The sequence below is a fragment of the Algoriphagus winogradskyi genome, assembly GCF_900182815.1.
GTDB lineage: Bacteria > Bacteroidota > Bacteroidia > Cytophagales > Cyclobacteriaceae > Algoriphagus > Algoriphagus winogradskyi.
Genome location: NZ_FXUA01000003.1, coordinates 461,372 through 519,042, shown reverse-complemented (window position 1 = coordinate 519,042; position 57,671 = coordinate 461,372). Strand labels below are relative to the sequence as shown.

Sequence of the window (57,671 nt, the reverse complement as noted above, 5' to 3'; positions counted from 1 at the left end):
ATGCGGCCATTACGTCTTCGGTTGACCAACACGTCTGAAGAAGTAAATTTCGGTACCTTCAAAATATCGGAAAACCGAACTAGCTTTATTCAAACCGTTGCCAAACATTAAAATGAAAAGGACAATCTTTATTTTGGCTTTATTTCTAACAAGCTTCCAAATGTTTTCGCAACAGTTAGAGTGCGCTTGTGACAGTATGGAAATTGTGGAAGAGAACCGATATAAATGTGAAATTCAAAATTTTCAAAATGGCTCTCGACTTTATTGGCAATGGAACTGTGATTCTTCTTGGTTGACATTTGAGAATAAGGAAAAAGTGATTCTCAAATCTTGTGAAAATGAAACGGTATATGGTTGTCAAAGAGCAGGCCTTGGTTTTTTGAAAGAGTACAAAAACTACCTCTTGTTTCAGTACGAATGGATTAGTGGATGTTGTGCATCACCAGATATGGTTTTTATAAACAAAGAAATAGGAAAGGAAATAAAGAGAATCCCTCATGAGCAATTTGTTTGGGGCGACATAGAGAAAGACTACTTGCTTTATTTTTCCGACAGTACATTCACTTCTTTAGTTTTATTAGATCATTTGACAGATAAAAAAAATATACTTGAATTTGCACCTAAACAAATTGATAATTCTATAAGTGAGAATCAAGTTTTGAGATTGACAGATTTATTCGAAAACATTGAAAAAAATGAAAATCTGGTAACATTCGATTTTCGTTCTGCCGATGGAGCAGTGACTCCAAAAAGAATAGAGATGAAATGAGAATCATGGGGCAAGAAGACCAATACGCAATTCCCTTCAGGACAATACGCATAAGCAGAGCGTTGGGGCATATGACCAAAAAAATATCTATGTCATTAATTCTTATTTTAATAGGTGTTGCTTGCTATGCACAAAAGGATATTAACGTAGTTAAGTGGACGATGAGCGAAACGCAATTTGAGCTTAAAGTATTTTCGGATTATGAGATGGACGTGGCGAGACCGAATACTGAAATAATCTTATTCCGGAACGGACAAGAGATCATAAAAGATTCTATTTCTATTTACAACGGGTATTTTGAAAATCGGTTTGAAGACATGAACTCTGACGGATTCAACGATATTCTCATTTACCAAGGGAGTGGTGCGAGAGCAAATGAAACATATAACCTATACATCTACCAAGCAAATACCAATGATTTTAAAAAAGTAATCGCATTTAATGAATACCCTAACATCTCTCCCACTGACGAGAAAGGAGTTCTTGTATCAATGATTTTAACAGGAGTGGTAGACTATAAATTTTTCTTTTTAAAGGATAACGGTGAATTAATTGACTTGAGGATTACTGTAATAGACGAAAATCGTGACGGTAAAGAATATGAGAAAGGATTAAAAGAAGCAAAAAAATACGTTGCACAAAACCTATAAGCAATAGCGCCCGTGAGACGCTACTGCTCATAGCCAAACGTTGGCGTGCATAAAAAAAATGAATACCCGCACCATTTTGTTCCATAAGAAAATGAAGAGAATCCTAACGATAATATTGTTGTTCATAGGAACAATTGCCTTTGGACAAAGCGTTCAAATCGACACATTTCGACTTGAGAAAAGTGAGCGATTTAAGGATATTCAATCTGACAAGATGAATTTTCCAATTATTAGTTCAGGTAATAAGAAAGTAGACTCATTGATAAATACCGACCTAAAGAATCGCTTTACAGACAACGAATATCCAACGGACAATCTTGATTCGACTCTGACAAGATGGGCAGGAGACCAAATTGTTTTTCTTGGCTTTCAAGTTACTTACAATCAAAATGGAATTCTATCAATCAACGTAAGTGCCGAAGGTTGTGGAGCGTATTGCACTAGTTGGACAGATTATTTCAATTATTCGACCCAAACGGGAAAATGGCTTGATATTAACTCGATTGTTGACACTACAGGGTTATTCAGGGAAATGGTTTTCAAAGACAAGAAGGAGCAGTATAATGAAGCAAGCCTTGAACTTAAAGATGTTCTTAACGACTCTGATTGGGGATTAACTCAAGATGAATATGATTCTGCGATTGAATATTATAATGAGTGCGACAACACCTTTAATCTTAATCAATTTGCCCTTTATCCGAACTCCATTGAAATAATAGAAGAATGCCGGCTACCTCATGTGATGAAACCATTAACACCAATAATTGAATTGAAATATAGATTCTCTGAAATAGGAGAGTATTTAAAAATAAAAATCTAGCCACAACGGTTATAGTGCATACCCTGCGGGATACGCACCATAAGCGAACAGTTAGCAAACATTCCTTGCACAGAGAACTGAACTCATGATAAAATACCTTTTTCATCAAGCAGGCTTAACAATTGTATTCTTCATGATTTGGATTGGAACGACCAACTTGCCAGGTGGAGAAGTAGGTATGGCTCCTTTTTTACTTGGAATATTTCTTTTAATCCAGTTAACTATTGGGATCCTACTCAGCCTATTCTTTAGAAAACATTTAACAACGACGAACACCATGTTAATTGGAATGCTCGTCTACATTGCAATTTACGAACTTGGGCCTGTTGCGATTGGTAGCGAACCCATGATATTGGGGATTTTTGAGAAAGGAGCGAAGGGAGAAATGAACAGAGCATTCGGCCTAATACCATTGGTCGCTACTGTCTTTACACTCATTGCAATCGCAATTCGGGAAAGAAAACGTCCGACATAATACATTTGCTAACAATCGCTGAGGGGGAATGCGCCAACTGCCACTTTTTAGATTTCAGTGCGAACTTCACCAAGAATCTGCGGTTGGTAAAAATTGGTACGTTCTACTAACCTCAGCTCAAAGGATTTATCATCTTTATGTGCACTGTGCTACTTGGATACTTTGGGAGTACCGGCAGATACATTAGTTTTATCAGAGCTTGCTAAGCCAGGGTCGTTAACTCCCACTTTGAAAAAACACAGAATCGATTAAAACATGGGGCAAGACTTTAAAATAGAATTTGATTTTGACCCAAAAAACGAATGGAGAGTTTTTAGAAAATCAATTATTTTTCACATTGGGACACTTAGTGGATTTATTTACTTTCTCGCAACTAAAGAAGGTATTGGACTTTTTTTAGGGTTTGGTTTTCTATTATTCGCGCTACCTCAATTGGTTTTACATTTTCAATACAAACTGAATGACAGAAGGAAAAAAATAATAGTAAACCATTCACAGCAGACAATTAGAATTGAGCATAATGGTAAGCTTGAAAAAGAATTTCGATTTAAAGACATAAATAAAATCATTAGGTATAAGGGACAATGGGACGAGGAAAATATGACGTATGCTCTACCAACCTTTTTTTACAATTACACGGAAATTGTTCTTAATGACGGTTATAAAATATTCTTCTCTGACTTTATAGCAAAGAACCTTGGATTAAAGAATATTGAAATAGAGGAAAAACTATCCTTATTAAATTTGATCCAATATTAAGTGGCTGTGAATATGAGGATTCGCAGAATTTATTGGCCAAAATAATCTTTAAATTTTAAAATATCTTTTAGGTCACCTCAAATACCCAATCCTTAGACAATTGAAAACATAATGCCTAACAAGGACCCAGAAACATACAGTCCCACAAGCCGAACAGATTGGCGTGAATGGTTATTGAAAAATCATCAGTCACAGCAGTCTGTTTGGCTTGTTTATTATAAAGCATCATCAGAAGTTACTACCCTAAGTTGGAGTGAGGCAGTTGATGAGGCGCTTAGTTTTGGTTGGATTGATAGCACCAGAAGGCCAATTGACAGTGAGAAATTCATGCAGTATTTCAGCAAGCGAAAAGCAAAAAGTAATTGGTCCAGGATAAATAAGGATAAAGTAAAAGCTTTAATTGATCAAGGACGTATGACGGAAGCAGGCTATAAAAGTATTGAAGTTGCCAAAGAAAATGGGTCTTGGGAAATTTTGGATGAAATTGAAGCTTTGGTAATTCCGGAAGATTTAAAGAAAGAACTAGCGAATCACAAAGGTGCCTTTGAGTACTTCGATAGTCTTAGTAAATCCAATAAGAAGATATTGCTTCATTGGGTGCTTTCTGCCAAAAGACCAGAAACAAGGCAAAAGAGAATTGCGGAAATTGCGGAAAGTGCTCGTGATAATCTGAAACCTATGCAGTTTAGGTAATAGAACTTTATCTATTGAAATTTGCTCTTGGGTTACCACGCATAAGTCTTATTTTTCTAACCATAATCAGAAAACAACCAAATGACAAAAGAAGAACTATCTGCATTAACAGATCAGGAACTGCTAGACAAGGCTAAAAAAACGAAAACGAATTCCTTGATAAATGCGCTTTTTATTGGGGTTATGATTGGGGTGATAATTTTTAGCATCTGGAAAAACACCATAGGGTTATTCACTTTAATCCCGCTGATTTTTGCATTCAAGCTATTCAATAATTCTAAAAATGATAAAGCTTTAAAAGAGCTTTTAAAAGAACGGAAGTTGAATTACTAATGTCGTATCAAATCCGGTTTTTTAGAATATGTAGATCTGGATAGCGGACCTAAGCTCAATTAGTCTACTTGGCCTTGCTATTTTAGAATTCCGTAAATTCCCAGCAAAACATAACATATAGATTGTTTATTATATATCGACCTTCTTCCCTGCCAGTAGGGAACTCAAAGCAATAAAAGGGGAAGTTAAAGCATGCATTGGGGCAGCTTCAGTCATCGGTCTTCAGGCCAGCAAACGAAGATGTTACTGCTACTGGCATCATTGCAGATATGTAATTACTAATAAATCAAAACTCATAAAGCATGTGGTGGCAATATCTTTTGGTATTTATAGGTGCACTTTTATTTGATATCGTCCCTTTTCCGTTTCTGCCGGCATTTACGATTATGGTTTTCCTCCAAATCATATTTAAGCTCAATATCTGGTTGGTAGTGGTGATAGGTGTGGTGGGATCTGTTTTAGGCAGGTATATTCTTCTGCTCTATACCCCATTTCTTGCCAAGAAATACCTGAAAGAGTCTAAGAATAATGACATTCAGTTTCTTGGGGAAAAAATGAAAGAGAATGTGTGGAAGGGACAACTGTTGGTGCTTGTTTATTCCTTGTTGCCACTTCCCACCACTCCGCTATTTCTGGGTGGAGGGATTTCAAAAATCCAACCCAAGTATATTATTCCTGCTTTCCTGATAGGTAAATTTACTAGCGATACGCTTGCCTTGTTTTTGGGTGCCTATGCTGCAGAAAATGTCCAGGCAATAATCGATAATGCGGTTTCTTGGAAATCATTGGCAAGTCTATTATTAGCCTTTTTCCTGCTTTTTTGCCTATTTTTTATCGACTGGCGGACTCTGATACAAACCAAGAAATTGGTTTTCAATTTTAAGGTCTTTAAGTAGCTAAGGAGTTTGGTGTTAATATAAAACCAATAAGGCTCTATTAATTCTTTAAACTGATAAGGTGTACCAGTGAATTATTCAGGTTTTTGCCTAACAACTGTTTAAGATATTTTTATCCTAATCTACCTGTAAAGGAAAATAACATTAACTCAAGAATGTGTTGGAATGTAAATAGGATCAGGTGCGAAAAGAAAACTGTTGATCCGGCAACGGCGAGGAATTTCATTCTTTTTTATTGAAATAAAACTACAGATCAACTGGCTGAAATCCAGTGCTGTTGTAGCTAAGAAACCATATGTTTTTTATAAAGGACAAGTTGCTTTTGATAAAACCTTAGCCGCTGTTGATTTTAAGATTTTGTATGTTTATCCTTTAGACTTTCTGCTACTATTTGCTGAAAGATGAATTTCCCTAACCGGCCAATCTATTTATGAAACTTATACCTAGCCTGCTGATAGCGGCAGCTGTTTTCTTATCTTCCTGCACTTCTGATGAATTCCTGGATTTTCGATCACCGAATGATGATTTGAGAATCAGCCTACTTAATGCCTCAAATGAAAGTTCATTCCTAGCGGTTTTCAAAGGAGATACTTTACTCAAGGAGTCCACATTAGGGTTGATGGTAAATGGTATTGATTTTACTCGAGATGTAGTTATTTCTGAACTATCCAGTGATGAATTTGATGAAACTTGGGAAACGGTCAACGGCAAGCAGAAATTGGTGAGAAATCATTACAATGAATATCAGGTAAAAGTAAGTAAGCTGGATCAACCTCAATATTTTTATGAACTCGTAGTTAGAATTTACGACAAAGGTTTTGCTTACCAGTATGTCTTTTCAAAGGATGCTATAGGTGATAGTTTACAAGTCGAAAAGGAATTGACAGAACTCAATTTCCAGCGTGATTTTGACTATTGGGCTTACAATCATGAGCATCACAACCTAGGACCGATACGTCGTTCAGCGAAACGTATGGAGAAAGTGGAGCCACCCTTTGTGATGCAGTTTAGCTCAGACAGTTTTCTTGCTATTCATGAGGGAGCTATTTTGGATTTGGCTCCATTTTCCATCAACGCCTCTTCCAATACCAATTCCTTACAATTCAACACATCCTATTCCAGCCAATCCAATGCCTTCAGCACTTCGTGGAGGGCATTTATGCTAGGTGAAAGAGTAGGTGATTTAGTGGAGTCTGACTTGTTGGTAAATCTAAATGAACCGAATAAAATCGAAGATACTTCATGGATAAAGCCGGGTAGGTCGATGTGGGATTGGCGAGTCTGGGGATACACGGCTGAAGATGGTTTTGTATATGGTCCAAATACAGAATCTCACAAAAGAATGATTGAATTCGCATCTGAAAACAATGTTCAATACATGCTTATAGATGCAGATTGGTATGGTTCTGAGTTCAGTGATGCATCCGATCCGACGACATCAAAGGAGGGGATTGACATCGTAGAATGCATGGAATATGCAAAGGCCAAAAATATAGGGATCATCCTATATCTTAATGATATTGGTGCTAAGAAATTTGGATTGGAAAGAGTCCTGAAACAGTTTTCGGATTGGGGGGCTAAGGGTGTGAAATATGGATTTATGAAAGGTACACCAGAAGATAAAGTGGAGCAAACTCGAAAGGTGGTAGAATTGTGTGCCAAGTATAAGCTCATGGTGGATTTCCATGACAGTCCAATCGCTCCAAGCGGAGATCGAAGGACCTACCCAAATCTTGTCACCAAGGAGTTTGGACATTCTCAGTCAGATGCCAAACGATCCTATTTTCCTGAAACGGCGGTTAATCAACCGTTGATCAACATGATTGCAGGTCCTTTGGATCTTTGCAATGGTTGGTTTAGTTTGAATTCTGCGCATATCGGGCGTTCAAAAGTTTTTGAAGAAATTCCAGGTACAGTGGTAGCTGAAGTCGCCAAATTAATTACAATTTACACCGGATGGGCTGTGCTGCCCGATAGTCCCGAAGAATATAAGAAGAAGGATGATCTCTTTGAAATCATACGAAGAATGCCTGGTCAATACGATAGTTTCAAAGTCTTGGATGCGAAATTGGACGAGTATGTGAGTATAATTCGACAGTCAGGAGATGATTGGTTTATAGGGTCACTTACCAATAGAGAAGCTAGAACGCTTACTTTGGATTTCGGTTTTTTGCCAGAGGGAGGGAAGTATAAGGCTACACTTTATGAAGATGCAGCTGACTCCCATTTTCTGGAAAATAAGGAATCGTATACCATTAAGAATTTGGAAGTTGATTCAGAAAGTAAGCTCGAAGTGAAACTAGCTGCAGGAGGTGGGCATGCCGTGCATCTCGTGAAGATGAATTAGTAAGAAACTTATACGTTAATAATTCAAAACCATACTCTCTTGTTCACCAAAATTTTAGTCGGGTTATTCATCGCTCTAATTTTGTATTTGCTTTTTCGGCCAAAGAAAATAAAAAGTGGATATGATGCGCCGGAAGTATTTCCTGAGAAATGGAGACTTTATCTCCTTCAGGAAGTGAATTTTTACGCTTCACTGGACGACGAGGATAAAGCTATTTTTGAAGCCGATATTTTACGTTTTTTAAAACGAGTGAGGATCACCGGTATCAAAACTACGGTGGATGATGAAGATCGGCTTTTAGTGGCCAGCAGTGCTGTTATCCCGGTATTCGCGTTTCCCGATTGGGAATACAGCACTTTGCACGAGGTGCTCTTATATCCGGATTTATTTACGGAGAAATATGATTTTAGCGAGCAGGAAAGGAATATTTCAGGTATGGTGGGAAGTGGTGGTGTGATGCACCATGTGGTGATTTTTTCCAAGCCTGCATTACATCAGGGGTTTGAGAATGCCAGTGATAAAATGAATGTAGGAATTCATGAATTTGTGCATTTGTTTGATAAGCAGGATGGAGATATCGATGGTATCCCAACGATAATTATGAAGAATCAGGCCGTGTTGCCTTGGCTGCATTTGATCTCTGAGAATACGAAGGAAATGCTGTCTGGAAGAAGCGATATCAATATCTACGGAGCAACAAATAAGCAGGAGTTTCTGGCTGTTGCAAGCGAGTACTTTTTTGAGCGACCCAAGCTTTTCAAAGAAAAACATCCTGAATTATATGAGGTTCTATCTGAAGTTTTTCAAACCGATTTAGCAACTAGTCAGAATGGTGATAATACCTTGAAAAGAACGATCGGGAGAAATGATCCTTGTCCCTGTGGTAGTAAAAAGAAGTTTAAGGACTGTTGTATGAGTCAAGATTAATTATCTTAGTTGGGTAAAACTGAAATCCATGAAAAAACTTGTCCTAATTCTCGCGCTGACGCTGTGTTTTGATTGCTTTTCACAGGAGATAGAAAAGACAGAAGTAGCAGCTGTAACCGCTGTGGTCAATCAGTTTTTTGAGGCCTTAGAAAAGCAGGATACCGTTTTGTTAAAACAAGTAGCTTCGATGGAAGGGCAAATCTGGACGGTTAATAATACCGTAAGTCCAGCCAGACAGCGCATGAGGTCATTTAGTGATGATTTGAAGACTCTTATTTCTCAGAATTCCTATCTGGAAACGCCCTTGAGCATGGATGTGAAAATTCATAAAGGCATGGCCATGGCTTGGGTTCCCTATGAGTTTAGGCTGAACGGAGAGTTCTCGCATTGCGGTGTGGATGTCTTTACCTTGATCAAGAAGGAAGAAGCTTGGAAGATTATTTTTCTTTCCTACACGATTGAAAAAGAGAGTTGTGAACAATTGAAGACTAAATAATAATTGATAATAGATGAAAACTGAATTTCTCCAAATGAGTTGGAATAAGAGACTGGTCCAATTTGCGATTAACGGTGGTGCTTTTGGTCTGCTCCTTTTTTTAACCCAGTTTTTCCTGGATAGAGAAGCCTTGAGTTTGAAAAGTATCCTGTTTCAAAGTGTGTTTTTTGGAGCATTTATGACTTTAGTATTTCCTTATCTTTTTGGGAAATTTGCAGTTAGCCTTGGGAATAATATTAACCCTGACTTGGATCTTAATGAGGAAATTGAATCTCTAGGTCCGGCAAATTTATTTCGTGGAAAAGAAGCCGTAGGAGGAAAGCTTTTCCTGACGAATGAGAAGTTGATTTTTAAATCCCATAAACTCAATATCCGCACTGGGCAAACAGATATTCCATATGAGGCTATTAGGGATATCCAGGAGAGAAAAACGGCGAAATTGATTGACAATGGCTTGCACATTATCACCATTGATGGCAGTGAATATAATTTTGTGGTAGATAACAGGGATACTTGGATAGAAAAAATTCAAGGGAAGTTGAACTTGTAATTTCAATCCTTTAACTCATACCATTCTATACCAGTCAGTGGAACTCGTCTCCCCTTCGGAGCTTCCGGAGCATAGTTTGCGGCCAGATAATCTAAAATCATAGCCTCATTTCCGCCAAGATCCCATAATCCTTGAGTCTCCTGCATCCATTCAATCTTTGAATGCCAACCTTCACGGGTAAAGCGATTCTGGAGAATCAGGGCACTGGAGTGACATGCAGTGCAATTCGCTTTCACTAGCTCCAATCCATCTCCCGCTAGTAAGCCAGTTTCCACATCCTTTCCATCCACTAGTTCAGTAGAAAAATCCGTTAATGGCGCTGGATTTTCTTCGGAAGTTTCGGAAGTCAAAGAGTTAAGTCTTGCAGAAATTTCAGGTTGAAATAGGACTGATAAAACCAGCCCCACGAGTATGATGACCACACCCACCAAACCAGCTACGGATTTGATCAGTCCATTGAAAAGCTTTTCCTTCTCCTGAGTAGAATTTGAAATCTTATTTTCAGGTACGTTTTTCATGGCCTTAGCTAACTTTTACTGCAATTCTATGACAGGCATTATTTAGGTAGCCTTTAGGATTCCATCCAGGAATCACCATAGGCTGGGAGATTCCTTGATCGTCAGTTGCTTTTGCCCAGATCTCGTAATAGCCAGTTTGTGGAAAGCTTAATTCTATGGACCATTGCTGCCAAGCGAGTCTGTTGACTGGTTTTTTCAAAGTGCATTTTTTCCAAGTTGCACCGAAATCTGTGCTTACCTCCATCGCACTTACTTCTTGCTCGCCCGCCCAGGCATGTCCCTGAACCATGAGCTTCTTTGAAGTGTCAAACATTGCCCCCGATTTTGGATAGGTAATGATGGACTTTACGGGCATGGATTCTATGATTTTCATGTCCTCATCAGGAACTTCCTGTCCCGGAGCTACAGGATATTTGGGTACTCTATAAGAATCACCCATCATTTTCTCACCATCATGTACCTGATTTCTTACCACCAGTTTATGCAGCCATTTTCCTGAAACAGATGCTGGCCAACCTCCACAAACCAAGCGAAGTGGATAGCCATGTTGGAGAGGAATATCTTTTCCGTTTAATGCCCAAGCCAGGAGCGTTTCATCCTGCAAAGCTTTGGACATCGGAGCACCGCGGGAGATCACCACCTTGTTTGGATCGCCATTAAGGTGTTTATCCTTTCCATAATAACCGACATAAACCGCATCTGACTTGAGGCCTACATCCGCCAACACGTCTTTCAGCCTTACTCCTGTCCATGCGGAGCAATATACAGCTCCTTCTTCCCATTGATTTCCAGATGCTGGAGGGTAAAAACCTGCTCGACCGTTTCCACCACATTCAAGTGTGAGCTGGTAAGTGTAGGATTTGAATTTCTTTTTAAGCTCGTCGAGCGTGTAGGTTTTTTCCTTTACCACCGATTCTCCTCCTATGGTAAGCGTCCAACTTGCTGCATCGACATCTTCTGGAATCAGCCCATTATTTCTAATGAAAATACTGGCGAAAGGAGTGACTGCATCATTCAAAAGATGAGGAGCTGGCTCTACATTCCAAGGTTTTTCATTGCGTATGATCATGCCATCACTCTTTCCTTTCATAGGATCAAAATCCGCCTGAAGGGCAATAGGTATGTAGTCCTTTGGCATAGATAACCCATGGACTATGTCTGTCCCAAGCATAGCGGACAAAGCAGCAAGTGAGCTTTTCTGCAAAAATGCGCGTCTATCTTGGGTGAGGTTGAGTTTTTTATTTGGGCTGTTCTTGTCAGTTTTTGACATGGGTAGAGGCTATGGAAAAGTGATGAAAAGTAAAATTAAAAATCTTGCCGACTAATGCCTTACTAAGGGCGGGGCAATTCGGTAATTTCTGATTCATAACGCCCATTTTTTATTTCAAGAGGTGATGAGGCTGATATTCCTAAAAATACGTGGCCCAGTGTCTGGTTTGCCAATCTATATAAAGTGTACTTTGCCCACGAGCGGACAAAAATGTCCGATTGATTTTTTGAAAACACGCTTTATGTGTCAATTTCGGGCTGTTTCAACTGTTTTTTACTGGCACAGATATTTGATAGCAGGGATAAGGAATTCTATGTTCAGTAGATTGATGAAGTAAGTCCAGGACAAAGGTCTCCTCCAAGATTAAAACCTAACACTATTTCCTATGTGGAAGAACTATTTTAAAATCGCAATCCGTAACCTTTCTAAAAACAAGCTGCACACCGGGATCAATTTGATTGGGCTTTCTTTAGGTCTTGGGGTAAGTATTTTGATTTTCTTTTTTGTTCAGTTTGAAAGCGGTTTTGATACTTTTCACCAAGAAAGTGAGCAGATATTCAGGATAGAAAGACATCAGGTAGAAGAAGGAGGGGATTTAACCTCGTTTTCTACACCTATTATCGCAGCGCCAACTTTTGAGAGTGAGTTTTCTCAGGTACAATATACCACCCGTATGATAGGGGGCTCAGCTCAGGCTTACCTAGATGATGAAACCACACAGAACCAAAGCTTTTTGATGGTGGGAGCAGATTTTTTGGAGATTTTTAGTTTTCCATTACTTCAGGGGACCAAAGAGCAAGTATTGCAGGATAAGTTTGGAGTAGTCATCACGGAGGAGGTTTCCAAAAAATACTTTGGAGATGACAATCCAATCGGTAAATCCATTCGGATGAGAATGGGAGACAACTTTGAAGAGTACCAAGTAACTGGACTTTTGAAAGATTTGCCAACAAATTCCAGTATCCAGTTCGAGATGCTGATAAACGATCAAAACCTGGATTTTAGTGTAGATGAGGATAGTCAAAACTCCTGGTTCAATGTTTATGGCGATACCTATTTGAAGCTCAATGCAGGGCAAACAAAGGAGTCTGTAGAAGCCGGTGTCGAGGCGATGATGAAGAAAGTACTGGGAGAGGAATATGTAGAAGGTGAATACGTATTCACGCTGCAGCCTATTTCGGAGATGCATCTAACTGAAAGTTCGAATTATGGTATGATAGAAGCTACCAGACCGACATTACTATGGATTCTAGCTGGAATTGCCTTCTTAATATTGTTGATTGCCTGTATCAATTTTACCACCATGGCTATCGGGCGCTCTACCACTCGTGCGAAGGAAGTCGGCGTACGTAAAACTATGGGGGCAGACTTTGGACAGCTCGTTTTCCAGTTTTTGACTGAGGCATTTTTGACTACACTTGCAGCATTGATCTTAGGGTTGATTCTGGCAGAAACTTTAATTCCGACGTTTAATGATTTGTTTGAAAAGGAATTGTCATTGGTCTATGGACCTGTTCAAATCCTGATTTTAGTAGGGTTGGTGATTTTGATTACTGCGATGGCTGGAGCCTATCCTGCGTTTTTCATGTCCAGTTTGAAGCCCATCAAAGTACTGAAAGGGAATCTCTCTATACGTTTTGGGAAGCAAGCCCTAAGAAAAGGACTGGTGGCTTTTCAATTCTTTATTTCGTTCTTAATGATCGCCTCAACGCTGATTATGGTGAATCAGATGGAGGCTATACGAGATTATGATTTAGGCTTCGATCAAAATATGGTGGTGTTAGTCGATATTCCAGAGGTGCCGAGTACCAGCTTTGTAAAGTCGATCAACGAAGGTTTTTCGCAAGCCGAACTGTACAGACAAGCATTGCAGAAAAGATCAGAAGTCCAATCCGCAGGAATTACAATCGCCACTTATGGAGACGATGCATTTTGGGACGGAGGTTTTCCCACGCCTGAAGACGAGCAATTTAATTTTCGATTAAACTTTGTGGGCGGTGAATATGTAAAAACTTTGGGCCTTGAGATAGTAAAAGGACGCGATTTGAATCCAACACCAGGGTCCGATAGCAGTGCCGTGTTGATCAACGAAACTTTTGCCAAAGCCATGAATTGGGATGATCCATTGGGAGAACTGCTGCCAAGCAAGAGAATCGGTAATCATGAAATCGTAGGTGTAGTGAAGGACTTCAACCACAACTCACTTTATAAAGATATTGAACCCATTATTCTTGCGAAAAGCCCAGAGACTATATTCAGTGGTATCAATATGCTGATGATTCACTCTGCTACAAACCCTAAGGTGATGGTGAAAGGGCATGGTTCTGACTTTGAATCATTCAGAATCATGCTGGAAAATGAATGGGAGCAAGTGTTTCCTTTGGAAGCGTTTAGTTTCAGTTTCTTGGATGAGACAGTTCAAAAGCAATACGTTGCAGATGAACGCTTAGGCAAAATGGTGTTTTTGGCGGCTTGTATAGCTATTCTAATAGCTGCAATGGGATTGTTTGCCATGGCTGCTTTGAGTATAGCAGGTCGTACTAAAGAGATAGGAATTCGGAAAGTACTAGGAGCTTCTAGCTGGAGTATTTCGTGGATGTTTAATAAAGAATTTCTGATCATTACGATTGCTGGAGTACTGGTAGGCTTGCCACTGAGTCTGTATTTGATGCAAACTTGGATAGCTCAGTTTGCCATAAAATCTTGGCCTTCCTGGCTTAATTTTACGGTTTTGGGCATTGCTGGAATACTATTTACATTACTGATTGTATCTGCTCAGTCGTATCGCGCTACTCAGATGAATCCGGTGAAGACATTGAAAGATGAATAGGGGGGGGGAAGTACGAAGTATGAAGTAAAAAGTGAAAAGTAAAAAGTAAAATGTAGAAACTAAAAAGTGGTAAGTTTTTAGAATCAGGGTTTTAGTGTAGGGGGTATATAGTTGAAAATCAATTTTATTATGAATCTAAAATCTAAAATTTAAAATCTTCCAATTTTCCAATATTCAAATTTTTCAATCCTATAATAAATGCTAAAAAACTACTTCAAAATCGCCTGGAGAAATCTCCGTAGAAATAAGCTAAGAGCAACAATCCATATTTTGGGTTTGTCGATTGGCATTGCGATCTGCTTTTTGATTTTCAATGTGGTGACGCATTCCTATAGTTTTGATCAGTTCCATGTTGATAAGGATAGGATTTTCCGAATTAATACCCTTACTGATTGGGGAGATGGAGGGAGTTTTCCTAATTCGGGGACTCCAGGTCCACTGGGAGAAGCGATTAAAGGAGAAATTTCTGGAATTGAGGAAAAAGGCCGGCTCTACACCATGTATGAGGTTTTAGTGGCTTTGCCAAATACAAATAAAGTATTTGGAAGGTCTAGTGAAGTCACATTTGCTGATCCTGGCTTCTTTAAAATTTTCCCAAGGAAATGGCTAGCGGGGAATCCTGAAACGGCACTTTTACAGCCAGAATCTTTGGTGATCTCAGAAGAAAGTATGCATAAATACTTTCCCGGTTCGGTAGCTTCAGATGTATTAGGTCAGGAATTGATGTTTGTGGATTCGGATTCCATCTATGCAAAAGTCACAGGAGTTGTGGCTAGTTATACAGACAATACGGACTTTATCTTCAATGATTTTATTTCTTACAGCACCATAAGAACGCAAGAGCAAATCGAATGGTATGGGCTACATGACTGGACTTCGGTGAATTCGAGCAGTCAGCTTTTTGTCAAACTCGCTCCTGAAGTGTCCCCTGAATCTGTGGATGCAGCTTTTCAGCCATTGATAGAAAAAAACATGGAATCCGAAGAAGATGGTAAATACGCCACGAGCTTTTTCACTGAACCACTTTCAGAGATGCATTTTCAGCCAAATTATGGAAGTACTCACGTTTCCAAAACATTCCTAAATGGCTTAATTTTTATAGGTATGATTATTCTGGTGCTGGCTACCTTGAATTTTGTGAATTTGGAAACAGCTCAAGCGATCAGCCGATCTAAGGAAGTTGGCATACGGAAGACGATTGGAGGAACGCGATTTCAATTAATTTCCCAGTTTCTCGCAGAGACATTTATGATTATTTTGATTAGCACTATACTAGCTCTAGGCATAGTAGAAGGGCTGAAATTGCTGTTTTCAACTTACTTACCGAGGGATTTCAGGATTGAATACTTCTCACTTCCAAACATGCTGTTTTATGCAGCATTCCCACTACTATTAACGCTGATCACGGGGATTTATCCTGCTTTGATCCTGTCCAACTATGATCCTCAGCGCGCCTTGAAAGGGGAAGTGGTCAGAAGTGGAAAGTTCTCTTTGGGGGTGTTTTTGAGAAAAAATCTTACCGTCATTCAATTATCATCTTCCATTGCTTTCATTATTCTAGTGATGGTATTGAACTACCAACTCAATTTTTTGACTAGCCAGCCACTGGGATTCGATAAGGAAGCTGTGATGTACGCCAGACTGCCATTTATGTCCGATCCGGATAAAATGCTGCAACTCCAGGATCGCTTCAATCAGGAAGCAATCGTGAAGGGTGCAAGTCTAAGCGGTAGCCTTGTATCGTCTACGAGCCTTTGGACTTCGGATGTCAAAGTACCTGTGGACACCACAGAAAAAGAGATGTACATTCAGGTGATGAATGTGGATTCCTCTTTTGTGAAAGTAAATGGAATTCCTCTGCTGGCTGGTACTGATGCAATAGACAGAGTGGATGAGATATTGGTAAATGAGCAGTTTGTCAAAGAAGCAGGGTTTGGAACTGCGGAGGCTGCCGTAGGTTCAGAAGTCACCTATAGCCAAGAGAAAGTGAAGATTATTGGTGTGGTTGCAGATTTTCATTCAAGGACTTTGCGTGAAGAAATTCGTCCCTTATTGTTTACCTACAATCCAGAATATTTTCAGTCAGTGAACGTGAAGCTGAATTCAGACCAAAATCTGGCGATTGCTAAGGAGAGATTGGAGCAGATCTATTTGGAAGTCTATCCATACGAAACTGCCTCGTTTAACTTTCTCGATGCTCAAATCGATAGGTTTTATCAGGAAGATGTAAAAATCAAAAATGTACTGGGTTTTGCTTGTTGTTTAGCGATTTTGATTTCCTGCCTGGGATTATTTGGACTTTCCAGTTTTACCATTGCTCAGCGTACTAAAGAGATTAGCATAAGAAAAGTATTGGGAGCTACTCTACAGCAGATTCTTTTCCTGATTTCAAGAGAGTATATGAGCTTAGTGGGAGTTTCATTCCTAATTGCAATATTCCCTGCATATTATTTCCTCAAGGATTGGCTAAAAGGATTCAATACCCGGGTAGATATGCCTTATCTGTTATTTGTTGCTGCAGGCTTAGGAGTGATGGCGATTTGCTTGCTTATAGTCGGAATTCATTCTTATATAGCTTCGCAAACTAATCCTTCCAAAGTGCTTAAGAGCGAGTGATTCGATTTGGGGTTTTTGATGTCGGATGTCTGATTGAAATCCCCCTAACCCCCTTTGTATAGGGGGAATAGGCTCAACGTAACTTTTGTCATCAACTTCTTAATGAATCAATTTTGAAGTTTAGCATTGAGGTTCAGTTGAGGTGACTCCCCCTTATTAAGGGGGCAAGGGGGATTTACTACTGAAAAAAACTTCTTGAAATTCCATTTTTATCTTCCCATTCATCCACATAATAGTTTAATTCATTCAATACAAATCCCATATTTTTTTTAACATCTATATCTATAAACCTTAAGAAATTTATATCAAAATCTTCTAAAATTTTCTGGCGCTTTTGATCTTCTATTAATGCTTTTTCACTGAAGTGTGAATCTCCGTCAATTTCAATAACCAGATTCAATTTTTTACAATAAAAATCTACAATGTAATTATCTAATGGCTTTTGTCTATTAAAACTGTATCCCCGGAATTGGCTTGCTTTCAATTTTTGCCACAGTAAAACTTCAGAGAGTGTGCTATGTGCTCTAAGCTCGCGGGAAAACTCTTTTAGAGATTTGTTATAGGGTAAAAAATGCATTAATGAATTTATAAATCTTTTAATTATAAATCCCCCTTTCCCCCTTTGTAAAGGGGGAATTGCCTCAATTGAACTTCAATCAGATCTACTGAAATTTGTCACCTTTGAAATTTAAGTTTATAGGTACTTCTGAGCCAACTCCCCTTTTTTAAGGGGACAGAAGAAGGAGCTTTAAGACTACTTGGTACCTTGTACATAATACTTTGTACTTATCTTTTCTAAAACAAATTCAAATTCCCGCCCCGTCTGAACTTGCTTAGATCAAATTCAGGCATAGTTCTGCCCGCGAAATATTTTCGTTGGGAGGTCATAAACAGTTGATTGATCATCTCGGCGACTTTTCCTTCTCCCCGCATCCTCCTTCCGAAATCCGAGTCATTCAGCTGACCGCCATGCACGGATTTTATTTGAGCGATGACTTTTGGAGCTCTATCTGGGAAGTTTTTGTAGATCCAGTCTTCAAAGATCTGCCCCACACTTCCATTCAGTCTGACCATTGTCATTCCTGCCATAAGAGCGCCATGCTCGGCAGCAGCTTTGAGAATGGCTGGGACCTCATGATCTGTAAGCCCTGGAATAATTGGAGCGCACATGACCCCAACAGGAACTCCAGCTTTTGAAAGCTCCTCAATAGTTTGGAGGCGCTTTGCTGCGCTGGCAGTTCGTGGTTCCATCGCCCGCCTCACATTTTCATCAAGTGTAGTGATAGAGATATAGACCTTGATTAACCTGTCTTCCGCTAGACCCTTTAGCAAATCCAGGTCTCTGAGAATTAGACTATTTTTGGTGATCATTCCTACGGGATGGCGGTATCGGGCAAATACTTTCAACAAACTTCGGGTCATCTCCTTCTTTCGCTCCAGTGGTTGATAGCAATCCGTATTACCTGAGAGACTGATAGGAGCAGGTCGCCATTTGGGGCTTAGAAGTAGCTTTTCAAGTAATTGGGCAGCATTTTCTTTGACGATGATTTTGCTCTCAAAGTCCAACCCAGCATCGAAACCATAATATTCATGTGTATTTCGGGCATAGCAATAGCTACATCCATGCTCACAACCCTGATAAGGATTGAGCGAATAAATCATTCCCACATCAGGACTAGTTACCTTATTTACGATGGTCTTCGAATGTTCATGAAAAATTTTAGTCTGCGGAGATTGAATTAAAGGTTCGTCAATTCCCTCGATATGCTCGCTTACGTAGCGGTTTTTCAGGAATTTATTATCTGGTTTGATCTGAGAACCACGCCCTTTGAAATAGTTTTCTGCCTCTGTTTTCTCCATTTGATTTCAATATACTGGCAGTTTAACTTACGAAAAAGGAGATGAAATGATCCGGACGCAAGGTGTCAGATGAATGAGTTAGTAATGGATTTGAGTAGTATGTTGTTCGCCCCCCATCGGGGTCAAGGGGTTAAATAATTACTACGATTTACTCTAGGTTGCACCCATAGCTATTTATGGTTTAATTTTTCATGATCATAGCATCGTATTGGAGAATTTTGGATTAATCACCACGAAGTAATCATCTCTTTCAATCCTTGTGTGTCTTGGTCTACTAATTTATGGACCTGAAATTTTCATGGATTTAGAGAAATGAAAGGCCTGCTTTCCGGATTTTATACTTTTTACTGGCAGGGTACTACTAGCCTTTTCTATTGCATCTTTTCCGAAAAAATCAATAAATACCCATAGGTGTAAATAAAAATTTTAATTAAGTCAAATCGCTGAAAATTGGAGTGAAAGGTTAAATTGCACTCTGGTTTTAAAGAATGAGTAAACTATTAGCTTCAAAAATCCTCTTATGTCCAAATCTAATTCTGTCTTTGTACTAGCAATTTTCGCTTTTGCGGCCGCCTTTATTTCCTGCAGTTCACAGAAAAGAAATACTGATAAAGGCTTTGTTTCACTTTTTAATGGGGAAAATCTTGACGGCTGGGTAGGCAATAAGACTTCCTACCGGGCAGAGAACGGTATGATAGTCATTGACCCAAAAGGCACTGGTGGAGGAAATCTCTTCACTGAAAAGGAATATGGAGATTTTGTGTTTCGCTTTGATTTTCAATTGACTCCGGGAGCTAACAATGGCTTGGGAATCCATGCACCTTTGGAAGGTGATGCTGCCTACGTAGGTAAGGAATTGCAGATTCTGGATAATACCGCGGATAAATTTGCAGACCTGCAAGAATACCAGTACCATGGCTCGGTATATGGCGTAATTGCGGCTAAGCGTGGTTTTTTGAAGCCTGTAGGAGAATGGAACACGCAGGAAGTAATTGTAAATCATCCTCACATAAAAATTATTCTGAATGGAGAGACGATAGTGGATGGGGACTATTTGGAAGCGAGCAAAAATGGTACAAAAGACCACAAAGATCATCCAGGATTGCAGCGCAGCTCTGGGCATATCGGCTTTTTAGGCCATGGGGATGTAGTCCGTTTTAAAAATATCAGTATCAAAGAATTATAAAATAACCCAGTAATAAATTTACCGAAACATGAGTAAAAATATAGAAAGTATAGACCGTAGGGAGTTTGTCAAGAAGAGTGGTTTAGGCTTATTGACTGCCGCTCTAGCACCGTCATTTTTAGCCAATTTGAAAGCTGGAGAGCGTTTGAGAACTGCGCACATCGGTCTTGGAAGTATGGGGATGGCTGATTTGGGAGCCATTGCATCCCATGAATTAGTAGATGTAGCTTTCCTATGTGATGTGGATAGCGAAAATCTGGCGAAAGCTCATGCACTACATCCGAACGCAAAGATCTATACTGATTATAGAATCATGCTGAAGGACATGAAAAACGAGATCGACGCAGTAGTAGTGTCTACTCCAGACCATACCCATGCACCTGCTTCCTTGATGGCAATGAAAATGAACAAGCCTGTTTATTGTCAAAAGCCATTGACTCACCATGTGTCAGAGGCTCGTAAAATGAAGAAAATTGCAGAAAAGAAGAACCTCGTCACCCAAATGGGAATTCAGGTTCATTCTTTCTATGATTATAAGCTTGCCACGCTATTAATTCAATCTGGGATTATTGGTAAAGTTCATACAGTTCGTGCTTGGTCTCCTAAAAATTGGGGGTATGATGGTCCAGAACCAACGGGATCTGATCCTGTACCAGCTACATTGGACTGGAACTTATGGCAGGGGACTGCTCCTGAAAGACCATTTAAGGAAGGCTATTATCACCCAGGAAACTGGAGAAAAATAATGGATTATGGTTGTGGTACACTAGGAGATATGGGAGTCCATATTTTTGATACTCCATACAATGCGCTTCAGCTTGATGTACCTGAGACTATTCTCAATGAATGCCGTCTATCAACAGGTTTTGGATTTCCAGAGCACAATATGGTGACTTACGAATTTCCGGGTACAGAATATACTGCTGTGAAACTTAAGTGGATATGGTACGATGGACCAGGAGCACCTTCTGAGCATCCAGATTTGATGCTTCCAAATGGTGATGAATTACCTGATCAGGGAGCGATGTTTATGGGAGACAAGGGGAGATTACTTTTGCCTCACTTCCAGCAGCTTCCACGTAAAATCGTGGACGGAAAGTACGTGGAGATGGATATTGAATCTTTCAATTTAGGCAAACCAGTGAAGGATTACGAGGGAGAAAGCAAAAAGCATTACCATCAGTTCGTAGATGCATGTATGGGCAAAGCGGAAACTAGTGCACCATTCTCTTATGCTGCCCGATTAACTGAGACGATTTTGCTTGGTGTGATTGCAGGTAGATTCCCAAATCAAACACTTCACTGGAATAGCAAAAAAGCCAAGTTCGATGAGAAGGAAGCGAATGAGTTCTTGAAAGGGAAGTATCGCAAATTCTAGTAACAAGATAATTGTATCAAGACATAAGATTATAGATTCAAGAGTTGAGAGCCAAGTATTTAGATTAAAGAATCAAAAGGCAAGGTTTTAGAAAGGGTAAGAAGTGTCAGTCCGAACGGAGTTGAGGACCTTTCAATTATGCTCAAGTCTTTAATACGCGATCCATATAGCTTGGGACGCTTGCTTTGATAGTTGACATTATACTTGAACATTGAATTTGAAACTTAAACATTGATAATTTATTTTGTTCGCTAGCGAACAAAAATGTTCGAGATAGTAAATAGGAGAAAAGTATAAAAATGCCTCTGGAGTTTATTCAGAGGCATTTTTTTATGGCATAAAAGTGGAAAAGAATGGATTGAATTAAAAATGTAGAATTGGAAATCAGATGTTCAATCTTCTGATTTTTCAATTTTTCAATCTTAAACTTATGTGGAAAAACTACCTTAAAATATCCCTGAGGAATTTGCGAAAACGCAAGTTGTACACAGGTATCAACTTGATAGGGCTAACGATCGCTATCGTGAGTTTTTTGGCGATTTGCCTCTACATCCAACACGAGTGGAGCTACGATAAGATGTACACGGACTATGATCGTATCTATAAGTTCAATCAGGAATTTGTTTCTCAGGGTGAAAGCCAATTGGTCAGTTCTACCCCTTCAAGTCTGATTCCTACATTAATTGAAGAAGTTCCTGAAGTAGAGACAGGAACATTGGTTTTTGATATTAGTATTTTTTCTTCTGTATTGGTAGATGCAGGCGAAGGCAATCAAGAAGAAGAATCTTTTGCATTTGCCGATGAAAATTATTTCAAGGTTTTTGATTTTGACTTATTGGCAGGGAACACTACTCAAGTTTTGGCGGAGCCAAATCAGATAGTCCTAACAAAAAGCACTGCAGAGCGCTATTATGGAAGCGTAGGTGAAGCTTCTGGCAAAGTGATGAAAGTAGATGGAGAAGATTATACCGTTTCCGGTGTGATGGAAGATTTCCCGAGCAATAGTCATATGGTGTTTGATTTTTTGGCTTCCTTCAAATCTCATAGACATGGCAGAGAACCTGAGTGGTCTCCGAGTAATTATTACACCTATGTGAAGCTAAAACCGGACACGGATTTGCCAGCTTTTGAGGCCAAGGTAGAGGAAGTCAAAGAGAAATATTTGGGAAAAGACTTAGCTGAATATGGGTACAAGACTTCTTTTCACTTGCAGCCTGTAAGCCAGATCCATTTGGGCGATCAAACGCTCGGAAGCATCAAGCCAGGCACAGACATCCGTTACCTATATATTTTTGGGATTGTAGCATTATTGCTGATTGCTATAGGGATTATCAATTATGTGAATTTGGCCACAGCAGAAGCTACCGAGCGAAATAAGGAAGTGGGGCTGCGCAAAGCTATGGGAGCAGGAAGAAGTCAGTTATTTGGCCAGTTTGTTTCCGAATCTATGCTCCTCACCTTTGCAGCTACTGTGCTGAGTGTATTGTGCCTATATTTGGTTTTACCCAAATTCTCTTCAATAGGAGGAGTGCCTTTGAGTGCCAATGCCCTAATAAATCCTGTAGGAATTGGTTTTTTGATCGGGCTAATTGCAATTGTAGGATTGCTTGCCGGAATGTATCCATCGCTGATTCTATCTGGAATGGAGCCGATCAAAGCATTGGCTAACAAGACAAAAATAGGTGGGGGAGCATGGGTTAGAAAATCCCTGGTGGTTTTTCAATTCTTCGTTTCCATTGGTTTATTGATTGCCACTTTTGTGGTGAAGAGCCAGTTGGATTACATGCAAAATGTGAATTTAGGATACGATAGAGAGCAGGTAGTTGCATTGACTTACCACTATAGTATGCGGAAAGTAGCGGAGACCATGAAGTCTGAAATGCTAAGAAGTGGCGCTGCAAACTCCATTGCATTGGCGGGAGATATGCCGGTTCACATCAAGGCAGGATATACTATTTTTCCAGGAGGTGACAATCAGCGTGAATTTATGATCACGGGATATTCCACTGATGAGGATATCGTACAGACCCTGAATTTGGAAATCCTTGCCGGTACCGATCTGAATGATAATGATTACACCAGAGCAGAGGTCAGCGCACGTGAAGATTTAATCCCGGTCATACTTAATGAGTCAGCGGTCAAAGAAATGGGTTGGACTCCAGAGGAAGCAGTAGGAAAAACCATAAATTTTGGTTTCTCCAATGCGACAATTAAAGCAGTCGTAGGTGATTTTTACTTTAATTCAATGCACTCAACTATTGGTCCTTTGGGGATTTTCAAGGATCAAGGAAATGCCAATGTTCTGCTTGTCAAAATACCTGAAGGGAATCCAGCTGCTTCATTGGCCTCCTTGGAAGAGGTTTGGAAAAAGTTTGTCCCTGAACGCCCATTTAACTATCGTTTTGTAGATCAGGAATACGCCAAATTGTATAGATCTGAAGAGCGGGTAGGAGTAATCTTTACTTTATTTTCGGGGATTGCTGTGATGATCGCATGCATGGGCTTATTTGGTCTTGTATCCTATGTTGCACTTCGTAGAACTCGGGAAATCAGTATACGAAAAGTGCTGGGCGCTACACAAAAAGATGTGATTTCTGTCCTAGCTTCTGATTTCTTTAAGTTGCTTATGTTAGCATCAATCTTAGCGGTTGGGTTTGGGGTTTGGTTTTCCAATACTTGGCTGCAATCTTTTGCAAATAAAGTTGCATTCTCCCCATGGCCTTACATAGTGGCGATTTTGTTAGTCTTGTTATTGGCAGCATTGACTATAGGGTACAGAAGCTGGAAAGTTTTCAGGTTGAATCCTGCGGAAACATTAAAGAGTGAATAGTGTGTGTAGTCACAAGCACCGAACTTATAATTTTACAATATTTCAATTTAAAAATCTTCCAATACATTAATGATAGAACTTAAGAAGTTAGACAAATATATAGAATCACGTTTTCAGCGGATTTTTTTGCTCAAAGGAATAAATTTAACCATCAACGAGGGAGAGTTTGTAACCATCATGGGACCAAGTGGCGCAGGTAAGTCTACACTTCTAAATATCTTGGGCTTACTCGATGAAGACTACGAAGGAGAGTATTGGTTTGGAGATAGAAACCTGGCCAAAATGAAAGAACGTGAACGCGCTGCCCTTCATAAAAGTGAGTTTGGATACATCTTTCAGGCTTATCACCTGATTGATGAATTGACGGTGTATGAAAATATAGAGACGCCACTTTTGTATAGAGGCGTGTCTTCCAACGAGCGGAAAAGCATCATTGCCAACCTACTTGACCGATTTAATATGGTGGCAAAAAAAGATCTTTTCCCTGCTCAATTATCAGGAGGTCAGCAGCAGTTGGTAGGAATCGCAAGAGCAGTGGCTGGTAAGCCTAGGGTGCTTCTGGCTGATGAGCCTACGGGAAATCTGCACTCTGGACAGGCAAAGGAAATCATGGAAGTTTTTCAGGAATTGCACAGAGAAGGAACTACACTAATTCAGGCAACACATGCCCGTGAAAATGCAGATTATGGCACTCGATTAATCGACATGCTGGATGGTAAAATAGAAAAAGATGAGGCGATTATCCATGTTTAAGAAGTATATAGCGGTACTTATTGTAGCCACGGTGACGGGTACACTTCAAGCGCAAGACACTTTAAGAATTGATTTCAGAACAGCGGTGGATTTAGCTTTGTCAGCTAATGCTGCATATCAAATTCAGTCCAATAATATGGAAGTGTTGAAGGTGCAGAAGCAGTCAGCTTTTCTTTCCCATTTCCCAAACGCAAATATAAATACATCCCTCTCACAGCAGTCAGGCCAGCAATTTCAGCAGATTGAAGGTGAGATTGTGGTTACCAATGTTACCAATGAGATTGTAAATGCGGGCCTAAACATGAGTATGCCGATTTTCAATGCGGGTAGAAGAATATTGGATACTCAGTCAGCGAAATTAGCTTATGACGCTGGAGAAAAAGGGCTTGATAGAGCTTCTCAGCAGGTAATGTTTGATGTAGCTAGAAGGTATCTTCAGGTGCTTTTGGATGGGGAAATAGTTCGGATTTCCCAGGAGAATCTTGATAATCAAAAGGAGACCTTAAGGCAAATACAAGGTTTTGTTGATGCTGGACTTCGTACGCTTTCGGATAAGTACAATCAGGAATCCGAGGTCGCAAGATTGGAATCCGTGCTAGTGGATGCACAGTTAAAGTATGAAAATGATGTTTGGGACCTGTCAGAATATTTGCAATTAGAGCCCGGTGTTGTGCCATTATTAACGGCGGTAGATCCAAGAGCAGGTGAGTTGAGGTTTGAAGGTATGGAAATGCAGGAGTTGTATGAAATGGCACAGTTAAATAGAGCAGATGGCACGCAGCAGGACCTTCTGGTGACTTCATACAAAAAGGATATGCAAGCAATCAAATCCATGTATTATCCACGAATTGGAGCATTTTATAATTACAACACTTTCTTTACTTCCTTAGACGATAGAAACCTTCAGGATCAACTATGGAAAGTATATCCTCAAAATACATTAGGACTTAGCCTTACCATTCCAATCTTCAATAATTTCCAGAATAAGCTCAATGTAGCTAGCAGTAAGGTGGCCTATAAAAATCAGATTTTGCAAAAGGAGTCGATGGATAGAAAAATCTATCAGGATGTGAAATTGGCCTATCTAAATTATATGGCTGCAGTGAAAAAGGAAAGCAATACAGAGATTCAGGTATTAGCAGCAAAGGAAGCTTTAAATGCCATTTCTGAGCGCTTTCGTCTAGGGATTTCCAATTTCGTAGACCTTGCTACCGCAAACCAACAATTGGTGAGTGCTCAGGCTGACCAGGCTCAGGCAGTTTATACCTTGTTTTTCCAGGAGGTGTTAATGCAACATGCGTTAGGTACACTGGATGTTTTGGATTTGAAGTAGAAGAAGGTTTTGACCACATTTGAGCCTAATCAGCGAAGACTAAAATGTGTTTGTATGCAATTGGAAAAAGCATTTTCTGATGAAAAAAAACGTTTCAGAACCTCAATTCTTCTGCAAAATATTTTTGATATCCACCTTCCAATAGACCAGTCACCCGATGCTAATGGACTTCAATGTCAGCACCATTTATTTTGTGAATTAATTCGTCTAAGGCTCCTCTGTCAGAAGAATGAGCTTTTGAAATGAGAAATTATTTACTGAAAAGTTAACCAAAAAAGCAGGCTCTAGAGCCTGCTTTTAGGTTGTGGTAGTTAAAGTAACTTGGTGGTTTTTATGTATTAAAGCATCGCAAAGAACATATCCAGATCTGGAATCAAAACAATTCTTGTTCTTCTGTTGATTGCCATGTTTTCAGGAGAATCATTTTCCACGATAGGCATATAACTTGCTCTTCCTGCAGCAATCATTTTTTCAGGAGATACATTGTATTGCTCTTGCAACTTTCTTACAATACTAGTCGCTCTTTTCACAGAAAGATCCCAGTTGTCCTGAACAACTCCCGTTGAGATTGTTCTTGGATCAGTATGACCTTCAATCATCACTTGTAGGCTTGGCTCAGCGTTAATCACTTCAGCCAATTTCTGCAGTAATGGATCAGCTTTAGAATTGATTCTATAGCTACCGGTGTTGAAAAGTAGTTTGTCGGATACAGAGATCATCACCACGGTTTGGTCAATGCTAATGTTTACATCATCCTCTTCACCATCCACTGTAGTTTCGGTGATATTCTTTTTCAAATTGTATTCTACGGCTAGATTCACTGAATCCTCCAATGTTTGCGCTTGGGCAAGTTTAGCTTGGTCGACATTAGCCAATGTTTGCTTCATTTTCTCCTTTGATGTTTTAGACATCATTGTGGCACCTTCCAAAGAGTACATGCCCTCATTCTGCAGGGTCAAAGCATCATTTGTATCGCGGAGAGAATTGATTCTTGCGTTGTACTCAGCCACTCTATTCTCAATGATCTGCATTTTCTCCTCTAACTCAGCTTTTTCCTGCTCAGTGGTAGCAAGCTCAGTTTGTGTTTTGTAAAGATTACCCTCTAGTTCGGTGTATTTTTTCTTTGATACACATGAGACCATCACTGTGGCGCTCAAAAGTCCTGTAACAATTAGTGATTTTTTCATAGTTGATTTCTTTGTAGTTGAATCAACTATTTCAAAGGAATTGCCACAAAGATTAGCTGCATATTATTCCACATAAATAAATGGATAGAAAAGGTGCATATTATCAAATTAGAGCCCTTTTTTAAATAAAAAAGAGGCTCCAAAACATATGGGAACCTCTTCAAAAATGTGTGGAATCACTACACAAGTTGACTAATTCTTTACTCAGAAATATTCACTTATTATTCCATGAGGCGATTTACAACTTTGAATTCATTCATTACTCTATATGCTGCCCGAGTCACATCCGATTGGAAGTTGGGGGATTCTGAATCAAAATTGGCAGCTGTATAACCTTGCCAGATGGTATTTCCTCTCTTACTATCAATTACATAAACTACCAGCATTCCTTGGTTTTGGCTATACTTTACGTGATTATAGGTTTCATCTTTTTCTTGTTCTTTGTCTAGATCTCCATCTTCCTTCTCGGGTACATTTTTCATTCGTTGTAAGTAATAGTCAAACTCTGGCTGTACGTAGCCACGGTATCTTATCGAATCCATGAAAATTTTGTAGCTGACTAATAAATCCGGCTTGGATTCTTGCTCTCGGAATCCCTGAGAACCTAACCTTGCACCTATCGTGGCCGTCAATACGGGTGATATCATACTGGTATCTTTTTCCGTAGGAACTACGAATGCAAAGGTTTTATATTTCTTAAAAGATGCTTGATAATTATAGTCATAGTCAGTAACATAATCTTTGGAGGAAAAGCATCCTGCGCAAATAATAAGTAATAGTGCGAAAAGGAGGTAGGTGTTTTTCATGGCATATATGAGTAGATGGTTGATTGGTATGTCAATAAGATACGAACAAATAAGGTCAGGTGGATTTAACTAGAATTAACATCTCATTGTTTAAAGTAAAATGTTGCTGTTCAATAAACTAGCCTAATAATTTAATATAATTTCCCTACAATAATTAACCGATTTTCATATAATTTCTGTTTTGGATTCAAAAAGTGGTAATAAATAAGATAAATGTCGTCTGATGGATAGTTTTGAGTCTTTAGTTATTGATGCTCAGGCTTGTAAAATGTGCAAAGAGTTTTTGCCTCTTGGTCCAAAGCCTGTGTTCTCTATACATCCAAAAAGTAAGATTTTGATTATAGGACAGGCTCCTGGTACCAAAGTTCATGCAACGGGAATTCCTTGGAATGATGCGAGCGGAAATGAATTAAGAAGATGGTTGGGTGTAGATCGTGAGCAATTCTATGATCCTAAGATCTTTGGGATCATGCCTATGGGTTTCTGTTATCCTGGTAGGGGAAAAGGAGGTGATTTGCCACCCAGGCCCGAATGCGCACCTTTATGGCACCAGCAAATGAATGAGCGTATGCCGGAGGTGAAATTGACCTTACTTATTGGGCAGTATGCTTTGAAATATTACTTGGGGAATAGGAAAAAGAAGACACTGACGGAGACTGTTAGGAATTTCGACTTGTACTTACCGGAATTTATTCCACTAGTACACCCCTCTCCGCGAAATCTCATGTGGAGGCGAAGAAATCCTTGGTTTGAGGAGGAAGTAGTGCCTACACTTCGTGAGCGGGTCCATGAATTGATCGGTAGCTAGATTTTGTTAAAAATTCTTATTTAGTTGTAGTTATTCTTAGTATTTAGTTTTTTAGGTAGGATTCTGAAAATCATACCACTACAACCCCTTTTTAATATTTGCCATGAAACTCCAATTCACTCATTTTTTTATCTGTTCTATAGCTATAAGCCTTCTTTCCTGTGGTGAGAAAACAGAAAATAATTCCATTACAAAATCCTTTTCTCTAGAAATTACTGATTCTGTACAGATTGATTACATGGGAGAAATGATGTTGCTAGACTATGATCCGAAGGCTGATAAGTACTTGCTTGCGACGGATTCTTACTATGAATACTTAGAAGTGGATGGGGATGGAAAGATTCTTAATCATAATAAATTCAATCAGGATGGAATAGACGCAGTTGGACAGGCGCTAGGATTGGGCTATTTCAATGGGGATGTGACCGTATTTAATCCTCCGGAAGGATATTTTAGATTTCAGGATTCAAGTAAAGTTGGTGAGGTGACGATTCCTTATCCTCATCAGGCTTTCATGATGTATCCCAAACTTGGGATGTTCGAGTCAGAGGGTAAAATCTATTACCCAAAGCCTTGGCCAGAGACTTTGGCTGTTAATTTTGAAGAGGGGGAGTTTTACCAAGCTTTGCTTCATCTGCCTATCATAGAAGCTCAGGATATGGAGACTGGAGATACGCTAGGGGTATTAAGTTTGCCAGAGTCTTCGGCATTATTAGATGATGAAGTGAAAGGTTTTCCTATTCCAGTGTACACGGTGGATGGGGAAAAGCTGTTGCTTAGCATGTGGTTTACGCCGGAGATTTATGTATATAATAAGGTGGGGGGTAAATTTGAGTATGAAAAAACAGTGGATGTAGATATTCCAGGTTGGATTCCCACTACTTCTGTTCCATTGGATAAAGCAGAGCAGTTTTTTACAGAAAACCAGAAGAAAAGGCCTGGCAATCTTACTAATATTTTGGTGTCAGGAGACTATTTTATTGCTATCTACAATAGAGGACTTTCTGAAGAGGAGAAAGCTCAGCTTGGGCCTCCGACTAGAGACGGACTAGCTGCACGCAAAAAAGATCCTAACTATGCAGCGATTTTCGACAAGGATTTCAATCAATTGGCCACGAATGTCCCTTTTCCAATCACCAGCAATTTTCCAAATGTAGTAAATAAAAAAGGTGAGCTAGTCGTTTCCAAAGTCGCAGGTTTGTCCGAAACCGAGGATGATGGGATTGTTCTTTACAAGTTGAAATTGGTCAGTAAATGAGTGTTGGGTTTCTGACTATTTTTAGAGTTCAGGAATGGCATTGTGTGTTCAGCTAAATAGTGTCAAAGTGAGATAGATCAGTTGGATAAAAAAGGTTATTTTGAAAGTTGTTTTGTGCTATTCATTTAACCAGTTTTTCCAAGATCTACACATCATGAAATTTTTACCTAGCCTCCTTATCATCTTAATTCTATTTTCCTGCAAACCTGAGAATACTTCCGAGTTTGAGGCTGACATCATTATTTATGGGGGGACCTCGGCAGCGATTACCGCTGCAGTTCAAGCGAAAAAAATGGGCAAATCAGTCATTGTTGTTTCTCCTGATAGGCATTTAGGAGGATTGTCTTCCGGAGGTCTAGGTTTCACGGATACTGGAAATAAGTCTGTGATCGGAGGTTTGGCTAGGGAGTTTTATCATCGAATCTACCTTCATTATCAGCAGGATTTGGCTTGGAAGTGGCAGAAAAAAGAGGAATACGGAAATAAAGGTCAAGGTACTCCAGCGATGGATGGCGAGAATAGAACTATGTGGATTTTTGAACCCCATGTAGCCGAACAGGTCTTTGAGAATTTTGTTTCGGAATACGATTTGGAAATCCATCGTGATGAATGGCTGGATCGAGAAGCTGGAGTTAAACTGGAAAATGGCAAAATCATGCAGATCTCAACACTTTCTGGTCATATCTATCAGGGAAAAGTTTTTATAGATGCAACCTACGAAGGTGATCTAATGGCAGCAGCTGGAGTTAGCTACCACGTGGGACGGGAATCAAATGATACTTATGGCGAGACCTGGAACGGGGTACAGGTGGGTGTTTATCAACACGGACACTATTTCAAAAATGACATCAGTGCTTATATGATTCCCGGAGATTCTACCAGCGGCTTATTGCCGGAGATCTCAGCAGATCCACCGGGGGAAAACGGATCAGGTGACAAACGTCTTCAGGCCTATACTTATCGTCTGGCGATGAGTAGGCACCCCGACAATCGTATTCCTTTCCCAAAACCTGAAGGATATGATCCTGCACGCTATGAATTGCTTGCTAGAGTCTATGCTGCTGGTTGGGATGAAACTTTTGATAAATACGATCCAATCCCAAATTTGAAGACGGACACCAATAATCATGGGCCATTTTCTACAGATTATATAGGGAAAAACTATGCTTATCCAGAAGCGAGTTACGCTGAAAGAAAGCAAATCTTAAAGGAGCATACCGACTACCAACAAGGCTTACTTTACTTCATGTCTCATAATGAAAAAGTGCCAGATTCGGTGAGAGCAGAGATGGCAAATTGGGGTTTGGCAAAAGATGAATTTGTCGATAATAACAACTGGCCTCACCAGATCTATGTGCGCGAAGCCCGAAGAATGATAGGTGCCTATGTGATGACTGAGCATGATGTACTTGGAGCAAAGGAAGTTCCGGAGCCTGTTGGGATGGGATCCTATTCACTGGATTCGCACAATGCTCAGCGATTTGTGACGTTGGATGGCTATGTGCAGAATGAAGGAGATATAGGAGTTCACCCGAAAAACCCTTATTCGATTTCCTATGGAACACTTGTTCCGAAAAAAGAAGAATGTTCTAATTTGCTCGTTCCGGTGTGTGTTTCTAGTTCACATACTGCTTTTGGTTCTATCAGGATGGAGCCTGTTTTTATGATCCTAGGTCAATCTGCAGCAGCGGCGGCATCACTGGCTATTGATGGTGATGTGGCTGTGCAGGATTTGCAGTATGAGAAATTGGAGAAAGTACTGCTGGAAGAAAAGCAGGTTCTTGCCAAATAACTTTTTATAGAAACAGCTTATAGTAGTTGATGTTGCTTTGATTACTCCGGGTTTTTCCAAGGGGGATGATATCCGTGTGTTTTAGTAGCTGACCCACCTATTTTCCATGCACTATCTAGAATAACATCTAAATGCAATATGAGTCTTAGTGTAAAGAATTCTGAGTTGAATTGGTAGAAATAAGGAAATGTAAAGGCCAATGGTTAAAGGGCAGAAAAACCATTAAAGGTATTCCAATTAGGAGGGCCTAATTCTGTATAAAGGATGAAAATCCGTAAAATTATATTTGGTTGCTGTATTAATTTTAAAAAGAATATAAATCTTCTTTAAATTTTTTAATAATTTTTTTAGGACGTTTGCCTTAAAATTCAACAATTGCACTAGATTAGTGCAAAAGTACAAATGTTATTCTCTCTATTAAATTTTTAATAATCATGAGAATAGCTCATTGAAGTGAGCACTTCTAGATTGATATCTAATTCAATGAAATTCACCTAAATCAAAATCCAAAATATGCCTATGCAGAATCAACAATCATGTCTATTACTATATACTTCATACATAAAATGACTAAAAATTGATACAATAAAATCAACTGAAATATGAAAATAAAATTACCATTGTTAGCTAAATCGCTGACCAAAACCTTCCTGATCGGCATTGGAATGCAATGTGCCATTTTGGGACCATTAGCGGCGCAACAGCAATTATTTGAAGGAAAAGGAACAGTCGGTGCTAGTGAATCTACCCTAGGGAATGTATTGCGAGCTTCAGCTGTGAAAGCAGAAATCCAAGTTACCGGGGTGGTGAAGGATGAGACAGAGTTCCCGATTCCGGGAGTAACTGTGATCGAATACGGAACCACTAATGGTACAGTCACTGATCTTGATGGGAAATATACCTTGACAGTTCAGGAAGGTGCTTCGTTGGTTTATTCCTTCGTTGGCTACAAAGCTCAAACTATACCGGTAGAAGGTAGAAGCTTTATTGACGTGTTTTTGCAGGATGATGTAGGAGATTTGGATGAGGTCGTAGTAGTAGCCTATGGTACTCAGAAGAAAAGTAACCTGACTGGATCTGTGACTGACTTGAAAGCAGATAGGCTTGTTCAAACTCCTGCGACGAACGTTAAAGGTCTTTTGATCGGCCAGGTTCCAGGTTTGATCTCCAATCAAAATCCTGGTCTTCCAGGTGAAGACAATGCCACTTTGAGTATTCGAGGCTTTGGAAATCCACTGGTAATTGTAGACGGAATTGAGTCATTTTTAGATCGTATAGATCCAAATGACATCGAAACTGTGACAGTGTTGAAAGATGCATCTGCGGCTATTTATGGTGCTAGAGCAGGTAACGGTGTTATTCTGGTCACTACTAAAAGAGGTAAGGCTGGTTCGATGTCTGTGAATTATCACGGATATGTGGCTACTCAGAAAAGATTGACTTTTGCCAAGCAGGTTGATGCGGCTGGATTTATTCAACTTGGGAGAGATGCAGTATTTAATGGTCAATACGATCCTCTTAAACCAGATCAACCAATCAGCTACGGTACATTATTTACTGAGGAAAAACTTAATCAATACGAGTCTGGGGAGCTTCCTAGCTATGATTGGGTAGATGCAGTATTGAAGGACACAGGTTCTCCATTGATGAGTCATAATTTGAGCTTCAGAGGAGGCAGTGAGAAAATCAGATATTATTCATCTGTAGGATATACCAGTCAATCCGGGATTTTCAAAGGAGATTATGATTATAAGAAATTGACTTTGACCAATAACATGGATATTGATTTGTCCAAAAACATTGTTTTGATATTAAATGGTCAATATATCAAAGAGGATAAGGATTATTCAATTATTGATCCATCCACCATCTGGAATGATCTTCAGACATCCCAGCCTCTATTCAACCCAGACTTGCCAGATCCCGACAGAGCGCCTTATTCAGGCTTTAGCGGTCGATCTCCAGTAGCTAGAATCAATCAGAAATTTGCCGGATACAGTAAAAGCTACCAACATACGTTGACTGGTTCTGCAGAATTGAAGTATTCACTACCATTTGTAAAAGGTCTGAGCGTAGGCGGTAAAGTAAACGTAAGAGCAAGAAACTTACAAGAAGCAGCGTTGGCTACACCTTATGATGTATGGTCGTATGATCCAAACGCTGTCACCGAAGATTTTGATGGGTATACTTTAGAAGCTTCTCTTCTAGGGAATTCTTTTTCTAGATCCTACGGTAGTTTCAGTGATCCAATTAACAGAATACTTTCAAGAGGTTATGCTACCTATGAAAAGGCTGTTGACAAACATGAGTTTGGATTTTTATTCTTTGGAGAGAAAGAAGATAATACTTATCGTCAACTTACTGTGACCAGAACTGATTTGCTGTCGACTGAAGTTCCACAAATTGGAGGTACAAATGAATTGACCAGAAGTTCGGGTACGGGTAGGGATATTCAATATACCAGAGTAAGTTTTGCAGGTAGATTCAACTACGCATATGACGAAAAGTATTTGCTGGAAGCGACTCTTCGTGCAGATGCCAGCTCTAAATTTGGTAATAACGCATGGGGATATTTTCCATCAGTATCAGTCGGATGGAATATCGCCAGAGAAGATTTCTTGGCTACTTCAGACGTGTTGGATCAGTTCAAACTTCGTTTGTCATATAGCCAAACCGGTGTAGATAGCAACGTAGGGAATACTTCCTTCAACTTCCTATCAGGATTTGAAGAGTCATCAGGAGCTGTTTATTACTTAGACGGATCTCCTACTGCGATCATTAGCAATACGGGTTTGGTTAATCCAGACATTACTTGGGAGTCCACTACCCTATACAATGCAGGTATAGACTTGACTATGTTTAACGGGAAGTTGTACTCTACATTGGATGTGTTCTACAGATACAGAGATGGATTGCTAAGAACTCCATTGGAATCTCTTCCTTCTACTTTCGGAGCTGCTTTACCTCAGGTGAACCTGGATTCTAGAAGTAACAGAGGTTTTGAACTTTCTTTAGGCAACCAAGGAACTTTTGGTGAGTTCAAATACGAGATCACAGCTGGCGTTGCCTATGCAAGAGAGCGCTATGAGAATTATGAAGAAGACATCAATTTTGAGGACCCTATTCAGGTCGAGTTTGATCAGCTAAGTGGGAGATGGGTGAATATTACCTACGGATACAAAACAGATGGACTATTCAATACCCAAGCTGAGGTAGATCAGTATTTGGAGCAATATACAATCGAAGACATCAATGGTAGACCAAAACCAGGTGATATCAGATATGTAGATATAAACGAAGACGGTGTGATTAATAGAGCTGATAGATACCAGATTGGGTATGGAACTAATCCTGATATCACTTATTCACTAGCTCCAAGATTGTCTTATAGAGGCTTTAGTCTTGCTATGCTTTGGCAAGGTGGAACCAGGTTTAATGTAAATATATCAGGGCTCTATAGAGGAGCATTTAATAATGAGCAGGTTCCACTTGAATTGCACGAGCAATATACCTGGACTCAGGATCCAAATAACCCTGGTATTGGTTCAAATCCTAATGCGCAACTACCAGCATACGAGAGAAATGGTACAAGAACTTGGAATAACATTAACTCTGATTTCTGGATGTACAATGGAACTTACCTAAGATTGAAAACTGCTACAGTTTCATACTCCTTACCAAGTAGTTTTCTGTCTAAAATCGGGTTGAGCAATGCCAATGTCTACATGTCCGGCGATAATTTACTGTCATTTAATAACATGGGTATTTTCAAAGATGCCGTTGATCCTGAAGAAGCAACAAGTGCAAATGCCTTCAAATTGCCTCTGTTGAGAACGATGTCATTTGGCGTACAACTTGGATTTTAAATGTTAAAACGAAAAAACATGATAATCATGAAATCAAGAATATTACTATTGATGCTGCTGACGATCGTTTTTGCATCATGTGAAGAACAACTTACAAAAACCCCTGATTTTATTTCTGAAGGCGTCGTTTTCGAGGATGAAAATCTAACTGAAGCTTATCTCGCCAATGTGTACTCTGACATGCTGTTCATCGATGTAGGTGGTGAGGCTCAGAATAATATGGGTATGATACCAGCAGCTGGCGCTGAGCACATTAATTTCGCCAACTGGCAAACGCCAAATACCACTTACAGTAGATCATATACTGCTGCATCCGGTGCCGGACCTCTCGATTATTGGGGGTATAATTCGATCAGGGATATTAACTATTTATTGGAAAATATCGGATCAAGTAAATCCTTGGATGATTCCTACATTTTGCAAAAAATGAATGAGGCAAGATTCCTGAGAGCATATGCTTATTTTCAAATGGTCATTAGATTCGGAGGGGTGCCTCTAATCACCAAAGTACAAAGTGTAGATGATCCTGAGAGCGAATTGTATCCGTCACGGGCTACTGAAGAGGAGATTTATAACTTTATTGTGACAGAACTTGATGAAATTATCGCCACCATGCCAGATCAAAAAACTGGTGCAGCTGGAAGAGCAGATAAATATACAGCACTGGCGCTTTTGTCTAGAGCATCCTTATACGCAGCAAGTATTGGGAATTTCAGTACCGTTCAGGCGGATGGTTTAGTGGGGATTTCATCTGGAAGTACTCAGGATTTTTATCAAAAATCTTATAATGCTTCAAAAGAGATCATTGAGTCTGGGATGTTTTCTCTTTATGAGAAGCATGAGGATAAGATGGTGAATTTTAGTCAGCTTTTCCTAGACGAAGGAAATGATGAGGTGATTTTTGCGGAAGTGTTTGAGCCAATAGTCAAAGGTCACTCCTTGGATAATATTGCTACTCCAGCTGGATTTGCAGCTACTTGGAATTCAAATTTCCCTGTTCTCTATGATTTTGTTGAGCTTTTTGACTTTGTGGATGGAAGAAAAGGGACTGATATTTCAAGAGATGATTTGATTGCATCTAATTCTTGGGAAATCGAAGACTTCTTTGGGAAAAGGGATCCAAGGTTCAGAGCTTCTGTATTCTATCCTGAATCTACGTGGCAAGGTGGCCTGGTTTATTTTCATTCCAGCACTATCTATACTAATGATGAGGGAGAAAGAGTATCTGCTACCAGTGGCACATTTGATAGAAATGGAGAAGTGTGGCCTGCATCCTGTCATCCTCGAAATGTAAGAAACACAGCCTTACTTCTTCGTAAAAAACTAGACGAAACGAACCTTGAGCCTCTTTCAGGGAGATCTGGACAGGATTTCTATGTATTTAGATATGCTGAGACACTTCTTAATTATGCGGAAGCAGCCTTCTATTTAGGTAAGACAGGCGAAGCATTAGTAGCCTTGAATGAGTTGAGAGAAAGAGCAGGAATGCCTACATTGGCAGAAGCTACCGAAGCAAATATCAGACAGGAAAGACAAGTGGAGTTGGCATTTGAAAGCCAAAGATTCTGGGATTTGATCCGCTGGAGAATCGCACCTCAATACTTGGATAATGTAAGAACAAAAGGATTGGTATTTAATTACGATTTGGACAATGATAAATATGTGATTACCCTGAAAAATGCTGAAGGTGTAAGTCGCGTATTTGGACCTGAGAGATATTATTTGCCAATTTCTCTTGGCCGGATAGCTGATAATCCAAACTTAAAACAAAACCCTGGTTATTGATTTCATATCAACCAGAATAGCTAAAATGATAAGGCCAGACTAGTTCTGGCCTTATCCATTACTAATTAATTCGTCATATTTCATGAATTCATTATTGAAAAAACACTTCTCTTTTCTATCCCTGGTAGGGTTTTCCCTTTTAGTGTCCTGTGCCGGAAAGCCAAGTAGGGAGGAGGTTTCAGAAGATAAACCAAACATCCTAGTTATCTATACAGATGATGTAGGGTATGGGGATATTTCCGTTTATGGAGGTAAAATCCCTACTCCAAATATCGATAAGTTAGCTGCTGATGGCTTACTATTTTCCAATGCCTATGCGTCAGCTGCTACTTGCACACCATCTCGCTATTCCCTGCTTACCGGTGAATATGCTTGGCGAGCAAAAGGACGAGGAGTAGCAGCTGGAGATGCTTCTGCTTTAATCCGGCCGGGGGTCGAGACATTACCCTCAGTCGTTCAGCGAGCAGGTTATAGAACGGCTGCGATTGGGAAATGGCATCTTGGCCTTGGTGGTGATGAAGGTCCAGATTGGAACGGTGAATTGAATCCTGGCCCCTTGGAAATAGGTTTTGACTATTCCTTTATTATCCCAGCTACAGGAGATCGGGTTCCTACGGTATTTGTAGAAGATCACCATATTGTTGGATTAGATCCAGCGGATCCGATTTCCGTAAATTACCGTGAGAATATAGGAGACGGCCCTACAGGTAAGGATAATCCTGAGCTCTTGAAAATGATGTGGTCACATGGGCACAATCATAGCATTGTGAATGGAGTCAGCCGTATTGGTTATCAGACCGGTGGGGAAGCAGCTATGTGGCGAGATGAGGACTTTGCACAGACTTTTGTAGATAAGGCTACGGATTTTATCAAAGCAGAATCCGATAAACCATTCTTCATGTACTTTTCTACCCACGATATTCATGTACCTAGAATTGCTCACGAGCGCTTCCAAGGAGCTACTGATTTCGGTCCAAGAGGCGACGTAATTGTTCAGCTAGATTGGACAGTAGGTGAGCTGATGAAACTGCTGCAAGAGCAGGGTTTGGAAGAAAATACGATTGTGATTTTCTCCAGTGATAATGGACCAGTATTAGATGACGGATATGTGGATCAGGCGAGAGAATTGATCGCTGATCACGACGCTGCAGGAGATTTGAGAGGAGGAAAATACAGTGCGTTCGAAGCTGGAACCCGAGTGCCGTTTATAGTAAAGTGGCCAAAGTCAGTCAAGGCTGGGACCACATCGGATGTACTATTCAGTCAGGTGGATTTGTTGGCTTCCTTCGCGGCAGTGAATAATATTTCTTATGATTCTGCTCAGGCTATTGATACAGAAAACCACTGGGAAGTATTGATCGGACAAGAGGGGCAAGGTCGGTATAGCTTAGTACAGGAAGCACTTTTCAGCAATTTAGCTTATGTCCGAAATGATGGTTATAAATTCATTCCAGGAAATACTGGGCCTGACATGGTGCCTTGGGGACCGATTATTGAAACAGGTTTTGACAAGGAAGATCAACTGTTCAATATTAAGCTTGATCCTAAAGAAACGAAAGATCTATCTACTTCGGAAGCTGAAATAATGGCAAAAATGAAGGAGGAATTAGAGGAGATCGTAAAGAAAAACTAATTCAGAATTTATAGTTTACAATGAGTTTTGGAAGACTACTTCAGTAATGAGGTAGTCTTTTATATTTTATACCCATTAATTCTACAAATATGAAAGTAATCTATTACATTTACTTTTGTAAATAAAATAGATTACGAATATGAAAGGTTATCATTTGGGTGAATTGGAAGAGTTGATTCTTTTGACTGTAGGGATTTTAGATCAGGAAGCTTATGGTGTTTCCGTATTGGAGGAAATCAAAAACCAGACAGGAAGAAAGGTTAACATTTCGGCTATTCATACGGTTTTGAATCGTCTGGAGGATAAAGGATTTCTCAAATCAGAAATGGGTGGGGCAACTGAAGAAAGAGGTGGTAGGAGAAAACGATTGTTTACGCTGTCTGCTACGGGTCGAGCAGCTATTGAGGAAGTGAAAACACTCCGAAATAAAATGTACGACCAGATTCCTCCGTTTGCTTTAGACCTTTCCTATGGACACTAAACAGAAGCATTTTCCGCCCAAATGGCCTGACCGATTTCTGGAGTTCTACTGCACTCCCAGTCGATTGGAGCAGATTCAAGGAGATGCTTATGAGATTTTCTACATGAATCTGGAAGAAAAGGGGCTCGCTTTTGCCCGTTTTAGATTTTTTATCCATGTACTCAGCTTTTTCAGATGGAATAATATCAAAAAGTCCAACTCAACTTATCAATCCTATAATCAAGGTGCTATGCTGAAGAACTACTTTAAAATTGGCTGGAGAAATCTAGTTAAGCAAAAAGGAACCACATTCATCTCTGTGTTTGGCCTTGCCGCTGCAGTGGGATGCTGCATGGTGGCTTACTTGTTTATAGCAAATATTTGGTTCAAAGGCCTTCACCAGCCCAACAAGGATGAGATTTATCAACTGACCTATACCGCTGAAGGCGAGAATGGATTGGTTACTTATGGATCAGTAGGACGCCCACTAGCAGAGATGATTCCTGATAAGTTGAACATGATTCAGCGGACTACCCAGGTGATGCGCGACTTTCCTATTTTGATTCAAAAGAATGAAAGTTACAATCAACGTTCCTTATATGTAGATCCCACATTTATGGAGATGTTTGTGTACCGAATGGATTACGGATATCCGGGCGCATTGGATGATCCAAGTCAAGTGATTTTGACCCATGAACTTTCAGAGAAACTTTTTGGTGATACACATCCGATAGGACAGGAGCTTTCCTTGGTGACAAATGGGGAGGAGAAATTATACAAAGTCGGAGGAGTTTTAGCTGATCTGCATGATATGGATATGTTCACCTTTGACCTCTTGGTTAATATTGAGACGCATCCTGTTTCTACGGATGATATCCCGCTTAAAGATAGCTGGAGAGATGAATTATGGGCTTTTATCCAAGTGGAGAAGGGAGCTGATATTGCACAAATGGAGTCAGGACTTATTTCTTTGACTAAGATTCAAAATCAAGTCAATCCGGAAAAGCCCTATCAGAAACTAGAACTGGTTGCGTTCTCTGATTTGGTTTACAAAGTGGGTGAAATTGAAAATGGTGTCAGAGATTTTTTAGGGCTGGGGCCACAGATACTACTTGGTGCGATAGGGTTATTCATTCTTATTCTCGCAATTTTCAATTACGTCAACATTTCGGTGTTAATGGCTTCCAAAAGACTTAAGGAAATTGGTATTCGAAAGGTAATAGGTAGTAGAAGAAGCCAGTTGGTATTCCAATTTTTGAGCGAAAATCTGATGGTCTGCTTATTTGCCATGATTTTGGGTTGTTTGTTAGCTGGCTTTATTTTCCTTCCAGGTTTTAATGAAATTGCCTCCAAGAACCTGAAAATTGATCTGCTAAGAGATCCGTTTATCTGGATGTTTATGGGCGGTATGTTAGTGTCTATTACCCTCATTTCCGGTCTTTATCCAGCGATCTACGTGTCATCTTTTAAGCCTATCAACATACTAAAAGGCAATCAGAAAATAGGCAGTAAAAGTACTTTTACCAGTGTATTGCTCACTTTTCAATTTACCTTGGCGATCATAAGTATTGTAGCCGGAATTGCTTTTGTGCAGACGAACTACATCAATTCGAATAGGGACTGGGGATACGATAGTGCAGATAAAATCATCGTGAATGTGCCAAATCAGGAGGATTATTTGCCACTCAAAAACAAGCTTTCTGCACTTGCTTCTGTGACAGAAGTTAGCGGAAGTCAGGATTATGTGGGGAATTGGATACGGGAAGAAGTGTTGGATTTTGGTCAAGAAAAATATGAAATAAGCCTACTAAATGCAGAAGCTAATTATCCTGAACTACTGGGTCTGCAGCTCAAACAAGGCCGCTTGTTCAATTCTGATTTAATTTCTGATACGCAGGAATCGGTTATTGTGAACCAAACTTTCTTAGATCAACTGGGACTGGAATTTCCTCTGTCCGAAAAGATAACGCTCGACAGTGTGAACTATACAGTCGTAGGTGTGGTGGAGGATTTTCATACGATTTTCTTCCAAAGTGCTATTGACCCCATGGTTATCAGAGCTTCTCCAGACACGACATTTAACTACCTTACCCTCCAAGTGACAGATGGAAGTGCTGAGACGACTATGGCATCTGTCAAAAAGATTTGGCATGAGACAGTTCCTAGAGGACTTTTTGAGGGAAAATTGCAAACCGAGGTATTTGAGCGGGAATTTTCAGATGTGGAGGGAGTAAGGAATATTCTATTATTCTCGGCCATTCTTGCCGTCCTATTGGCAGCGCTGGGGCTTTTTGGATTGGTTTCCTTGAATATGAATTCGCACATCAAGGATTACTGTGTCAGAAAGGTTTTTGGAGCCGATATGGGAGATTTGTCTGTGAAATTGTACAAGCGTTACCTGATTATTTGGGGAATTGCAGGAGTATTAGGAGGAGCTTTTTCTATCCTGATTATCTCTAACTTTCTAGATAGTTTTTTTGCTTTCCATTCTGGAGTGGGCGTTTTGCCAATAGGTACTGGTTTGGTGCTTCTATTGCTGGTAGTCGCAGGTACTGTTGGTTCGCAGATTTGGAAAATAGTCAAAGCGAATCCAGCCGTCATTCTTAAATCCGAGTAAGTATTCTTGGATATTTATTGACCGATAATCAAAACAGCCTCAATCGTTGTTAGTAAGGTAGATGGAGGTAAATTATTATATAGAAGAAGGGCTGCTACGCTATGTGATCGATGGAGTCATCACAGTTGATGACACGCGCGAGTTACAGATAGCGAGAGATAAGCTTGCTGCCAATAAGACTATAAAAGTTTTGGCAATCGTAACCTCATTCAAGGGATATGAAAGCCTAGAAGCATTCAAAAATGCCATTTACGGAGACATTCACATGCTACCAAAGCTTTCCAAATACGCAATGCTTACAGACAGTTTCTGGCTAAGCTTCCTAGTGGCTTTCTTAAATAGCTTGATGTGTAAAAGTAAGCTGAAAGCATTTTCTTTCCGTGACCGCAACTTGGCAGAATCATGGCTCGATTAGCTTTCAGCTTTTCTTGGTTATCTGGGTTAAAAATGATTTTTGAAACAGCTCGAGTACGTTACGTAAGACTAGCTTCTACTGGCTTACTTAAGAGTTCTATTTCGCTTTTAATTTTTGAAAATTGATCAGACATTTTTGCAAGAATTGAACTTGAATCTACTTCTACTTTGTCGATCAATTCCTGATAATATTCTACTCCTTGGATCAGATTGTTTCTGAATTTTTCTAGGTATGCATCCCTTTTGGCAACCTTCTCTGTCACCTTGTTTTCAAATTCCTTTTTCAAATAAGTGACATATAATTGGAGCTCTTTCACTAGAACATGTGGTCGGTCAGTATCGACATTGAGGCTTAACTTTCCATAGATGTGATCTACCATTTCTTTTAGTGAGAAAGTGCCTTTGAAATAAGCAAGGTTTGGCCCAGGGCAAATCGTAACTGCCTTAAGATTTCTACGCGGCGTTTCTCCTGCTGCTAAAATCGCCGGTGCGCTGAGGCCTTCGCAAAGACAGTCTTTTGCTTTCACTTTTTCCATCTCTTCAAACCCAAATTCACCTGTTTCAAACTGCTTAGATTTTAAAATTTGGTATTGTCTGGAAGCAGTGCAAATCGGCTTAGCTGTGAACTCAGAATTATTGGAGAGGAACTTTTTATAGCAGGGACTTCCTGACCGATTATTTTCAATTCTCTTCATGCGCTGCTCTTCTCCGGAGGATGTTCGGAGGTTATTGAAAGGCACGCCAAGAGGAGATGCATCGCTGAGGTAATAGTCAGATTTTTTGGATTTGAACAAGCGCTTCAGGGTGTCTTCATCTACAGAAGTAGCCTCGGGGACCAAAAGAAATGGACTGCCCCAACCCGTTCCATCGAGCTCATAATACTCGCGCAAGAAGGAATCTTCGCTTGCCGTACCGATTCCACCTTGGTAAGTTATCCTGAAAGTAGGGCTTTTTGAAAGTGTGTTTAACTCTTTGCTTTCCAGAGTTTTTTGGCATATTTCATAAAGTGTTTGAAAAAGCTCATTTCTGTTGCTTTTGAACTCCTCTAAAATCTGTCCGATCAGAAATCCATCTGTAGCAAAAGCGTGTCCGCCACAGTTCAAGCCTGACTCAATTCTGAATTCTGAAACCCAAAGACCTTTCTTTGCCAAGAACTTTCCTTGGATCATAGCTGATCTATAGTCACTCACTTTTAGGATAATTCCTTTCGAAATTTCACCAAATTGGTTTGGGAAAAACTCAGAAAACTGCTCGGCATAGCTGTACAATGCTGGGTTCATTCCTGCTGAAAATACAACAGATCCATTCGCCTTACTTTTCGCAAATCCTCTTAAAGCTGACAAGGCATCCGAGTATTCCCTAGGCAATTCCTTACCTGATTTATCAGAATTTATTTTGTCTACTTTCGTCATGATGTTCACATCTATAGCTCCCACATTAACCATGGATTTGAACTCCTCTTTCAGATAGAATTTTTCAGACTCAGGACTGCTTTCTATTTTTTTTACAAGGTTTAGGATAGGCGATTCTTCTGGTAGTAGGTCGAGATATTTTCGGAATTCTGTATTGGTTTCCCAGTCTTCATTCACCAATTTATTGAATTGCTCTTCAACAATTGATTGAGTCAAATCGAGGTAAGCCGTGATACGCTTTGCCCGGTAGTCTTCCTCCAAATCGGAGATAGGAATGAATTCTCGAACATATTTAGTTGAGTAGATTTTACGCATGTCTTCCAGCAAGTGATCATCCATTATGGAGACTACACTGGAGATCCCATACTTGGCTACTTTGATTGGAGTATCTACTGTATATCCAAGTCCCATTACAGGTATATGGAAGCTATGTGCGGAGCTATAATTTGGCATTTTGATCGATCGGAATTTTACTAGATTTTGAAAAAGTAAAGCTAGCTTCAGCAGTTTTTCATTAGTCTGTTAGAACTCAGTGAACGGAGTGACTTTTATCAGTTTTGAGATTTGGAAAGGTTTAGTCGGCCTAAATGGAAGAATTAATTTTTTTATTTTTCAGATCACCTCCTAAAATAATTCGGCTCAGGTGTAGCGTATTCCCCTAGCTTTCCGTCAGGGTAATAAAGCAAGATGAAAACACTTCTAAAGATCTATCTGATATTGATATTTGCGAGCAGCGCACTAAATGCTGGCTCGGATAATGACTCAATTGTTAAGGGATCTGGAATTAGGATGGAAGGTTCTAGTTTTGTTACTACATCTACCTATCCTCAAAATTTGGAGGGAATAGCAGATTGTATGAACTCCTCAGGAAAGAATGTGTATAATAAAGCAGGAGAAGCTTTGAGGGAGAAAGAATCAGCAACAAAAGTCGGTGAATTAGTGCCGAGATGAATAGCTAAAAAATGAAAATTCCGACCCCCAATTGGGTGTCGTAAACCATAGATTAATAGGTTTGAATTGAAGTGGACTGATCAGGAGCTGATTGAAGGTTGCAAACGACGATCGGCTAAGTACGAAGAAGTATTCTATAAAAAATACTATGGCTATGTCATGGGTATCAGTCTGTCCTATTCTAAAGAAAAGGCCTTGGCCGATGAGATTACGAATGACTCTTTTATGAAGTTTTTCGGATCGATCAAGAAGTTTGACGACTTCCAGTCTGTGAAAGCTTGGCTACGTCGCATCACAGTAAACACCGCCATTGACTATTTCAGGAAGCAGAAGAAATTTCAGAATCAAACCGATGTGGCGGAAGAAACTGGAGTGTTTCATGAGGTTAATGCACTTCAGGATCTAGCATTTCAGGACATCATCAATCTAATTAATCTATTGCAGGAAGATCACAAAATGGTTTTCAATCTCTACGAGATCGAAGGCTATAGTCATAAAGAAATTGGCGAGAAACTAGGCTTGACGGAAAGCTCTTCCAGAGTCTATCTAGCGCGGGCAAAGTCTGAGCTTCGCAAATTAGTATCATTACACTTGAAAGAATATGAAGGAAGATAAGCTGGATAAGGAAATCGCTGCTTCCCTTAAAAAGAAGTTGGTTGAAGCCTCTGTGCCCTATGAATTGGGAGCTTGGGAAGCTTTTCAGAAAATGCGTGCAAAACGCAAGCGAAAAGCTATTGCCTATTGGGCGACAGGAGTTGCAGCCTCTCTGTTATTAATAGCAATAGGAATTAGTTCGGTTGATTTACCTTTAAATCTTAATGAAAATGCTGGTGAAGTTCAGGTAGCAGATAACACAGATATTAGACAAGAAATTACTTCCAAGCAATTGCCTACTAAGGATTCTGCAGGAGAAAAGTCGATTCCAGAACCTGGTATTGAATCGAATTCAAAAAATCTAAATAAGACTCCAGCAAAGACTCCAGCAATAGGTGTAACTCCTTCAGAAACTCTTACTCCAGAGGTTCGAGATGCAGAAGACAAAACCTTAGCGACCGATCCTAAGATTGAACAAAAGTCAATACTGACTGAAAAAGCTACGATTTCTCCTGAATTACCTGCACTTGCTAATCAAAAAGCAGTTGCACAAGTACCTGAAAAACCATTTGCGAACCAGCCCGAGCAAGCACTGATCACCAAATTGCAGGAAGAGAAAAATGAAGAAACTTCGAATTCTTCCCTTGTGATAAAAGCACCTGAGAAAATTGCACTAGCTCAAGCTGAAGAATCTGTAAACCCCCAGGAAAAGGAGGCTTTTGTAGCCGAAAGTGATTTCCCGGTAATAGAAAAGGACAAAACGTCAGTAGGACTTGGTATGGGTTTATCTCCGGGATTTGGCGCCGTCCAAAGCGATAATCAGGTTGCAACCGCCTCTTCTATCGGACTGGGAATGCTAGTAGATATAAAATTACCTGGCAAACTAACCTTGGGTTCTGGATTAGGCTTGAACTACTATAATCAAAATGCGAAGCAAGAAAGTATGGTAATGTCTTTTGGGAATAACTATCCGCAGACGGAGAAACTGGAAGTACAACAGATGCAGGTAGAAGTTCCGGTATTTGTTAAATATCCTGTGACTAGAAACAATTCTGTCTCTGTGCAGGCTGGTTTTTCTAACTTTTATTCGCTCAATGGAACAGCATCTCAAGAGTTCACGGTACAGAAACAGTTAGCTTTTTATGCGAACGATGCGATGGGTAACTCCTCCGTTTCTCTCCGTCAAGAGGCTGTGGTAGAGAACAATTCTCTAGAGTCCAAAAGTGGTAGGTTTTACCCTTTTGCTACGTTGAATTTTGGAGTGAATCTGCGAGTACTGGAAACAAAAGGCGCCAACTATGTGATCATGCCTTTCTACAATTATCAATTGAAGCAGGTTTCAGGTTACGGAGATACCTATGGATTATTTGGAGCGAGTTTTAAGATGAATTTTGGAGGAAAGTAATTGAGTCACTATACTTTTGATCAGGTACACCTTCTTATCCTACAATTTTAATCCTTTAGAAAGTTTTAAAATTTGACTAATTCTGAATATCTGTTTCAGATCTCAACGATTAATTATATGATTATCCGTAATGATGCCAGCACCTTAGATTCTTTGCTTGTCAGTTGGAATACTTCCCGATAGCTACCGCAAGACCGAAGACTCTCACACTGTCGTGACAGGCTAAGGTGGCCTCAGTTCTTAAGTTTAACATATCTTACATAGCTTTTGGCACCTTACTGGAAGGATAGTGGATATACATAGTAATTAAATAGCACCAGATTTAGACTTGGTGCTATTTTTATTTATGCAAGTTTTGATTTTTATACTGTTTTGAAGTGACGCTCTGATGAGGTTTTTGTCTTACCACCTGAATGTTACTTTTGAAGCTCTTTCTCAAGCAGGGCTTTCTATTCGAGCTCAAACGATTTTTAAACCTTTGATTTAGGCATCTCTAAAGTTGATTTGTTCACCCTATCAACGTTTTTATGTTTCCTTAACCGGGCAGGGGAATGGGAATGAATGCCAGTCTAAAGGGTGAGGGCTGCTTTTAAACTCAATTTCTCACGCTACCTCAGAAACTACAGATAATTTTAATGGCGCTTCGTGTGCCAAAACTACTTGTTCTTTGGGTCATCTTTTCTTATACGACGTTATTTCAAGAAGGGAAAATCATAAAAACAAAAAAATCCCGACCTATAGAGATCGGGATTTTCCATTGTGGGGTATGGGGATTACTTAGTAATCTATATAGTTGGTTAATAATTGCAAATCAAGTTTTTTAGCATTCTCTGTGGACTGCTTGTAGCCTCTAAGAACCAGTGTATAAACTCTATTTCCTATCAATTCTACGTTTGTTGCGGTAGCAAGTACTTCTCCAGTGGCTGAAACTACTGTTAGCTTGTAAGTGTCTGAATCCAAACTTTCGAACTCAGAATTTGATTTGAATGCAATCCCTTCGAAAAATGGATCAACTACCTCATCAAGTTTCAGCGTTACCGCGCCTGCATCGGGGGATAGGTTAATCATTCTGATTTGTGCCTCATCCGCATTCGGTTCAGACCAATCGTCATCTACCAATACAGCATCCAATTCATCTTGATCTTCCAGCACAAACATGGAGTAAACAGAATCTACTTTGATTTCATACTCTTTTTCCAAAAGGGAAGTAAGAGAGTTTGGATCTGAGAATTTGAATAGTCTATCTCCAGGAAAGAAGTTTTGGTAGGCCAAAACCTCCTTGTATTTAATAGGAAAATTATTCACCTGATTTTGATCAGCATAGACTATGACGCCAGCATTGCTTGGAGCGCCATTATAAATAGAAATGTAACCCGCATCTGGGTAGTCCAGCATGTCGTCGTCATTATCCAAGCAGCTGGTTAATCCTAATGTTCCGGCTAGTAATGCTACTGTCGCCAGTGATTTTAAATTCTTCATTGCAAATGAATTTACACTCATCATACGATTTTGTTGGTTTTAGTTTTAAATCAATACCAAGACGCATGAGGTGATCTTTTCGCTACACAAGAATTGATAATTTGAGTAAGTGTATTGATTTACAAAGCATTATGCTTTATAGAATATTATTATCCGCAAAGATGCCAGTCACCTTAGAATCTTTTATTATCTGGTAGGATGACAAATGACCGAAGCACTGACGGGACAGGCTGAAGTGGCCTCAATTCTTAAGTTTAACATATCCTTTTTTGCTTTTGACTCCATACTGGCACAAAAGCGGATGTACATATTATATAATTTTAGTAGCGGTCTGTGTTTCCACAAACCGCATAAGGCATAGCTATATAGATTAATACTGCTCCCAGAAGTTAGGAGGTGTAATTCCTAGTGCCCGCAAATAAACATAACCTTGTCCGCGATGGTGGATTTCATTGTCCATTACATAAAATAGAATGCTGTAGCCTGTACCTTCATATTGCCCAAAGGCAACTACCTTTTCTTGGAAGTTTTTGATGGATATTTGCTTCCAGTACTTTTGGATTTTCTCAGTAGATTCATCCCAACTGGCCAATAGATCTGCTTTAGTGGTGAGCTCGGATTTTTCTTCATCAAGTGTGCTCCATTCTCCCGTTGCCACTCCTTTTGCGGTAGCACCATCCATAGCTAGCATTTCTTTCGTTAGCTGAGCATATGTTCGCATGCCACCTATGGTAAATTCAAAAAGTTCTTTTTCCGGAAAGGCGTCCAAAACTCTGCGAGTAACCTTACGCTGTCCTAGCCATTGATTTAGCAGTTGATCTTTGGTGATGAGTTGAGTCTCATTCAATGTTTCTGTAGTTTCCATTTTCTCTATGTTTTGTTTAAGAATACTCAAATAAACAACTGACTTGTGTCAGCCCTATGTCAGTAGGATTTTGGTATTTCCGAGAAATTCTAAGTTTTTTCAAGTTTCTTTACATTCTCAGAAGTTAACTTTTCGTGCCTCCGCTTTCTTACCAGTAAATAGCCAAAAGCAACATAGGATTGGGGTAATTCAGGAGTTGATGTGCTTCGGTCTTCCGGCCAGTTGAGGAAAGAGAAATAGGTAACTCGCAAAATTCAGATAATCAGATTAACTCTTTTCCATGAATCGAATAGATAGGCTAACTGCCATTCTTACTCACTTGCAATCCAAGCGAACTGTCAGGGCTTCGGAACTCGCTACTCGTTTTGGAGTAAGTTTGCGCACGATCTATAGAGATGTGAGATCGCTAGAGGAGTCGGGAGTGCCAATTATCGGTGAGGCAGGGCAGGGATATTCCTTGGTCGAGGGATACAGACTTCCGCCGATTATGTTTACCAAAGAAGAAGCATTGTCTATGCTGGTTGCGGAGAAGTTGGTGGAAAAATCGCTTGGTGAGCAGAGTAGCAAGTTTTTCAAAGAAGCGCTTATCAAAATCAAAGCTGTGCTGAAGTCCTCCGAAAAGGATTTGCTGGTGGAAGTGCAAGACACAATACAAGTGCTAAAGTCAAATCCATCCCAAGTAATGGATAAATCCAGTAAGGCATTTCACACAGTACTGGAAGCTATTTCCATGAAAAAAGTGCTCTTGGGTTCCTATGTTACCTTTGATCCGGAAAAGAAGACAGAGCGAGAATTGGAGCCAGTTGGTATGTTTCACTCCTTTGAACAATGGTATTTGATAGCCTATTGCAGATTGAGAAATGATTACCGCACCTTTCGATTGGACAGATTTAGTAAGCTTGAGGTTTCGGAAATTTCTTATTCCACGGCCAAGCATCCCACATTGAAATCCTATTTGGACCAAGTTTCTGCTGAACAAAAGCTTCATCAAATCATTCTGAAAGTTCCGGATGGAGCTATGAAATACCTCGCAAATTCAAAGTACAATTATGGATTCGTCTCTGAAGAGAGAGTAGGAGACATAACAGAAATTACTTTTATGAATTCATCCATTGAGGGATTTGTGCGGTGGGTGATCTCGCTATCTGATTTGGTAGTGGTGAAGCAGCCATTAATACTGAGAAATCGGCTAGCCGAATTGATTGAAGAAATCAAAACAATGCAGGGATAGGGACTAATTGCAGCATGTACTTTTGGAAGAATTTCCCGGGGTTTTATATTTTGTAGTAAATGTAATCCGTGATCATTGGAGCAATTCCGTTTTGCCGTAGGTCGGAAATCAATTGCCCTTTGTGATGAGTAGAATGATTTGAGATATGAAATAGGATTTCTTGTACTGAGTTCTCAAATTCTCCACCGCTACTATTCTTGTATTTTATTCGTTTGCCAAAATCGAATTCTGAAATAATCAGTAAGGTGTCCTCGAGGTTAGAATCATCTAGACTCTTACAAGTTTCAAGGTTGTGGAGCTGGTGCACACCCAGTGGAGTCTTTCCTAGAATTCTCGAATTCCAAATCTGGTGTGCATTTATGTTGTGAGAAAACAGCGGAATAGTCCTTTCTGATAGACTGTCTTTATTTTCAATAAAAAGCGCCACCAACTTTTGGTTAAAATGATAATGGTATTCGAATATGTCTTTAAAGAACTCTTTCATTTGCTACGTTGATTATCACATTACCAATTTTCTTACCTGAGAGGACATATTCGTACGCTTTAGCTATCTCTTTCAGGGGATATTCCCGATCGATGAGTGGTTTGAAAACACCCTTTTCCATTTTGGATTTGATATATGGAAGTGTAAAAGTCAACGGATAGGGAATAGGGAATTTGACTTTTTTGCCACCAATAAGAGGAGTGAAGATTGAGTAGAAGATATTTTGGGAATAGGGTCCCAATTCTGAAGAAATGTAGGTTCCATTCTTTTTTAATATAGGCTTACATTTTCCAAAAGTACTTTTGCCTACCGTATCAAACACAATATCATATTTTCTACTACCTCGCGTAAAATCTTCTTTGGTATAATCGACAACTTGATCAGCTCCCAGTGAACGCATCAGTTCAATGTTTTCAGTACTGCAAGTTGCTGTGATTTTCACATCAAAAGTTCTTGCAAACTGTAGTAAAGCAGACCCAATTGCACCTGTGGCACCATTGATCAGGACTTTTTGTCCGGAATGAATTCCAGATTTAAGAATAAATGAATGTGCATAATGGGCACCTTCCAGACTTGCCACAGCCTGCGCGAAATCAATCTGCTCAGGGATGACAATGAGGTTGTCTTTTGGCTTCAAGGCCATGAATTCAGCTTGTGATTCCAGTCCCATATCTGTAAAACCAAAAACGCGTTGGTTGACCTGAAATGAATCAATGTCCTTTCCAGTTGCAACCACCACACCAGCGAAATCAGTACCCAGGACTATTTTTCGGGGTTTCGTCAAACCTAGCATTAGGTGCATGATAAAAGGCTTTCCAGTCAAATTAGCACAATCTGTTCGGTTCACCGTGGTAGCAAAAATACGTATTAGAACTTCGTTGTCCTTAAGGGTTGGTTTCTGGATTTCTTCAACTTTGATTACATGTGGTGAACCGTATGATCTTCGAATGGCGGCTTTCATGGGATTGTTAATTAGAAAAGAATCTTAAATCTTAAGATCGGTATTTTGAATTTATTTTAATAAAATGAGGGTTCATGATTTCACCTTTTATCAATTTACATTGAAAATTTCAAGGACTGTTTGAGCTCTTCCTGAGAAACCATAAGCCTATTTCTCGTCAAATACTTGCTTTCTAATTGCGGGCTTTCCATAAATCTCAATGGTAAACGTTGAGGATTTTATTCCCGAAGTGGGGAAAAACCATCACGAGTGCCAATCTGATGGTTCACACTATTTTAAAAATTTCTGTTACATTTTTAACGGGTAGTAAAAGAAGGTGAATTGAGTTCTTCTCTTGAAAAAAACCTAAATATTGGTTTAGGGCGGTCTTCTTGACTATTTTTGCTTCAGATTTAATGTAACAGATTAAGTCGTTGTTTGAATTTTTATCCGTCTGGAGCCAAAATAAATCTAAAAACAAGTTGAGTCTCCTATGGAATGGCATTTGCGAAATTTATACTGAAAACCAAATACAATAAAATTGAAAATTATGAATGTTAAGATATTAGGTACAGCTGCTGCGGCACTTTTGATTGCGGTAAGTTGCCAACCGAAAAAGGCAGAGAATGAAGAAGTAGTCATGGAGGAAACAGAAATGACTGCTCCGGCAGCGATTTCAATTGAGAAATTCACAGATTCTCCGGCATATGCTTCGTCTTCTTTAACTCTCAAAAATCCTTCTAACACTACTATTGCAAAAGCTGGAGAAGTTGATTTTGCTTTTGACGTGAAGGATTACAATTTGGGGGAGGTAACTGAACGTAATGGAATGGCTGGTAATTTGGCTAATTCTGATAAAGGTCAGCATATTCACTTTATATTGGACAATGAGCCATATTCAGCGCACTATGAGTCTGAGTTCAAAAGAGAAATGCCAGAAGGAACGCATTTTTTGGTTGCTTTCTTGAGCAGATCATATCATGAGTCAGTAAAGAATTCTAATTCTTTTATTGCCAAGAAAATGGTTGTTGGAACTGCCAGTGATGATATGAATGTGGATTTCGACAAGCCAACGATGATTTACAGCCGTCCAAAAGGAGAGTATACTGGAGCAGACACGGAGAATTTATTATTGGATTTCTTCTTGTTGAATACTACACTATCTGAAGATGGGAATAAAGTAAGAGCAACTATCAACGGTCAGGAATTTATGATCACAGAATGGGCTCCTTATGTAATCAAAGGTCTTCCAAAAGGTGAAGTGACTGTGAAATTGGAGTTGCTTGATGCTGATGGAAACTTGATACCTGGTGGATTCAATGAAGTAACCAGAACAGTGACTTTGAAAGACTAATTAGCACTAAAAGCCACCAAAGTAAAACTCCCTGTGATTCATTTCGCAGGGAGTTTTTTTTATGCGGTCCTCATTACGTCGCCGGGGCGAAAGGTTTAAGGTATTTTTCTGACCTCGAACTTTTGATTATTTGTTTTTCTCGCAATCAACACTAACCTATAGGATAAGAAAATGATGAAAGCCGTAAATAGCTCAGACTATCTAAACAGGAAAATACGCAGGAATTAGGCCTTTGATTTTATCTAAAGTCTCAGGCATAGAGAGTTCACTCATGCCTCCCGCAGCATTTGCATGCCCGCCTCCATCGAAATGGGCTGCGGCTAAGGTGTTTACAGGATTTTCTTTTCCTTTCGATCGAAAAGACATCTTGATAATGCCATCGCGTTCAGAAAGCATAATGGCTACTTTCATTCCTTTGATGGATAGAGCAAGGTTGGCAAGACTATCAGTATCTCCTTTTTTGTAATCATAGGCGGCCAATTCCTCTTTAGTTAAGGGAATAATTGCAACAGAATTCTCATTCAAAATCTCCATCTTTTGGGACATTGCAAATCCTTGAAGTCTAAGTCTACTTGCTGTATTGGTATCATTCAGGGATTCATGAATCAGATGATGTTTGACACCGGCAGCTAGCAATTTGGCAAGGACTTCATGAGTTCGTGGTTTGACGGAATTAAATCGAAAGCTACCTGTGTCAGTCAGAATTCCTACGTAAAGAGGAGTTCCAATTTTTTCATTCAATAAAGCTTCATTTCCTGACTGCTCAATTAACTCCACAATCAATTCTGCCGTGGAGGAAGCAGATGTTTCGGAGATCGTTAGAGAGGTGAATCCTTGCGGATCAAGGTGATGATCAATCATGATAAGTGTGCAGGTGGGTGCTTCTAGCAAAACCTGCATTTCCTTGCCCACTCGGTCCGTAGAATTATAGTCAAGACAAAAGATCAAGTCTGCCTCGATGAACGCCTCGGTTACTTTTTCCGGGTCTTGATCCATCGTGATGATGGGTGATAAGTCTAGGAAATCTAAAAAATCAGGCGCTTTGTCAGGATGGCAGATAGTGGCCTTTTTCCCAAGCTTTTCTATAAAATGCAATAGTCCCAAAGAGGAACCGACAGAGTCACCATCGGCTGATTTGTGAGCGGTAATAAGAATATTCGATGCCGCTAGGATTGCGGCTTCGATTTGTTTGTATGTATTCATGAATGGGATTTATTCTGTTCTAAAGAACGAAAAGGTGAAATTCTTCTAGCCACAAAGGAACAAAAGAGAAGAGGAAAAATAGTGGTATTGTGTTTTTAATTCCCAGCTAGGCTATTTTCACCCACGAGGATTTATCCCAGATAGATAAGTTGATTAACTACTTCTCAAATCTAAAATTTTCATCGGCCGCGGTTAACTCTAATTTTTCAGGAAAAGTGTATAAATAGGAAATCAATTCTTTCATCGGTTTGGCTTCAACCATCGCTTTGTAATACTTCCTAACCCCGTTTTGGTATAGAATAATAGTTTTTACAGCGCCATCGCAACAGAGTATATTTTCTGATGTATTATTCTCTGTTGGCAAGTTGGATTGAATAATCAATTCAATAAGTTCATTATAGATCTCCTCAGGCAGTTGACCAGTAAAATTCCCAGACCTGGCTGAGTCAATCTCATAAAAATTTTCATCCTTAAAATAGTTTCCAGAGAATTTCACTGTTCTATCCTCAGAAATCTCAAGATGCATGACAGGGCAATTTCCATAGCAAGTGGAAGTATGAAAAATTAGTTTGGTGAAGTTAAAAGTACTGTCAATAAAGGTTTTATTTTCTGGAGGACCGAAAGTGAATCCCAGTGCTTGCTTCTCAGTAGTACTGTTTTCTTTTGATGAATTCACTTTACCAAAAGTGAGCTGAGCAAGCAGTGTGAAGGTAATCAAAAAGGCATATCGCATAGGAAAGAAATTAGTTTCAAGAAGATGACGAAAACTTTCCTGGGTTTGCTACCTCAGTTAACTGTTTTTAACTCCATTCTTTTCTCTTCAATTTCCGCTGCTAAAATTGCATTGATATCAGTTTTAGCTCCTAGTAATAAGTGTATCGAGGTACCAAATTCTCTCGCATTCGGATCAGTGATAGATCCTATTTTTTCTGACTTTTCAAAAAGAGAAATCTCCCGTTCGCTAATTCCATCTTCCACTTCTCTGACCAAAATCACATTTTTGATTTCCCCGCTTAGATCTATCCAATTGACATAATCTGCGTTCATAGTTACTGCCTGCAAGCCTTTGGTTTTAGTGTAAAAGTTAATAGCTCCAGCTTGGCCATAATTGTCGCAAATAATTACCGTGTATTCATCCGAAGGCGCTTTGGAATAAGCGAGGTCAACTTTCTCTGCCAGTTCTTTCCACCCCAGCATATCTGCAAAATCCTGTGGCAAGTCATGAATTTCGCCATCTTCCCAGCGGTTTTCCATCAGGTCAGGATGTCGGGATTGTACTCCTTTTAGGTATTCCGGATCTCCGATAGGATAGGTCATCGGAGCTGAGACTACAAATAGGCTAATGGGAATAATCATCGCCACTGGCTTCAGGTACTTACCCCAGCTTTTGCTTAGCACATGTGAAATATAAATAGCACCAAAAGCAAAGTGAATAGGATAGAGGCCGATTGCATAATAGTTTTTTGCCCTGAAAAAGGTAAATATGGCTAAGGTGAAAATGGTAGTCCAGAAGAATACCTGATACTTTCGAAACGAAGGATGTTGGAAATAAGAAACAAAAGCCAGAATCAACACGAAACTCGATCCGAAAAAGAAGAAAAATTGCTCTGTCAAAAAGTCCAATCGATTGACATTGACCAATTGATACTTGCTGAGCATTCGCATGTGCCAAAGTACAGGGAAGTCGTTTTGCAATTGCCAAATCAGGTTAGGTAAGGCGATTAAAAAAGCCAAACCAAATGCTCCATACAAATTTGGGTTTTTGAAAATCTTCCGATCTGAAGTCAGAAACAAAGCTGGTATTAATCCAAGAACTTGAAAAGCGATGTTGTATTTGTTCAGAAAGCCAAACCCGACCCCAACTCCCAACCAATACAGCCATTTATTTTTACCCGTTTTGATATAAGAGAGCAAGGAATAGAACACAAAAGTCCAAGCCAGAATATCAAAGGAATTGGGTTGGAAAAGGATATTCAATCTTGCTAACGCTGAAAAGATCAGGCAAATCGCCGCTAAGGACTGTGCATACAAACTGCCTCCAAGTCTTTCGATAGCTTTCCAAATCAGGGTAATTGTCAGTGCCCCAAAAAGGGCTGGAAAGAACTTTACCCAAAACTCAGTATTGCCCAACAGGTAAATCAAGTAAGAAAACCAGGATGTCACAGGTGGGACCGAAATATATCCCCAAGCCAGATGATGAGCTTGATCGAGGTGCAGGTATTCGTCACGATGCAGGTCGTAACTTGGGTCTATAAGAAGGTATTGCAGTACAAACTTGAGCAGGATGAAGCCGAATAAAAACAGATCTCCCTTCTTCATGGAGTTATTAGGTAGTAGGAGAGTTGAATCTTTCATAAACCAAAGCCAGCTACTTTTCTACATATTTTCAAAGTCTGCTTAACCATTTAATACTGCTTTCAGACATTTTCCTGTAATCATGTCCTACGTTTAGTACCGTATCAATTTTCCAGTTGAAAGTAATATTATTATCATAGGCATATTTTTCACTTGCATTGTAAAAATGTGCTCCCCTTTCCAGCCTGTTAGCCCCTTGCTTCATAGCAAGATCAGTCGTGGTGAAGGTGCCTAATTTAGGGTCATTGTCAAGTTCACCAGTAAGTAGAATTAGATTTTTCCCAAATCCTTCTTCGATAAGTTCTTCTCCATGCTCTAGATTTTTAATCCCATAAGGGTATTTCAGATTGCTGTTAGGAAAAGTGTATAGCCCAGCATTTGCTGCTATTGCTGTTTTTATTCTTGATTTGGGCATAAGCATTACCATTCGATGAACGAATTGACCACCCGCTGAATGTCCAAAAATATCGTAGGTACTGTTGC

48 protein-coding genes (1 of these 48 cut by a window edge) are annotated in these 57,671 nt (G+C 39.7%); 33 read left to right on the top strand and 15 right to left on the bottom strand.

Annotated elements, in window-relative coordinates; all coding sequences use genetic code 11:
- The first annotated feature begins 112 nt into the window (after positions 1-112).
- The 12 genes from QOL76_RS10640 (at position 113) to QOL76_RS10585 (ending at position 9,715) form a co-directional block, all read left to right on the top strand.
- Complete coding sequence (locus tag QOL76_RS10640; RefSeq protein WP_283412942.1) at positions 113-769, top strand: hypothetical protein; 657 nt, start codon at positions 113-115, stop codon at positions 767-769.
- A gap of 89 nt (positions 770-858) precedes the next feature.
- Positions 859-1,419, top strand: coding sequence for an XAC2610-related protein (locus QOL76_RS10635; protein WP_283412941.1), 561 nt, complete (start codon positions 859-861; stop codon positions 1,417-1,419).
- A gap of 58 nt (positions 1,420-1,477) precedes the next feature.
- On the top strand, positions 1,478-2,239 hold the full coding sequence (locus tag QOL76_RS10630; protein ID WP_283412940.1) for a polysaccharide deacetylase family protein: 762 nt from the start codon (positions 1,478-1,480) through the stop codon (positions 2,237-2,239).
- Between the two features lie 85 nt (positions 2,240-2,324).
- A complete protein-coding gene (locus QOL76_RS10625; RefSeq protein WP_283412939.1) occupies positions 2,325-2,714 on the top strand; it encodes a hypothetical protein in 390 nt (129 codons plus the stop codon).
- 255 nt (positions 2,715-2,969) lie between these two features.
- Positions 2,970-3,473, top strand: a complete 504-nt coding sequence (locus QOL76_RS10620) for a PH domain-containing protein (RefSeq protein ID WP_283412938.1) — start codon at positions 2,970-2,972, stop codon at positions 3,471-3,473.
- 111 nt (positions 3,474-3,584) lie between these two features.
- A complete protein-coding gene (locus tag QOL76_RS10615; protein ID WP_283412937.1) occupies positions 3,585-4,166 on the top strand; it encodes a YdeI/OmpD-associated family protein in 582 nt (193 codons plus the stop codon).
- Between the two features lie 81 nt (positions 4,167-4,247).
- A complete protein-coding gene (locus tag QOL76_RS10610; RefSeq protein WP_283412936.1) occupies positions 4,248-4,499 on the top strand; it encodes an FUSC family protein in 252 nt (83 codons plus the stop codon).
- Positions 4,500-4,801: 302 nt separating this feature from the next.
- Positions 4,802-5,395, top strand: a complete 594-nt coding sequence (locus QOL76_RS10605; protein ID WP_283412935.1) for a hypothetical protein — start codon at positions 4,802-4,804, stop codon at positions 5,393-5,395.
- 430 nt (positions 5,396-5,825) lie between these two features.
- On the top strand, positions 5,826-7,742 hold the full coding sequence (locus QOL76_RS10600) for a glycoside hydrolase family 97 protein (RefSeq protein ID WP_283412934.1): 1,917 nt from the start codon (positions 5,826-5,828) through the stop codon (positions 7,740-7,742).
- 39 nt (positions 7,743-7,781) lie between these two features.
- On the top strand, positions 7,782-8,669 hold the full coding sequence (locus QOL76_RS10595; protein ID WP_283412933.1) for a zinc-dependent peptidase: 888 nt from the start codon (positions 7,782-7,784) through the stop codon (positions 8,667-8,669).
- Between the two features lie 28 nt (positions 8,670-8,697).
- Positions 8,698-9,165 carry a hypothetical protein gene (locus QOL76_RS10590; RefSeq protein WP_283412932.1) on the top strand — a complete coding sequence of 156 codons (468 nt, stop codon included), beginning with the start codon at positions 8,698-8,700 and terminating at the stop codon, positions 9,163-9,165.
- A 13-nt stretch (positions 9,166-9,178) separates the two neighbouring features.
- Positions 9,179-9,715, top strand: coding sequence for a GRAM domain-containing protein (locus tag QOL76_RS10585; RefSeq protein ID WP_283412931.1), 537 nt, complete (start codon positions 9,179-9,181; stop codon positions 9,713-9,715).
- A 2-nt stretch (positions 9,716-9,717) separates the two neighbouring features.
- Here QOL76_RS10585 and QOL76_RS10580 read toward each other — a convergent pair whose 3' ends face one another.
- Together QOL76_RS10580 and QOL76_RS10575 are read right to left on the bottom strand one after the other, a co-directional pair.
- The gene (locus QOL76_RS10580) at positions 9,718-10,233 is read right to left on the bottom strand and encodes a hypothetical protein (protein ID WP_283412930.1); all 516 of its coding nucleotides are present in this window, start codon (positions 10,231-10,233) and stop codon (positions 9,718-9,720) included.
- A gap of 4 nt (positions 10,234-10,237) precedes the next feature.
- Positions 10,238-11,503, bottom strand: coding sequence for a sulfite oxidase (locus tag QOL76_RS10575; RefSeq protein WP_283412929.1), 1,266 nt, complete (start codon positions 11,501-11,503; stop codon positions 10,238-10,240).
- Positions 11,504-11,888: 385 nt separating this feature from the next.
- On the opposite strand from QOL76_RS10575, the gene QOL76_RS10570 reads away from it, so the two are divergent.
- Together QOL76_RS10570 and QOL76_RS10565 are read left to right on the top strand one after the other, a co-directional pair.
- The gene (locus tag QOL76_RS10570; protein WP_283412928.1) at positions 11,889-14,333 is read left to right on the top strand and encodes an FtsX-like permease family protein; all 2,445 of its coding nucleotides are present in this window, start codon (positions 11,889-11,891) and stop codon (positions 14,331-14,333) included.
- Positions 14,334-14,531: 198 nt separating this feature from the next.
- Positions 14,532-16,949, top strand: coding sequence for an ABC transporter permease (locus QOL76_RS10565; RefSeq protein WP_283412927.1), 2,418 nt, complete (start codon positions 14,532-14,534; stop codon positions 16,947-16,949).
- 178 nt (positions 16,950-17,127) lie between these two features.
- On the opposite strand, the gene QOL76_RS10560 is transcribed toward QOL76_RS10565, so the two are convergent.
- Both QOL76_RS10560 and QOL76_RS10555 read right to left on the bottom strand, forming a co-directional pair.
- Positions 17,128-17,526 (bottom strand): endonuclease domain-containing protein, encoded by a 399-nt coding sequence (locus tag QOL76_RS10560; protein WP_283412926.1) that lies wholly within the window; start codon positions 17,524-17,526, stop codon positions 17,128-17,130.
- 218 nt (positions 17,527-17,744) lie between these two features.
- Entirely contained in the window at positions 17,745-18,809 is a 1,065-nt protein-coding gene (locus tag QOL76_RS10555) for a PA0069 family radical SAM protein (protein ID WP_283412925.1), read from the bottom strand.
- Positions 18,810-19,329: 520 nt separating this feature from the next.
- On the opposite strand from QOL76_RS10555, the gene QOL76_RS10550 reads away from it, so the two are divergent.
- From QOL76_RS10550 to QOL76_RS10530, 5 genes are all read left to right on the top strand, one after another.
- Positions 19,330-19,995 (top strand): 3-keto-disaccharide hydrolase, encoded by a 666-nt coding sequence (locus QOL76_RS10550; RefSeq protein WP_283412924.1) that lies wholly within the window; start codon positions 19,330-19,332, stop codon positions 19,993-19,995.
- A 28-nt stretch (positions 19,996-20,023) separates the two neighbouring features.
- Positions 20,024-21,373 (top strand): Gfo/Idh/MocA family protein, encoded by a 1,350-nt coding sequence (locus QOL76_RS10545; protein ID WP_283412923.1) that lies wholly within the window; start codon positions 20,024-20,026, stop codon positions 21,371-21,373.
- Positions 21,374-21,803: 430 nt separating this feature from the next.
- The gene (locus tag QOL76_RS10540) at positions 21,804-24,203 is read left to right on the top strand and encodes an ABC transporter permease (protein ID WP_283412922.1); all 2,400 of its coding nucleotides are present in this window, start codon (positions 21,804-21,806) and stop codon (positions 24,201-24,203) included.
- A 69-nt stretch (positions 24,204-24,272) separates the two neighbouring features.
- Positions 24,273-24,956, top strand: a complete 684-nt coding sequence (locus QOL76_RS10535; RefSeq protein WP_283412921.1) for an ABC transporter ATP-binding protein — start codon at positions 24,273-24,275, stop codon at positions 24,954-24,956.
- The gene (locus QOL76_RS10530) at positions 24,934-26,289 is read left to right on the top strand and encodes a TolC family protein (RefSeq protein WP_283412920.1); all 1,356 of its coding nucleotides are present in this window, start codon (positions 24,934-24,936) and stop codon (positions 26,287-26,289) included. Before QOL76_RS10535 ends, QOL76_RS10530 begins: the two co-directional genes overlap by 23 nt.
- A gap of 338 nt (positions 26,290-26,627) precedes the next feature.
- Here the strand turns inward: QOL76_RS10530 and QOL76_RS10525 are convergent, their stop codons facing one another.
- Both QOL76_RS10525 and QOL76_RS10520 read right to left on the bottom strand, forming a co-directional pair.
- The gene (locus QOL76_RS10525; RefSeq protein ID WP_283412919.1) at positions 26,628-27,476 is read right to left on the bottom strand and encodes an OmpA family protein; all 849 of its coding nucleotides are present in this window, start codon (positions 27,474-27,476) and stop codon (positions 26,628-26,630) included.
- 221 nt (positions 27,477-27,697) lie between these two features.
- Entirely contained in the window at positions 27,698-28,282 is a 585-nt protein-coding gene (locus QOL76_RS10520; RefSeq protein ID WP_283412918.1) for a DUF4136 domain-containing protein, read from the bottom strand.
- Between the two features lie 223 nt (positions 28,283-28,505).
- Here QOL76_RS10520 and QOL76_RS10515 point away from each other — a divergent pair, with 223 nt between their 5' ends.
- The 9 genes from QOL76_RS10515 to QOL76_RS10475 all read left to right on the top strand — a co-directional run bounded on the left by QOL76_RS10515 (position 28,506) and on the right by QOL76_RS10475 (position 42,916).
- Positions 28,506-29,090, top strand: a complete 585-nt coding sequence (locus tag QOL76_RS10515) for a uracil-DNA glycosylase family protein (protein ID WP_283412917.1) — start codon at positions 28,506-28,508, stop codon at positions 29,088-29,090.
- Between the two features lie 103 nt (positions 29,091-29,193).
- Entirely contained in the window at positions 29,194-30,348 is a 1,155-nt protein-coding gene (locus QOL76_RS10510) for a hypothetical protein (protein ID WP_283412916.1), read from the top strand.
- Between the two features lie 154 nt (positions 30,349-30,502).
- Positions 30,503-32,140 (top strand): FAD-dependent oxidoreductase, encoded by a 1,638-nt coding sequence (locus QOL76_RS10505; RefSeq protein WP_283412915.1) that lies wholly within the window; start codon positions 30,503-30,505, stop codon positions 32,138-32,140.
- 602 nt (positions 32,141-32,742) lie between these two features.
- On the top strand, positions 32,743-36,006 hold the full coding sequence (locus tag QOL76_RS10500; RefSeq protein WP_283412914.1) for a SusC/RagA family TonB-linked outer membrane protein: 3,264 nt from the start codon (positions 32,743-32,745) through the stop codon (positions 36,004-36,006).
- A gap of 27 nt (positions 36,007-36,033) precedes the next feature.
- Positions 36,034-37,791 (top strand): RagB/SusD family nutrient uptake outer membrane protein, encoded by a 1,758-nt coding sequence (locus QOL76_RS10495; protein ID WP_283412913.1) that lies wholly within the window; start codon positions 36,034-36,036, stop codon positions 37,789-37,791.
- Positions 37,792-37,873: 82 nt separating this feature from the next.
- Entirely contained in the window at positions 37,874-39,424 is a 1,551-nt protein-coding gene (locus QOL76_RS10490) for a sulfatase family protein (protein ID WP_283412912.1), read from the top strand.
- A gap of 139 nt (positions 39,425-39,563) precedes the next feature.
- Complete coding sequence (locus QOL76_RS10485) at positions 39,564-39,905, top strand: PadR family transcriptional regulator (RefSeq protein ID WP_283412911.1); 342 nt, start codon at positions 39,564-39,566, stop codon at positions 39,903-39,905.
- Entirely contained in the window at positions 39,895-42,501 is a 2,607-nt protein-coding gene (locus tag QOL76_RS10480) for an ABC transporter permease (RefSeq protein ID WP_283412910.1), read from the top strand. Before QOL76_RS10485 ends, QOL76_RS10480 begins: the two co-directional genes overlap by 11 nt.
- Positions 42,502-42,562: 61 nt before the next feature.
- Positions 42,563-42,916 carry a SpoIIAA family protein gene (locus QOL76_RS10475; protein ID WP_283412909.1) on the top strand — a complete coding sequence of 118 codons (354 nt, stop codon included), beginning with the start codon at positions 42,563-42,565 and terminating at the stop codon, positions 42,914-42,916.
- Between the two features lie 58 nt (positions 42,917-42,974).
- Here the strand turns inward: QOL76_RS10475 and QOL76_RS10470 are convergent, their stop codons facing one another.
- Positions 42,975-44,780 (bottom strand): hypothetical protein, encoded by a 1,806-nt coding sequence (locus QOL76_RS10470; protein ID WP_283412908.1) that lies wholly within the window; start codon positions 44,778-44,780, stop codon positions 42,975-42,977.
- 234 nt (positions 44,781-45,014) lie between these two features.
- Between QOL76_RS10470 and QOL76_RS10465 the strand changes: the two genes are divergently transcribed.
- The 3 genes from QOL76_RS10465 (at position 45,015) to QOL76_RS10455 (ending at position 47,277) form a co-directional block, all read left to right on the top strand.
- The gene (locus QOL76_RS10465; protein ID WP_283412907.1) at positions 45,015-45,278 is read left to right on the top strand and encodes a hypothetical protein; all 264 of its coding nucleotides are present in this window, start codon (positions 45,015-45,017) and stop codon (positions 45,276-45,278) included.
- 66 nt (positions 45,279-45,344) lie between these two features.
- Positions 45,345-45,893, top strand: a complete 549-nt coding sequence (locus tag QOL76_RS10460; protein WP_283412906.1) for an RNA polymerase sigma factor — start codon at positions 45,345-45,347, stop codon at positions 45,891-45,893.
- On the top strand, positions 45,880-47,277 hold the full coding sequence (locus tag QOL76_RS10455) for a hypothetical protein (protein WP_283412905.1): 1,398 nt from the start codon (positions 45,880-45,882) through the stop codon (positions 47,275-47,277). Before QOL76_RS10460 ends, QOL76_RS10455 begins: the two co-directional genes overlap by 14 nt.
- 777 nt (positions 47,278-48,054) lie before the next feature.
- Here the strand turns inward: QOL76_RS10455 and QOL76_RS10450 are convergent.
- On the bottom strand, positions 48,055-48,756 hold the full coding sequence (locus tag QOL76_RS10450; protein ID WP_283412904.1) for a DUF4397 domain-containing protein: 702 nt from the start codon (positions 48,754-48,756) through the stop codon (positions 48,055-48,057).
- A gap of 370 nt (positions 48,757-49,126) precedes the next feature.
- Positions 49,127-49,621, bottom strand: a complete 495-nt coding sequence (locus QOL76_RS10445; protein ID WP_283412903.1) for a DinB family protein — start codon at positions 49,619-49,621, stop codon at positions 49,127-49,129.
- 280 nt (positions 49,622-49,901) lie between these two features.
- Between QOL76_RS10445 and QOL76_RS10440 the strand changes: the two genes are divergently transcribed.
- The gene (locus QOL76_RS10440) at positions 49,902-50,852 is read left to right on the top strand and encodes a helix-turn-helix transcriptional regulator (protein WP_283412902.1); all 951 of its coding nucleotides are present in this window, start codon (positions 49,902-49,904) and stop codon (positions 50,850-50,852) included.
- Between the two features lie 43 nt (positions 50,853-50,895).
- Here QOL76_RS10440 and QOL76_RS10435 read toward each other — a convergent pair whose 3' ends face one another.
- Positions 50,896-51,336 (bottom strand): DinB family protein, encoded by a 441-nt coding sequence (locus tag QOL76_RS10435; protein WP_283412901.1) that lies wholly within the window; start codon positions 51,334-51,336, stop codon positions 50,896-50,898.
- A complete protein-coding gene (locus QOL76_RS10430; protein WP_283412900.1) occupies positions 51,320-52,297 on the bottom strand; it encodes an NAD(P)-dependent alcohol dehydrogenase in 978 nt (325 codons plus the stop codon). The genes QOL76_RS10435 and QOL76_RS10430 overlap by 17 nt, the downstream gene beginning before the upstream one ends.
- Positions 52,298-52,826: 529 nt before the next feature.
- On the opposite strand from QOL76_RS10430, the gene QOL76_RS10425 reads away from it, so the two are divergent.
- Positions 52,827-53,630 carry a hypothetical protein gene (locus QOL76_RS10425; RefSeq protein WP_283412899.1) on the top strand — a complete coding sequence of 268 codons (804 nt, stop codon included), beginning with the start codon at positions 52,827-52,829 and terminating at the stop codon, positions 53,628-53,630.
- Positions 53,631-53,831: 201 nt separating this feature from the next.
- On the opposite strand, the gene QOL76_RS10420 is transcribed toward QOL76_RS10425, so the two are convergent.
- The 4 genes from QOL76_RS10420 to QOL76_RS10405 form a co-directional block, all read right to left on the bottom strand.
- Positions 53,832-54,833 carry a DHH family phosphoesterase gene (locus QOL76_RS10420; RefSeq protein WP_283412898.1) on the bottom strand — a complete coding sequence of 334 codons (1,002 nt, stop codon included), beginning with the start codon at positions 54,831-54,833 and terminating at the stop codon, positions 53,832-53,834.
- 157 nt (positions 54,834-54,990) lie between these two features.
- Positions 54,991-55,566, bottom strand: a complete 576-nt coding sequence (locus QOL76_RS10415) for a DUF6438 domain-containing protein (RefSeq protein WP_283412897.1) — start codon at positions 55,564-55,566, stop codon at positions 54,991-54,993.
- Positions 55,567-55,619: 53 nt separating this feature from the next.
- Positions 55,620-57,152 (bottom strand): glycosyltransferase family 39 protein, encoded by a 1,533-nt coding sequence (locus tag QOL76_RS10410; RefSeq protein WP_283412896.1) that lies wholly within the window; start codon positions 57,150-57,152, stop codon positions 55,620-55,622.
- A gap of 67 nt (positions 57,153-57,219) precedes the next feature.
- Positions 57,220-57,671 carry the final stretch of an alpha/beta hydrolase family protein gene (locus QOL76_RS10405; protein ID WP_283412895.1) on the bottom strand. The gene runs 490 nt beyond the window's last position, so 452 of the gene's 942 nt are visible here — the last part of the coding sequence; the start codon falls outside the window, past its right edge; the stop codon is at positions 57,220-57,222.

What these genes read in the sequence shown, in the direction of transcription:
- QOL76_RS10640 (WP_283412942.1), top strand. Translation starts at nt 113, where the DNA reads ATGAAAAGGACAATCTTTATTTTGGCTTTATTTCTAACAAGCTTCCAA.
- QOL76_RS10635 (WP_283412941.1), top strand. Translation starts at nt 859, where the DNA reads ATGTCATTAATTCTTATTTTAATAGGTGTTGCTTGCTATGCACAAAAG.
- QOL76_RS10630 (WP_283412940.1), top strand. Translation starts at nt 1,478, where the DNA reads ATGAATACCCGCACCATTTTGTTCCATAAGAAAATGAAGAGAATCCTA.
- QOL76_RS10625 (WP_283412939.1), top strand. Translation starts at nt 2,325, where the DNA reads ATGATAAAATACCTTTTTCATCAAGCAGGCTTAACAATTGTATTCTTC.
- QOL76_RS10620 (WP_283412938.1), top strand. Translation starts at nt 2,970, where the DNA reads ATGGGGCAAGACTTTAAAATAGAATTTGATTTTGACCCAAAAAACGAA.
- QOL76_RS10615 (WP_283412937.1), top strand. Translation starts at nt 3,585, where the DNA reads ATGCCTAACAAGGACCCAGAAACATACAGTCCCACAAGCCGAACAGAT.
- QOL76_RS10610 (WP_283412936.1), top strand. Translation starts at nt 4,248, where the DNA reads ATGACAAAAGAAGAACTATCTGCATTAACAGATCAGGAACTGCTAGAC.
- QOL76_RS10605 (WP_283412935.1), top strand. Translation starts at nt 4,802, where the DNA reads ATGTGGTGGCAATATCTTTTGGTATTTATAGGTGCACTTTTATTTGAT.
- QOL76_RS10600 (WP_283412934.1), top strand. Translation starts at nt 5,826, where the DNA reads ATGAAACTTATACCTAGCCTGCTGATAGCGGCAGCTGTTTTCTTATCT.
- QOL76_RS10590 (WP_283412932.1), top strand. Translation starts at nt 8,698, where the DNA reads ATGAAAAAACTTGTCCTAATTCTCGCGCTGACGCTGTGTTTTGATTGC.
- QOL76_RS10585 (WP_283412931.1), top strand. Translation starts at nt 9,179, where the DNA reads ATGAAAACTGAATTTCTCCAAATGAGTTGGAATAAGAGACTGGTCCAA.
- QOL76_RS10580 (WP_283412930.1), bottom strand. Translation starts at nt 10,233, where the DNA reads ATGAAAAACGTACCTGAAAATAAGATTTCAAATTCTACTCAGGAGAAG.
- QOL76_RS10575 (WP_283412929.1), bottom strand. Translation starts at nt 11,503, where the DNA reads ATGTCAAAAACTGACAAGAACAGCCCAAATAAAAAACTCAACCTCACC.
- QOL76_RS10570 (WP_283412928.1), top strand. Translation starts at nt 11,889, where the DNA reads ATGTGGAAGAACTATTTTAAAATCGCAATCCGTAACCTTTCTAAAAAC.
- QOL76_RS10565 (WP_283412927.1), top strand. Translation starts at nt 14,532, where the DNA reads ATGCTAAAAAACTACTTCAAAATCGCCTGGAGAAATCTCCGTAGAAAT.
- QOL76_RS10560 (WP_283412926.1), bottom strand. Translation starts at nt 17,526, where the DNA reads ATGCATTTTTTACCCTATAACAAATCTCTAAAAGAGTTTTCCCGCGAG.
- QOL76_RS10555 (WP_283412925.1), bottom strand. Translation starts at nt 18,809, where the DNA reads ATGGAGAAAACAGAGGCAGAAAACTATTTCAAAGGGCGTGGTTCTCAG.
- QOL76_RS10550 (WP_283412924.1), top strand. Translation starts at nt 19,330, where the DNA reads ATGTCCAAATCTAATTCTGTCTTTGTACTAGCAATTTTCGCTTTTGCG.
- QOL76_RS10545 (WP_283412923.1), top strand. Translation starts at nt 20,024, where the DNA reads ATGAGTAAAAATATAGAAAGTATAGACCGTAGGGAGTTTGTCAAGAAG.
- QOL76_RS10540 (WP_283412922.1), top strand. Translation starts at nt 21,804, where the DNA reads ATGTGGAAAAACTACCTTAAAATATCCCTGAGGAATTTGCGAAAACGC.
- QOL76_RS10535 (WP_283412921.1), top strand. Translation starts at nt 24,273, where the DNA reads ATGATAGAACTTAAGAAGTTAGACAAATATATAGAATCACGTTTTCAG.
- QOL76_RS10530 (WP_283412920.1), top strand. Translation starts at nt 24,934, where the DNA reads ATGAGGCGATTATCCATGTTTAAGAAGTATATAGCGGTACTTATTGTA.
- QOL76_RS10525 (WP_283412919.1), bottom strand. Translation starts at nt 27,476, where the DNA reads ATGAAAAAATCACTAATTGTTACAGGACTTTTGAGCGCCACAGTGATG.
- QOL76_RS10520 (WP_283412918.1), bottom strand. Translation starts at nt 28,282, where the DNA reads ATGAAAAACACCTACCTCCTTTTCGCACTATTACTTATTATTTGCGCA.
- QOL76_RS10515 (WP_283412917.1), top strand. Translation starts at nt 28,506, where the DNA reads ATGGATAGTTTTGAGTCTTTAGTTATTGATGCTCAGGCTTGTAAAATG.
- QOL76_RS10510 (WP_283412916.1), top strand. Translation starts at nt 29,194, where the DNA reads ATGAAACTCCAATTCACTCATTTTTTTATCTGTTCTATAGCTATAAGC.
- QOL76_RS10505 (WP_283412915.1), top strand. Translation starts at nt 30,503, where the DNA reads ATGAAATTTTTACCTAGCCTCCTTATCATCTTAATTCTATTTTCCTGC.
- QOL76_RS10500 (WP_283412914.1), top strand. Translation starts at nt 32,743, where the DNA reads ATGAAAATAAAATTACCATTGTTAGCTAAATCGCTGACCAAAACCTTC.
- QOL76_RS10495 (WP_283412913.1), top strand. Translation starts at nt 36,034, where the DNA reads ATGAAATCAAGAATATTACTATTGATGCTGCTGACGATCGTTTTTGCA.
- QOL76_RS10490 (WP_283412912.1), top strand. Translation starts at nt 37,874, where the DNA reads ATGAATTCATTATTGAAAAAACACTTCTCTTTTCTATCCCTGGTAGGG.
- QOL76_RS10485 (WP_283412911.1), top strand. Translation starts at nt 39,564, where the DNA reads ATGAAAGGTTATCATTTGGGTGAATTGGAAGAGTTGATTCTTTTGACT.
- QOL76_RS10480 (WP_283412910.1), top strand. Translation starts at nt 39,895, where the DNA reads ATGGACACTAAACAGAAGCATTTTCCGCCCAAATGGCCTGACCGATTT.
- QOL76_RS10475 (WP_283412909.1), top strand. Translation starts at nt 42,563, where the DNA reads ATGGAGGTAAATTATTATATAGAAGAAGGGCTGCTACGCTATGTGATC.
- QOL76_RS10470 (WP_283412908.1), bottom strand. Translation starts at nt 44,780, where the DNA reads ATGCCAAATTATAGCTCCGCACATAGCTTCCATATACCTGTAATGGGA.
- QOL76_RS10465 (WP_283412907.1), top strand. Translation starts at nt 45,015, where the DNA reads ATGAAAACACTTCTAAAGATCTATCTGATATTGATATTTGCGAGCAGC.
- QOL76_RS10455 (WP_283412905.1), top strand. Translation starts at nt 45,880, where the DNA reads ATGAAGGAAGATAAGCTGGATAAGGAAATCGCTGCTTCCCTTAAAAAG.
- QOL76_RS10450 (WP_283412904.1), bottom strand. Translation starts at nt 48,756, where the DNA reads ATGAAGAATTTAAAATCACTGGCGACAGTAGCATTACTAGCCGGAACA.
- QOL76_RS10445 (WP_283412903.1), bottom strand. Translation starts at nt 49,621, where the DNA reads ATGGAAACTACAGAAACATTGAATGAGACTCAACTCATCACCAAAGAT.
- QOL76_RS10440 (WP_283412902.1), top strand. Translation starts at nt 49,902, where the DNA reads ATGAATCGAATAGATAGGCTAACTGCCATTCTTACTCACTTGCAATCC.
- QOL76_RS10435 (WP_283412901.1), bottom strand. Translation starts at nt 51,336, where the DNA reads ATGAAAGAGTTCTTTAAAGACATATTCGAATACCATTATCATTTTAAC.
- QOL76_RS10430 (WP_283412900.1), bottom strand. Translation starts at nt 52,297, where the DNA reads ATGAAAGCCGCCATTCGAAGATCATACGGTTCACCACATGTAATCAAA.
- QOL76_RS10425 (WP_283412899.1), top strand. Translation starts at nt 52,827, where the DNA reads ATGAATGTTAAGATATTAGGTACAGCTGCTGCGGCACTTTTGATTGCG.
- QOL76_RS10420 (WP_283412898.1), bottom strand. Translation starts at nt 54,833, where the DNA reads ATGAATACATACAAACAAATCGAAGCCGCAATCCTAGCGGCATCGAAT.
- QOL76_RS10415 (WP_283412897.1), bottom strand. Translation starts at nt 55,566, where the DNA reads ATGCGATATGCCTTTTTGATTACCTTCACACTGCTTGCTCAGCTCACT.
- QOL76_RS10410 (WP_283412896.1), bottom strand. Translation starts at nt 57,152, where the DNA reads ATGAAGAAGGGAGATCTGTTTTTATTCGGCTTCATCCTGCTCAAGTTT.